The organism is Bacteroides sp. 1_1_14, from assembly GCF_000162515.1.
Taxonomy (GTDB): Bacteria; Bacteroidota; Bacteroidia; order Bacteroidales; family Bacteroidaceae; genus Bacteroides; species Bacteroides thetaiotaomicron.
This window is the reverse complement of the sequence record NZ_GG774705.1, coordinates 59,123-115,945: the sequence shown is the minus strand read 5'-3', so window position 1 is coordinate 115,945 and position 56,823 is coordinate 59,123. Positions and strand designations below refer to the sequence as shown.

Genomic DNA, 56,823 nt, shown 5'->3' with positions numbered 1-56,823 from the left:
TCAGCTTCGAAGGCGAAGAAAAGATAGCTACTCCGAATCCGGAAGTATACGTATATGACACCAGCGGTCCGTTCAGTGACCCGTCAATGAGCATTGATCTCAAGAAAGGACTTCCCCGCTTACGTGAAGAATGGATTGTGGGACGCGGTGACGTAGAGCAACTCCCCGAAATCACTTCGGAATACGGACAAATGAGACGTGATGACAAAAGTCTGGATCATCTCCGCTTTGAACACATTGCCCTTCCCTATCGTGCCAAAAAGGGAGAAGCCATCACTCAGATGGCATACGCCAAACGAGGAATCATCACTCCGGAAATGGAATATGTGGCGATCCGCGAAAATATGAACTGTGAGGAACTGGGAATCGAGACTCACATTACTCCCGAATTTGTCCGTAAAGAAATAGCAGAAGGACGTGCAGTGCTGCCTGCCAACATCAATCATCCGGAAGCCGAACCGATGATTATCGGCCGTAACTTCCTAGTGAAAATCAATACGAATATCGGAAACTCCGCCACCACTTCCAGCATTGACGAGGAAGTGGAAAAGGCTTTATGGAGCTGCAAATGGGGAGGTGATACGCTGATGGACCTTTCAACAGGAGAAAATATTCATGAGACACGTGAATGGATCATCCGCAACTGCCCTGTACCGGTAGGCACTGTACCTATCTATCAGGCACTTGAGAAAGTGAATGGCGTAGTGGAAGACCTTAACTGGGAAATCTATCGGGACACACTGATCGAACAATGCGAACAGGGAGTAGATTATTTTACGATTCATGCAGGTATCCGCCGTCATAATGTTCATCTTGCCGATAAACGTCTGTGCGGCATTGTCAGCCGTGGAGGAAGCATCATGAGCAAATGGTGTCTGGTGCACGATCAGGAAAGTTTCCTATATGAACACTTTGACGATATCTGTGATATTCTGGCTCAATACGACGTTGCCGTATCATTGGGAGACGGACTGCGTCCGGGCTCTATCCATGATGCCAACGACGAAGCACAGTTTGCAGAACTGGACACGATGGGAGAACTGGTACTTCGTGCATGGGAAAAGAACGTGCAGGCATTTATCGAAGGTCCGGGACACGTACCGATGCATAAAATCAAGGAGAACATGGAACGTCAGATCGAGAAATGCCATGATGCGCCATTTTATACACTCGGCCCTTTAGTGACGGATATCGCTCCTGGCTACGATCACATTACCTCTGCCATCGGAGCTGCTCAAATCGGCTGGTTAGGTACAGCTATGCTTTGTTATGTCACTCCGAAAGAGCATCTTGCCCTGCCGGATAAAGAAGACGTACGTGTAGGGGTTATCACTTATAAGATTGCCGCTCATGCTGCCGACCTTGCCAAAGGGCATCCGGGAGCACAGGTACGCGACAATGCCTTGAGCAAAGCCCGTTACGAGTTCCGCTGGAAAGATCAGTTCGACTTGTCTCTCGATCCGGAACGGGCACAGGGATATTTCCGCGCGGGACATCACATTGACGGAGAATACTGCACGATGTGCGGACCAAATTTCTGCGCCATGAGATTATCCCGTGATTTGAAGAAAAATGCCAAGAGTGATAAATAATGAGTTGTGAATATCCCCAAACCAAGTCACAACCTCATTTCTTTTTAATTTTCAACTTTCAATTAATTAAAATGTTCTCAGACGAATTAGAAAAAATATCCTGGGAAGAGACGACAAAAGCCATCTATTCCAAAACAGATGCCGATGTGCGCCGTGCATTAGGCAAAAAAGAGCATCTGGATGTCAACGATTTTATGGCATTGATCTCACCTGCCGCCACTCCCTATCTGGAAGTGATGGCCCGCCTCAGCCAGAAATATACGATGGAGCGGTTCGGCAAAACAATCTCTATGTTTGTGCCGCTCTATATCACCAATTCATGCACCAACTCCTGCGTCTATTGCGGTTTCCATATCAGTAATCCGATGAAAAGAACGATTCTGACGGAGGAGGAAATCATCAACGAATACAAAGCAATCAAACGGCTGGCTCCTTTTGAGAATCTTTTACTCGTGACAGGTGAAAATCCGGCAGCAGCAGGTGTACCTTACATCGCCCGTGCTCTCGATCTGGCAAAACCTTATTTCAGCAACCTTCAGATTGAAGTGATGCCCCTCAAAGCGGAAGAATACAAAGAACTCACCCATCACGGGCTGAACGGAGTCATCTGCTTTCAGGAAACTTATAATAAGGCGAACTATAAAAAGTATCACCCGCGAGGCATGAAGTCCAAATTCGAATGGCGTGTCGATGGATTCGACCGTATGGGACAGGCGGGTGTCCATAAGATCGGCATGGGTGTCCTGATCGGTCTGGAGGAATGGCGGACAGATGTGACAATGATGGCTTACCACCTCCGCTACCTGCAGAAACACTACTGGAAGACCAAATACAGCGTCAACTTCCCCCGTATGCGTCCATCCGAAAACGATGGCTTCCAACCCAATGTTATCATGAACGACCGGGAACTTGCACAGCTTACTTTCGCCATGCGAATCTTCGATCATGATGTAGATATCTCCTATTCTACCCGTGAAAGCGCCGAGATACGAAATCACATGGCAACACTGGGCGTGACAACCATGAGTGCCGAAAGCAAGACAGAACCGGGCGGATATTACAGCTACCCGCAAACACTGGAGCAGTTCCATGTGAGTGACGAACGGAAAGCGGTAGAAGTGGAACGTGACCTGAGGAAATTAGGACGTGAACCGGTCTGGAAGGATTGGGACCAGTCTTTTGACTTTAAAAGATAAAACGATGCGATACGACAGGCAAATGATCCTTCCCGAAATCGGAGAAGACGGTCAGCAGAAACTGAAGCAAGCAAAGGTTCTTATTGTAGGCGTGGGAGGGCTAGGCTCTCCCATAACCCTCTATCTGACCGGAGCAGGAGTAGGCTGCATTGGACTGGTAGACGACGATGTAGTCAGCATCAGTAATCTGCAACGGCAAGTGCTCTATTCGGAGAAAGAATTAGGTAAACCCAAGGCAATATGTGCCGCCGAACGACTTTCCGCACTTAACAGCGAGATAACTATCCGGACTTATCCAATCCGTTTAACGGAGGAAAACGCACAGGAAATTATCAGTCAGTATGATATAGTAGTAGACGGCTGCGACAACTTTTCTACCCGCTATCTTATCAATGACATCTGTGCCGAAATGGGGAAAGTGTATGTCTATGGAGCAATCTGCGGCTTTGAAGGTCAGGTATCCGTTTTTCATTACGGAGAAGAGAAAAAAAGTTATCGGGACTTATATCCGGACGAAGAAGAAATGAGGCGAATGCCTCCGCCTCCCAAAGGTGTAATGGGCATTACTCCTGCGGTAACAGGAAGCATCGAAGCAACGGAAGTGCTGAAGATTATCTGTGGATTTGGCGAAGTATTATCAGGTAAACTATGGACTATTGACTTGCGCACATTGCAATCTAACAAATTTTCACTATAAACGTTGGTTTCTGAAATAGTTAATTAGTAACTTTGCTAAACTTTACAACTTTACACAGGAAATGAAACTAATTGTAGTTACCACGCCCACGTTCTTCGTTGAAGAAGATAAGATCATTACCGCTCTTTTCGAGGAGGGACTGGATATTCTACATCTCAGAAAACCTGAGACACCGGCCATGTATTCCGAACGATTACTGACGCTGATTCCGGAAAAATATCATCGCCGCATTGTGACACACGAACATTTTTATCTGAAAGAAGAGTTCAATCTGATGGGTATCCACCTGAATGCACGCAATCCGAGCGAACCGCATGACTATGCCGGACACGTCAGTTGTTCCTGCCATTCCGTAGAAGAGGTGAAGAACAGAAAGCATTTCTATGATTACGTTTTCATGAGTCCCATTTACGATAGTATTTCGAAGGTTAATTACTATTCTACTTATACGGCAGAAGAACTTCGTGAGGCACAGAAAGCTAAGATCATTGACTCAAAAGTAATGGCACTTGGAGGTATTAATGAAGATAATCTACTAGAAATAAAAGATTTCGGATTTGGAGGGGCTGTTGTACTGGGGGATCTCTGGAATAAATTTGATGCCTGTCTGGATCAGAATTATCTGGCTGTGATCGAGCATTTCAAAAAGTTAAAGAAATTGGCGGACTAAGAAATATCGATTCGAATATTATATACAATCATAAATAAAGAAACCGCTGTAAGTAATCTTTTACAGCGGTTTACTTTTTAGTAATTTTCTTATCAGAATTTATATCCTAATACAATAGAAAAGTTTGTATTTTTAGGATTACCTATTTTTTCTACATCTACTAAACCAAATTGACCATCCAATCCTACAATAACCTTACCTAATTCCAAAGCTACTCCAACACCAAGACCGGCATCAAAACGTTTTAAAGCATCATCACCAAATGTATCATACTTACGTTCCGTATCATTCCCCAAATCAATTTTGGTTTTACCAGCAATACCACATGCCAAATAAGGACCAGCATTAACCACAATATTTGTATTATCCGCAACATTAAAACGAGCAGCAGCCATAACTGGTAATTCCAAATACATTGCATTTATGCTATTACCATCCTTTTTTTGCTCCTTTAGTCGACAAAAACAATGATGGTTGTAATGACCAAGTATTATCAAAAGCATATTCAAAACCACCTCCAAGTTTAAAGCCAATCTTTGCATTCAAATCAGCATCACCTGTATAATTACTAATGTTCATTCCTACCTTAGCATTCCAACCTGTAATCTGTGAAAAGCCAGCAACTGAAATCAGCGCAAATAAAATAAATAAAGCACTCTTTTTCATAATTCTAAAGTTTTAATTAATACTATAGTTAAATCATCTGTTTAATTAACAATGCAAATATATGATTGATATATATATCAAACAACTTTTTCGTTAACAAACGTGTAAAATATAGAGATTACACACAAAGAAAGGGAATTCCCTATTTCAGAGAATCCCCTTTCCTATTTTTTTATTATCTACTACCCGATTAGAAATTGTAGTGGAAACCAATAGACAAATCTTCGCTAGTCAACATCAGACCGAAAGAATCTCCGGAAGTGTTCACATTCTTACGATATCCCAAGAAACCATACTTGGCGATAAAAGAGAAATGATCGTTCAGTTTAACAGCGATACCCGGTCTCAAACCGATCTGACCTGCTTTAGTGGTATCACCATCTTTGATTTTCACGAAACCAATAGCAGCAGTTCCGTCCAGGAACAGACGTACAGCATCATTCTGATAGTAAGACCAACGGATGTACGGAGCAACAGTAACTGAATTTGCAGTCACTTGTTTCACATATTCGTGTGAATAGTTCAGTTCAGCACCCAATGCCCATGTTTCATTAAAATTGTAGCCGATTTCCGGAGCAACTTTAAAAGAAGTAGTGTTGCCTGTGCTGTTACGCCATACGTTCAATGATCCGCCTACGTAAATGTCCTGTGCTTTTACAGCGATAGTTGCTAACATTACAACTACCAATAATAAACCCTTTTTCATCTTCTTTCTTTTTAAGTTATAAAATAAAAACATGTTTTGTTTTCGGGGGCAAAATTAAGCTACTTCTTCATCTTAAACAAATATTTAGTTAGTTTTTTATAATAATCACCAAACAAATCATTATTAATGGCTGATTATCAGGGCTGAACAAATACAATTAAAAATAACATCATCCAACAAAAAAGGCTGTAATCATTCTCTCACGAGACGATTACAGCCCAATTATCAGAAAGTTAACTTTCTAACCAGTTTATCTTTCTATCCTTCAATTGCTGCCTGAGCCGCAGCTAATTATCATTGCTTTTCAATGACTTCTATAATATTGTACAACTATTTGTTAACAGCGTTTTTTCATTCAATTACTTCATATTTTTTTATCTCCTTTGTCCACTTATCAAAATACAAAAGGCCTCCCACATGTGAATAACGTCCATTGAGGGCGAAAAGAAAGGCTACAATCAACACAGAAACAAACAATAAAACTTTTATCACCTTTGATATATGAGGAAATGTAAATAGCTTATTTATATCCATTCATTTTCTTAGCTTTAATCAGTTCATCATAAATTATATGCCCAAATTCTCCTGCAAAATATTCTGCCCAATTTTGATAAGTTAAACAAACTCCAGTTTGGGGATCTTCATAATCCACCGTATTCCACATATCCTCCAACTCTGCATTTATATCAAAAGGATTATCGCCTAGAGCATTTACTACCTCATTTGAATAACAATTTATTAGAGTATCAATCCAATTTTGACAATCTGTACAAGCATCTTTATAGATTGCACTAAATGCAGCCTTCTTAAGGTCGTCCATCAATGGATCAGTTTCACAAAACGGGTATTCTCCATTCATTTCTTTTCCATTAAAACCTTAATCAGCCTTTCTTTCTCCGCAAGCAGTTCCTCTAAATGTTTCACCTTTTCCTCAAGCAAAACATTTTGGCCTACTGTCACATCGCTATTAATAGCTGCCACAGAACTATTACCATTGGCAATGGCGTTATGGCTTGCCTGTTGGTCATCAAAAAAGTAACTAACTGGCACTCCCAAAGCATTAGCTATCGTTTCAATAGTACTGATTTTAGCATCACTTCCATTGAGAACTGCATCAAGTGTAGTTCTCGCAATTTTAGTCCGACTATACAATTGAGCCTTGGTAATTTTTGCATCGGACATAGCTTGTTCAATCTTTCTAACATTCAGCATTTTACAAAAAATATGTAGCGTTTTAGATATTATTAACGTAGTATTTAAGCTACATTTATAGCGCAAACACTACATTTGCATTATAAAGTTAAACAATAAACCATAAACCTCAAAGAAAATGGCAGAAAATCAAGTAAAAGTACGTCCAGCTTTAACGGATTTGAAAGTAGGCGGAGAGATTACTTTCCCCATAGCGAAAACCAAGAGTGTGCGTGCCCAGGCATCTGACCTCGGGTTAATTCTTGACCGCAAGTATCAAACAGAGACTGATCGCGAAAAACGCACCATAACAGTAACCCGATTAAAATAATCCATAAATAACAAAGAAGTAATGAGAAGTATACTAGAATCACTAAGAGATAAAGTTGAGAATGGTTCAATAACAATCAGAGAAGCGGCAATTGCACTACATAAAGCCGGTTGGACAAACTTCATCGACATAAATGCAACCAATGCGTTGCTTTTCAATCGTGAAAGAAATCACTAGATAAATACAATGTGTACGTAAAAAATTAAATTATGAATTTCAACAGAGTCACTAAACAAATCGTCGTTTTTGTAGCAGGCTTCATTATGTTCTTCTGCTTGCTCGGTATAGCAGGTACCACTGATCGTACAGAACAAATAGTTTATGCTATGCCACAAGAGGCATACGAGGCTATATATCTGAAACTCGGTAATGGATGCACCGACCGCCAAATAGCCGATGAATATATGGCCAATAAACAATATTACGATGCATTGTCACAATAATCAAAGAAAGTAACACTCTATGTTCACACTTGATTTCACAGATAAATCTGTCACTTATGACACATTCATCCACGATGTTGCTACATCAGTGGTTCGAATGCTTGCTGACACACGCAACGATCCCGAAATGGTTAGTCAGCGACAAGCATACGCAATGTTCGGTCGCGGCAATGTGGATAGATGGCGCAAGCAGGGTAAGATAAATCCCTGTAAGCGCCCGGGCAAAGTTGAATATCGCACAGTAGAGTTACGCGTCCTTCAACAAAAACAACAAGACTATTTCAAATGACAACCAGATCCGATAGTGTAGGAAGCACATCAATAGAAAGTAGTAGTTCGAATCTGCTTCGGATCACAAAAGCAAACTGTATTATAAACCTTTTAAATTTTTAATTATGAGCAATGCTATTTCATTGGCTAAAGAGTTGCAACAAATGAAAGCAATTGACGTAATACGCAATGAACGTGTACGTAGCCAGTTTATCAGCGTGTATAATTCCATTTGGAAAGAAGGCGGAGAAAACGTCTATGAACGTGAAGCTATTTACTTCAACCAGCAGTTACGCGACAAAGATGAGTTGCGCTTATGCTCCGGAACATCTATCTTCTATGCGTTTATCGACCTTGCTGTCAAAGGTATCACATTGGCTCCTGGTGCGCAAGCACTGTGTTATCTTCTTACCCGTAACTGCAAAGTGGGAGTTGATTCAAACGGCAAAGAAGTTTGGGAAAAAGCATGCAGTCTCGCTATCTCCGGATATGGAGAGCTGGCACTGCGTGCAAAAGTTGGACAGATACGCCATGCCGACAATCCAGTTATTGTCTATGACGGAGATAGTTTTGAATATGGAGAGAAGAACGGAGTGAAGATTGTCAATTATATGTCTGCATTTCCTCGCAAAAGCGACCGTATTGTTGCTTGCTTTGTCAAAATCACACGTGCAGATGGGTCAATTGACTATTCTGTTATGACAGAAACCGACTGGAAACGGTTACAAGGTTATTCAGAGAAACAAAATTCCTATAAAGACCGCCGCACCGGAGAAACTGTAGTGAAAAGCAATGCACTCTACAATATCAATGGGCAGATTGATACCGGCTTCCTCATTGCCAAATGCATCAAACACGCTTTCAAGACTTATCCTAAAATCAATATCGGTAAAGGTTCCGTCATGGAATCCGACATCATTGATACCCCGCAAGGAGGTTTCGATCCTTACAGTGGAATCGATACCACACAACCCGAACCACAAGAAAAGCAAGAAGAGCAACATTTCGCGCCTCAACCTGATATGTCGGCAGGGGTAACTATTGACCCAGCAAGTCAAGGAGATAACGATGATACTTTCTAACCTTAATACATTGTACATATGTCTTCAGAATTAGTAATCATCAAGCAGGAAAATATACAGACCATAGTGTCTGCTGCTCCACAATCATATAGTGACAACAAGCTGTCATGTGAAAGATGTATCAGTGCCGGGCAATCCATACTCAATACCATTACAACTAATGGTGGAATGACTGACGAACTTGATAAAGAGGCAGCTCTTTTCATCGAAAAAGCACGTAAAACAGTCAAGAAGATGAACGAAAAACGTTCGCCTGTCACAAAACTTTTTGATGACATCCGTCGAGAGTTTACGGTAATAGAGAATGCTATTGACCCCACCAAAGTTGATACTATCCCCTATAAACTCCAACAATACCGTAACCAATATGCAGCAAAGAAACGTGCCGAAGAAGAAAAACGCCGTCAGGAAGAGTATAAACGTCAACAAGCGGAACAAGCCCGTGTAAAATTGAGACAAGACATTGAAGGGGATTTTAAGGCACAATTCCAAACATATCTCAATCAATCCATCAATTGGCTCACTACAAAGGATAACAGTGTTACGCTCGAGAACTATAACACAGTGTACAGTGAGATAAAGAACTTTTCGGTTTCTCTTCCTGCTGACTGGTTACATAATCTCCATACTCTCATCCGTATACCTGCCAATATTTCGGTAGACGAGCTTCGACAATTTGAAACTGACACAAAGGAACGCCTTGGTAAGCAATTTACCGAACAATACACTGCAGAAATCCAAGACAACAAGGATTTCATTCTTGACCGTCTGCCCTCAAAGAAAGCAAACCTCGAACGTATGGCACAAGCTGATGCGACCGAAGCTGCACGTGTCAAAGCTGAAATGGAAGAACGCCAACGAAAGGAAGCCGAAGAGCGAGAGGCAGAACGCAAACGCAAAGAAGAGGAAGAAAAGCAAAAGGCGGAAATGGCACGCCAGCAAGCTGAAATGAACGGATTATTTTCTGAACAGGCTTCTATGCAGAATTATCAGCCCAAAGTAAAAGTCACTCAAAAAATAGAGTTACTTAATCCTGAAGGTATCATGCCAATACTCTCAATGTGGTGGAGTAAAGAAGGGTGCACACTTTCGGTTGAAGAGTTGAGTAAGTTATTCAAGAAACAAATTACGTTCTGTGAAAAACTGGCTAACAAGGATAGTGTCTATATTGAAAAATGAGAGTGTACAATATATTGACGATGTGAAAGCAAAGTAACCATGAGTCACAATCCCGATACATATTATAGTCGTAGTGAGGTCAGTAACTCTGACCTCACCGAACTGAAAAATATTCTTCATCCTCGAATGCAATTTGGTGATAAAGAAGCTGCATTTCGTTTTGGCTCATTGGTAGATGCAATTATTACCGAACCAGCACGAGTAGACTACTACCGCCTGACAGTAGATGATGAACAATATACCGAAGATGAGTTCCGACATGCACAAGAAATGCAGAAAGCACTTCGCATGGAAGCACGCCGCGATGAGTTCCTTTTTAAAGTGCTTGGTTATGCCGAAACACAGCGTTTCATGGTAAACACACAACAACAATTTACTTATTGCGGTTTCCCCTTTTCACTTGATACAAGATGTAAGTGGGATTGGTGGCTCGGTCTTTTCGGCGGTGATCTTAAAACCACATTTGCCTCAACACAACAACAGTTTGAAGAAGCGATTGACTTCTTCGATTGGGACAGGAGTCGTGCTTGGTATATGGACATTGCAGGTTCCAACCGTGATTTCATTTATGCTATCAGCAAAAAGAACTGCAAAGTATTCAAGAAGTTCATCAATCGGGATGATAAAGTCTACAACCGTGGACGCGAGAAATATGAAGAATTGGCTTTCCAATACTGGTGTTTAACTCCACAAGACAATTAACAATGGACATATATTGCAAAGTAACTCAATATGGATTAGTTCCTCTGTATAATACAGACCTCGAACTAAAGAAACACTTGAAGATTGGTAATGTAGTCAAGTGTAAGGTTAGCAATCCCCGCAATTATGAGCACCACAAGAAGTTTTTCGCTTTGGTACGCCTTACTTTCGACAATTTGCCCCTACCATTAGTCGAAAAATGGCATATACATAATGAACAGGATATGCTTCGCAGATTCAAACGTGACCTTGGCTACTTCACTAACACTCTCAACGAATATGGTGAACATGAAATAGAGTATCTCAGTATATCGTTTGCCGCCATGGAACAACACGAATTTGAGAAATTCTATAACCAATGTATTGACCTTGTTCTCAACAAGTACATCAAAGGTATTGACAAAGATGATTTAATCACAGAAATAGAAGAATTCAAATGAAACCACAGGTAGGACAATATCATTACACTCCACACGGACGAGGATTCCGCATATACCGCTATACAGAGGTAACAGATAGCTTTCAGTCAGCCTCTCCGGTACTTAGTGAGCCAATCTTCTACGATCGTGAGAAAGCAAAGAAACGTGTTTATGAACTTAATGGTTGGAAATACAACAATGAACGGACTCAAACATCATCTGCGCGTTGAACCATACGACTATCAACGTGAAGGTATAGTTTATGGACTGGAACACCGCCGTCTTATTATCGGTGACGAACCGGGATTAGGAAAGACATTGCAAAGTATCGGCATTGTTGATACAGCCAATGCATATCCTTGTCTTGTTATCTGCCCATCCTCGCTCAAAATCAACTGGCAACGCGAGTTCGAGAAATTCACGGATAAATCTGCGGTCGTTCTTGACAATGCTGTACGTACAACATGGAATTACTTGTTATCTATGGGAGTACATCAGGTAGCAGTGGTAAATTACGAAAGTTTGCGCAAATATTTTGTTTGGGACATCAAAGCGAAAAGTAAGCAGTTCCGTCTCAAAGATGTTGTATTCTGTCCTCAAATACAGATGTTCAAATCAATCATCATCGACGAAAGCCATCGTGTGAAAGACCCGTCTGCACAGCAAACAATCTTTACCAAAGGTTTGTCTGTTGGCAAGGAATGGATAATACTCCTGTCAGGTACCCCCGTTGTCAACCGTCCGGAGGATTTGATAGCGCAACTTTCTATCATGAACAGATTAAACGACTTTGGCGGTCGAGGAAAATTCATAGCTGACTATTGCACTGACCCGAAGGACAAGGATGCGGAACCGGCTGTACCACTTTCCGAACTATCTCGGCAACTCTATGATACTTGCATGATACGCCGTGAAAAAGCAAAGGTACTTCCCCAGCTACCTGACAAAACACGAGTAGACCTGTATGTTGATATATCTAACAGTGCCGAATACAATCTTGCAGCTTCCGATCTCGCTACATACCTACAAGAATATACAGAATGTACAGATTGGGAAATACGCCGCAAGATGCGTATGGAAGCACTTGTGAAGTTCATGACACTTCGTTCCTTAGCTACCAAAGGGAAAATTGCACAAGCTGTTGACTTTATCAAGACATTCCTTGACAGTGGCAAAAAACTGATTGTGTTCTGCTCGCTTCATGAGATTGTAGATGAACTGCAAAAGGTATTTCCGAAAGCCGTCACAGTTACAGGACGTGATAGCGCAATAAACAAACAGGCTTCCGTGGATGCTTTCCAGAACAACCCCAATGTGCAACTCATCATCTGTTCCATTAAAGCAGCCGGCGTTGGTCTCACACTCACAGCTTCTTCAAATGTTGCTTTCATTGAACTTGCATGGACATATGCAGATTGCTGTCAATGTGAAGACCGTGCGCACCGTATAGGACAAAAGGACAATGTAACCTGTTATTATCTGCTTGGTCGTGGTACAATCGACCATACGATATACTCCCTTATTCACCGTAAGAAATCCATCGCTTCCGAGATTATGAACTCTGACGATGATATTCCGACCGATGAAATGTATTTCAATGAATTGGTCAAATCATTCTTAACAGCATCGGGATAATGGAAGTATGCAAAACAGACATGCAGAAAATTATCAAATATCTTGATGACGCTGCAATAATGTATGACAATCACCCCGGACAACGTAATGTATGTCGCGCATGGGTAATAAGACAACTAATAAAAAAACTGAATAAAAAATTAGTAGTAACCAGTAAATAAAGTAATATGAGAATCTATTTCGATATAATATTTGTGGTTTTAAATGTCATCCTTTTTGCTTTGAACTTTCATTTTGCCTTAGAATCCAAATCATCTAAGTCATATACGTATGCCATCTTAGGAATGACTTTTGCCATTGCAGCTATCGTCTTACTTCTATCTAACGATTCAAATCAAGAATAAAAATAATATGGCAACACATCAAATAACAATAGCAAAAGCATCCAAGAATGACTTTGAGAAAGTATACAATCTGCTTTCTCCGATGGAGGAACTCTTCAACAATAGGTGGAGTAATGAGGAAAGCTGGACAGAGTGGGATGATGACAACGAGGATAAACTGGAACTTCTTGCCATCCGTAAAGAAATAGCCGAGGAAGAATACTGTGATGAGGATGAAGTGGACAACCGTCTTGTCTTATACGAGTTTATTAAACGCAGAATGAGATTATGCGGATGCAGCAACTGGCAGCGCGTTGTTACCGCCGCCGAATGTCTGATTGACACCTTCTGCGATCCGCAAGAGTCTTGTCTTGCCTGGCGCCCGGATTTGAAGCGTGCGATGTATAATACGATGCTGGGTGAATAATAATTTAAAACAATAGGTAATGAACATTGGATTAATAGACGTTGACGGTCATAACTTTCCAAACTTCGCTCTTATGCGTGCCTCTGCATATCATAAGGCAAAAGGCGATCAAGTAGAATGGGCTACTCCTTTCAACAGATATGATAAAGTTCTAGCGAGCAAAGTGTTTACTTTCACTCCAGACTTTAATTATATGACATTACAAGCTGATATTATCGAAAAAGGAGGAACCGGTTATGATATTCATAAGAAGCTTCCATTTGAAATATCTTGTAGCACACTCATGGATTATTCCATTTATCCACAATATCATTTTTCTATTCAGTTCTTTTCAAGAGGCTGTATCCGGAAATGCCCATTTTGTCTGGTTCGGGAAAAAGAGGGCTACATCCGGTCCGTCCACCCTGTAGACCTGAATCCCAAGGGAGAATGGATAGAAGTATTAGACAACAACTTCTTTGCAAACCCGAGATGGAAAGAAGCTATTGACTATCTTATAAAAGCTGGACAAATGGTTAATTTCCATGGTGTTGATGTCAGGATCATGAATGAGGAGCAAGCATTTTACTTGAGTAAGTTGAAATTGAAAAGAAGAATCCACATTGCTTGGGATTTACCGGATATTGACCTTACTGAAAAGCTAAAAGAAGTGACTAAATATATCAAACCTCGTAATTTGTCTTGCTATGTTCTAGTCGGCTTTAACTCAACAATTGAACAAGATATGTATCGGTTAAACCGACTTAAGGAGTTGGGAATCTCACCTTTTGTACAACCATACCGAGACTTTAATAATGATCGCAAACCAACATTATACGAAAAGGATATTGCACAGTGGGCTAACAAACATCAAATATTTAAATCTTGTGATTTTGCCGACTTTTCACCACGAAAAGGATTCAAGTGCAAATATTATTTAAAACAATTAGAATAGAAGTAAAATAAAATAGTCCGTAAACACCTTGTAGTAATCAGTAAGTTTGGAATGGAACAGATGGCCAACATCGACAAACATTAAGATACCATCTATCCTCGTTAGTCTTGCTTGCGTTGGCAGTACGAGTTACAAGGTCGAAACAGTAGCAGAGGAAAACCAAATTAACGGGAAATGCGGGCTATTTATAAATAACTAAATAGAGCTATGGATGAATTTTATATGGTATTTGTAGAAGGATGCGCCACTCCTACCTACAAACATGAGAATCTGGAAAGCGCCGAAAATGAAGCGAAAAGACTTGCTACTCTTCTTAAGAAGAAAGCATACGTTTTATGTACAATAAAATCAATTGAAGATACTCAGTACAAAATTGAGGATTGTAGACCTAACGGAAGTGATTTACTATTTTAATAAAAATACAACAATGAAGAAAATTGAAATCGTTGAACACGTCATCAACAATACGACTATTAGTCGTTCACAAGCTATTCAAGCCGTAGATTGCGTTTTTGATGCTATTGAAAATTCTCTTTGTAGAGGTGAGAGTGTTTATATCCGTGGTTTTGCCACAATTAAGGCACACACCTCCAAAAGAAAGAAAGCACGGAATATTAGCAAGGGAACAACAGTTGTTATTCCAGCTCAACGCTCTGCCAAGCTCATCATTAGTAAACAACTTAAAGCTCGAATGAATTTATGATGCACACATGGTTTGAATGTAAAATCCGTTACGAAAGAGTAATGGAAAATGGAATGAACAAGAAAGTTACAGAACCTTATCTTGTCGATGCACTTAGCTTTACAGAGGCCGAAGCACGGATCATCGAAGAAATGACCCCATTTATCTCTGGAGAATTTACTATATCAGACATTAAACGTGCCAACTATAGTGAACTCTTCCCTAGCGACGAAGCGAGTGCCGACCGCTGGTTCAAATGCAAACTATTTTTTATCACACTGGATGATAAAAGCGGTGCGGAAAAAAAGACTTCCACACAAGTATTGGTACAGGCTGCCGACTTACGTGACGCAGTGAAGAAACTGGACGAAGGCATGAAGGGAACAATGGCAGATTATCAAATTGCATCTGTTTCCGAAACCGCTATTATGGATGTTTACCCGTATTCTAACGAAGAATCCATTACAGATACCATCAGCGAAAATGCCAACTCCCCTATTGTACGCAATTTCATCCAATCACTTCCTGAAGGTTGTAAGACAACAATAACAGTTGGAGGAAAGAAAGTCGTAGTCGACAAAACTGGCAAGGACACTATTGTTACACCTAAAAATGAAAACAGCCATGACATTGGAAGAGATGCTCTCAAAGGAAAGAAAACAAAAAAAGAAGCAAAAACATAACGATGAGGAACACCGCATACAATGCGCTTGTGTAAAGTACTTCAATTTGAAGTACCCGAAGTTGAAAGGTCGACTATTCGCCGTACCAAATGGTGGTAGACGTGATGCTGTAACAGCATCAAAACTTAAAGCCGAGGGTGTAATAGCCGGTGTATCTGACCTGATCCTATTGAAAAGCAATCGTGATTACGGTGCTCTACTCATTGAAATGAAAAAGAAAGGTGGCTATCAATCCCCATCGCAAAAACAATGGCAAAAGATGATCTGTGAAAACAGAGAATACAAATATGTTGTATGCCATTCGCTAGATGATTTCATTCGTGAGGTGGATGAGTTTCTAAAAAATGCAGAATTATGGGACGAAATGTAAAAAAAGGGCTCGACTATTTTCCTTTTGACGTTGACTTTTTTCAGGACATAAAAATAAGGAAACTGATCAAGTACCAGCGTGGCAAGGCCGTCACTGTATATGCTCTCCTGCTTTGTCTTATCTATAAAAATGGGTATTACATGTTGTGGGACGAAGAGTTGCCCTTCATATTATCGGAACAAACCGGTTTTGAAGAAGCGTATATACAGGAGGTCGTCAGATGTTGCCTGGCATTAGGGTTGTTTTCTAAAGAACTCTTTGATAAGGAAAAAGTTCTCACTTCAATCGGAATACAAGAACGCTATAAACGAATATGTGATGATTGCAGAAGAAAGTGTGAATTTTCAGAGTTTAACCTTATTTCTTCCGAAGATAAACGCATTTCTTCCGAAGAAAAGCCCAAAAACTCCGCAGAAAGTACACAAATAAAAGAAAAGGAAATAAAAGAAAAGAAAATACCTCCTCAAACTCCCCCTAACGGGCTCGTTTCGTCGGACAGAGGAGGAAGAATAACTTCGTCTCCTTCTTCTGAAAAATATTTTGATATTAAGACAGAATTGCGTGGTAAACCGGGTATAACAGAAAATGACGTATGGGAAGCTATGCGCCTTGCCGAAAACGGTAAAGAATCATCTATCGGCACGGGGCTCATCAAGCAATGGTTAGACAACCCCTCAAGGTGTGACTTCTATATAATCATCCAAAATCTACAAAGAATGGAGCGTGAAGGACAAATAAGGGTGATGTCTCATGAAAACTACTTTGTGTATGTTTTTCTGCTAATGAACCTGACAAAATCCGATGCTGATTCAGTTCGCCTATATATCCAAGACCCGACACTGTTCGAAGAATGTAAAAAGCTGATTGCCGAAATTAAAAAAGGCGGCATCAACCAGCCCGGCAGATTCCTGCTCAAAAAGTTGAGAGAATGTCAAATGAGTATTAATAAACAAAATCTAAAATGAAATTAGTTCATGGCAGTTTATTCAGCGGCTTTGATGCCCCTAGCGTTGCAGCTTCATGGATGGGCTGGAAAAATGCCTTTCACTGTGAGATAAACCCTTTTTGCAATGAGATACTAAAATATTGGTTCCCCAATTCTGAACATTATGAAGATATTACCAAAACAGACTTTAGTCAATGGAAAGGAAGAATCGATGTCCTCACAGGCGGATTTCCTTGCCAGCCTTTCTCCCTCGCAGGTCAGAGAAAGGGAGCGGATGATAACCGTTATCTCTGGCCACACATGCTCCGTGCTATACGAGAAATCCGACCCGCTTGGGTTATTGGTGAAAACGTTGCTGGAATCCTCACGATGGTTCAGCCCGGCAAGGAGACTGAAGTGGGAAGCCAAACCTCTCTTTTCGGAGAAGATAACCGAAAAAGAATATTGCTACGACAAGAGTATGTTGTCGAAACCATCTGTAAAGACCTTGAGCGAGAAGGATATTCCGTCCAACCGTTGCTTATTCCGGCTTGTGCTGTCGGAGCGCCCCACAGAAGAGACAGAGTGTGGTTTATTGCCCACTGTGCAGACTCAAGGACTGAAGATGTGCGACGAGAACGGGAAGACAAGGTTCTATCCGATGGAATTGCTCCCGACACCAATGGCAAGCGATGCAACAACCGGAGCGATAATTGGAAAGAACGACCATTTTATTACAACAGGAAACGGAACTCCGAGGAAGATCAATCAAAACGGGATAAACGGAAGTGTAGGACTTGCAAGAATGGTTCAGTTGCTTCCGACTCCCAATGCTCGGGAAGCGGACAAATACAGCAAAAAATACAATCCAAAAAGCCAAATGGGTACTGCATTGACAGCAATGGCAGTAAACGGAATGTTGCCGACTCCTACAAATTCAATGGTGACTTACCAGGATTTCATTCAGGCAGGATATCACAGTTCGAAGCGTCCGGATTACGGATTGATCCCAACACCTACTGCGAGTTCCCATCACAACGGATGCTGCAAGGAGAGAAAGGACGGTACAAGCAGAAAATCCGAACTGAATCATTACATAGCCGCTCAAACTGGGAAAACTTCCCTACTCAATCCCCTGTTTGTCGAGGAAATGATGGGCTTCCCTTTGATGTGGACAACCTTACCATTCCTTTCACAAAGTGGAGACAGGAATCAGTCAAAGGATACGGAAACGCCATAGTTCCGCAGGTGATTCTTGAAATTTTCAAAGCAATTGAGGAAATAGAACAATTAGAGTAAAACTAATCAGAAATGAGTAAAATAATTATAGATGGCAAGAAATATGAACGAATCAAAGTTAAGGGGAAAGAAAATTGCAACGATTGTGATTTAGCAAAAAATGTAAGAAGTTTAGCCTCTGTGCCTATTTGTTGGCAGGAAGGAAACGAAAAGATTATAAAATATTGTGAGAATCACCCTGATGTAATATACAAAGAAGTTAAACCATAACAAATATAAAAAATGAGCGAAATCAAGAATTTAAAAATAGGTGACCTATTCTCTATTCGCAAAAATGGAATAGTGTATGAGTTTCTCGGATATTGTCCGATAGAGAACCTCCCTATTGCTTTTAATCGCAATAAGTATGAAACAGTATATTTTGAAGATGAAAATAAAAAAGTCTATATGCAATGAAAATAATAGTAAGTTTTTCCGGTGGTAAGGATTCGCAAGCCTGTTTAATCCAGGCTACCAATAAATACGGAGCCGATAAAATAGAAGCTGTTTTCTGTGATACTGGTTGGGAGCATCCCGAAACCTATCAACATATTAGTGACGTGTGCAAACAGCTTGATGTTAAATTAGTAGTTTTGAGAAGCAAGAAATATACTGATTTTGTAGATATGTCTATCAAGCGCTCCCGGTTCCCGTCTTCCCAAAGAAGGTTTTGTACTTCAGAATTGAAAATTAAACCGATGATTGATTACATTCTCTCACTTACTGAACCTTGCGTGATTATACAAGGCATCCGGGCAAAGGAAAGTGAAGAGCGTGCTAAACTTCCCTATGAATGCAATTACTTTGGGGAGTATTACGAACGCATTAAAAAGAATCGCAAAGGAAAGATTGTTGAAGTATGGAAGCAGGATTATCGTAGAAAAGATGTACTTAAATGGTGTGAACACTATGATGCAAGCGTTTCCCGTCCGATTTTTCAGTGGTCGGCACAAGAAGTAATAAATCATATCTTATCTGCCGGACAAAAGCCAAATCCTTTGTATTCTCGTGGATTTTCCCGTGTTGGTTGCTATCCTTGTATTATGTGCCGAAAGCAGGAAGTCAAACTCATTTCACAAGAAGAGTTCGGGCGTAACCGCTTGATAGATGCAGAGCAAAGGATGAAAGAAGAAACTCCAAAAGGTTCGTCTTTCTTCTCACCCAGTTACATCCCCAATCGCTTCTGCAAGAATAGAACTTACCCAACAGTACAGGAAGTTTTCGAGTATGTGAACCGTAACAATGTCGGTATGGATGATATGTTTGAGCCAGAAGGTGGATATAGTTGCATGAGCCTTTATCATGGACTTTGCGAATAAGAAGTTTAATTCAAATCAGAATAAAGATGAATGAAATTTGGAAAGAAATAGTAGGATTTCCCGGGTATTATGTGAGTAGTTTAGGACGTGTGAAACATATACTGGAGAATGGTCATGAAATTATTTTGAAGCTAGCCAGAAATACTATGGTTCAGATACATAAACGCAGAGGAGAAAATTTGAATATTTCAATAGGGAAATTGATGTATTCTACTTTCAACGGGATAGACCGGTGCAAGTTGGATGGTATTTGTGTAAGAGGAACCACCTTGAATGAACTTCGGATTTTTAGCAGGAACGAATTTCTCGAAGAGATCAGAACGAATAGAAAAAAAATAGAGAGTGGTGATGTTGAAATGTTGCAACTGGATGCATACAGGGATATGCAAACTATTATTTCCGTATGGGAAACAGGAGACTCATCTGTCCTTTTCCACCGGATAGAAACCTATAAAGAAGAAATAATTAGTTATGTGTATCATAAATTTGGAATCGGACGTCATGAAGCGGAAGAGTTATGGAGCGCTGCCCGTTCCATTCTTTCGAACGGAATACTGTTAAAAGAACGGGCCGTCGGTACATTCAGAGGATTTCTAAAAGTGACAATAAGGAATATTATATTTAAACAAAGAGAAAGAAAGAAGAAAATTATGTCATTCTATGATAACAGACTGCATGGAGTGTATTAATTCAAATCAGAATAGAAATGAATAAAAAAGGAAGCGGGAAAAACCCGCTCCCTCCAAAAAATTATTTTTCAACCCTGCCAAGATAAACGTTTTGAACGTCTCCATAATAGTTTATATTGGTGATGTTGTATATTATTGCCGGGGTTGTTTTCTGATATTTTTTGGTAATATAATTTGATAATAAATTTGAAATAACCCCAGCTGCTATAGTTAATAGTAGTGGTGTCATATTTTTATCAATATTTAATTTGACAATAATCGTACTTGGAAGGATTTGAACCTACATATCCATTTGTCAGATGGAGCTTATCCATTCGGCCACAAGTACAACAACGATGCAAAAATAATAATTTTAAAATAAAATTTATAGTGTATGGCAAAGATTTATGTAGCAAGTAGTTGGAGAAACTCATATCAGCGAGATGTTGTATCGTTTCTCAGAAATGAAGGTCACGAAGTGTATGATTTTACGCATCCTAATGGTGATATGAGTTATGGCTTTTCGTGGTCGAGTATTGACCCTAACTGGAAGAATTGGAGTACTCAGCAATATCGGGAAGCTCTCAACCATCCGATTGCACAGAAAGGTTTTGATTTAGATTTCAATGCAATGAAGTGGGCTGATGTCTGTGTGATGGTTCTTCCTTGTGGTCGTTCTGCAAATACTGAAGCTGGATGGATGAAAGGAGCCGGCAAAAGGGTGATGGTGCATTCTCCAAAGGAGCAAGAACCGGAACTCATGTATAAGATATACGACTTCATAAGTGATAGTATGTTCCGAATCAATGACGAAATAAATAAGGTGTACTCTGAAAATCAAGATGCAAATACTTCGGGCAATTTAGAGGAAATGGAAGAACGTTTTTGCCTTGTACTGGAACACGCTACTTTGGGAAGTATGAGTCGCTCTAACTATGATTTAGAAACAATGAAATCTGTCATTGATGATGCACAGCAAAATCATTATTATGGGGTTGTTAAGTCTGATTTAGAACTGCTAATCAAAGATGGTGGTACAATTGAAGATTTGAAGGACTATATCAAACGATTAGAGTAAATCAAATAAGAAATGAAAAAAATACTACTAGTATGTGTTATTCTTGCTCTAACAGTAGGATGTAGCACAAAGAAAGTCCCATATGTGACTTTCAAGAGAGAATATAAAGAAAACCGCTTTACAAAACAATTTCAGGAAGCGGATTCGATGTTTAAAGAACAATACAAATATAAGAAATAATGGATGCAAAAACACTCTTTACCAAAGTTGTCCAGATGCGCAAAGCACAAAAAGAATATTTCAAATGTCGTACTCAAGCTAATTTACGAATTTGCAAAGCACTCGAAGCCGAGATTGACCGGGAGATTGAACGTGTTAATAGCATCATCCCTACTCCCAAACAACCGGAACAAAAGAATTTATTCACAGATTAAAACCAATAGATTATGAATTCAACAGTATTAAAAGAAATCATTGCGTTCCTCTTCGGACGCAAATATTATGCCAATATTGTAGCTACCAAAGGTACAACCAAACAAGAAATCTGTTCTTACATTTTTGCAACAAAAGAAGCCGCTAACCGGCATCGATTGGAAATCGAAACAACCTTATCGTTTACTTTTGTCGAAACAGTTACCTTTCGTTCTCGTCGAGTACATCTCAATACGTCAGTAAAAAGTTAAACTACAAAAGCTAATCATTCATCATACTTTCGTACTATGATTATCAGTAAGTTAAAATTATGGTGGCAATCACTGCTGTATTATGTGATTGCCGACCCTGCCGACAACTCTATAACGCTTTCCAAACGCTTGTTCTTGCATATCAAGAATAATGCCAGGAAGAGTGATGCAGCGCGTGTATTCGTTTTCCATATTTCTGGAGACGATACATTCGGATTCATAATCAATCCAGTTATTGAACAAGCAACCCAAATGTGCGATATTCAATACAACGACAAGTATAAATGTATAGGATTTGAAACGCTCTGTCCGTCAGTCGGCCGCATCCTTTATGAATATGGACTATCCGATAACTGTCGAGTAAAATTGTCCGTATCAATTCAGAAAACTCCACAAGGAAAAACTTATTATAAATTCGACAAGCCAAATGCAAAGTATATTAGGAAACACCCGAAAAGCTGATATCACCTTTTACGCATCAGGAAGGATAGATATTAGTGCTCGCGTCGCAAAACATCTCCAGCTCTCACGCGGAGATGTTTTGGACATAATGATTGACCAAGATGAATTTTACCTGTACGTTAGACTTCGTTCACCAAACGGGAGGCATGAAGCAATGGTATTCCCAACAAATAAGGCAGGAAATCATTTCAGAACTTCATCAAGCAGACTTTGTACAGCAATTCTCCAAGAATGTAGAGCAACAGCTAAAGCAAGATTATGTGTAGGAGAACCAACGGAAAACGAATACGGTAAACTATTGCCAATTATCACTAAATACCTTTTGTAATATGATAAAAGAGATTAAGTACAATGGATATTCTGCCAATCTATCAGATTACGAATGTGCAGATGGTGACTTGTCAGTTGCAATGAATCTTATTCCTGAAGATGGAGTATTAAAAGGCATTCAAAAGCCTCAATGTTTATTTACTCTCCCACAAGGAAAAAAGGTGATATACATACACAACATCTCGGTATATAAACATTACATAATCTACGATACAGAATCCGCCGCCTTACAATGGTTATCCTCTAATGACACTGATAAGCAGCCCGAAGATATAGTATCTATCTCTGGAGAACTCTATCAGGTAACATCACTTGGAAACACATTAATCATACTCACATCTGAGGGCATAATTTATGCCCTCTACAAGTCAGGAACATATGTACTCATGGGAAGTAATCCGGTATTTCCATCGCTCTCTTTCCGACTAAGAGCATTTATGGGAAACTCGGATATGTTATCTGCTAGTTTCCCAGGATTTAATATGGTTGCTTCTTTAGGTTCGTTTCTTCTCTCAACAGAAGCCAGCCAAGCTGTAAGAGACACCGTTCTGGCATATACCAATAAATGTACTGCCGATGCTAAAACAGCAGGTTCATTCCAATACCCGTTCATGATAAGATATGCTTACCGTATGTACGACGGAACACTCAACTACATTTCACCTCCAGTTAAAATCTGCCCGTCATACGGCATACCTTATCTCATACATTATACAGGTTATGAAATGAATAATGGTCTATACACCAAATTCAATATGGTCGTATCATATGTTACCTCGAGATTATATTACGAGATAACAAATTTCGACGAAGTGAAAGAATCCATCTCTGAATGGGGGGAATTAGTCAGAAGTATTGATATATTCATCACTCCCCCACTCTATACAGTCGATCAGGATAATATGTGTAAATCAATATCTCCATACGGATTTTTGGGGCCTTTGGGCGGTTCTGGTGCATTTTTAGAGTATTGCGCTAATTCCGGAAATGAAAATGTTAACGGGGAATTAATATATCGGCTTCACAACGCACGTGAATCAATCAATACTGACTCTTTATTTTTTGGAATGTCAGGTAAATCACTTGTAGATGATGACTCTTCATTACCTTTCTACCTTATCTCTTCCATTGACGTAAAAAAAATACAATCGGGTGAGAACATTGTTTCTATTGAAAATGGTGCTCTCAATTCACTTGAGGCTAAAGAAGTAATGGAGGGTGACAGCAATTTAATGGGAACAATTGTCGCAAAACATGCATTTCCATACAACGCACGTCTAAATCTGACCGGAGTAACTATTATCCCTCCGACATTCCCACTTGAATCTTGTTTTCAATATGCTAATGGAGAGTATGATAACGAAACTAAAAAAGCCGTTGAGAAAACATATTCTTATAAAGCATACATCTTCATTGAAGCCGAGAAACGAAAAGTTATGGTACAGTTTCTTTCCGGTATACCAATGAATATCGTTGATTCATACTTCTTTTATCCCAACATCAATGCAAAAGAGCTTATTATTGAACGTATAGATAACAATGGAGTAAAATCCTATTCATATAGCAAATTACATAAACATGAAACACTTAACGGAGTATACGGAAGTATCAACACGAGTTTCTCTAGTACCCCCGATATGAGCCTCATTACTGATACAGAAATCGGAATCCCATATCCAAATAAAATATATACTTCTGATGTAAACGATCCTTTTTCATTTCCCGCTCTCGGAGTCTGCACTGTTGGAACAGGTACAATCATTGGACTCAGTTCAGCCGCAAAGGCTTTATCACAAGGCCAATTTGGTCAATTTCCTCTTTACTGTTTCTCTACTGATGGAATTTGGGCCCTCGAGGTTTCTTCTACCGGTTCCTACTCTGCCCGCCAGCCTATCACACGTGATGTGTGTATTAATTCCGATAGTATAACCCAGATTGATAATGCTGTACTATTTGCGACTGACCGTGGTATTATGCTTATTAGCGGTTCTACAAGCCAATGTATTTCGGATATTTTGGACAGTGAATTGGCTTTCTCTATCAATTCTTTACCCCATTTGAATAAATTGGTTAATAATACAAGATTTAATTCAACAGAGTTTCAATTTCTAACTTTCCGCGAATTTCTAAAAACATGTAGGATGATTTACGACTATATACACCAACGTATCATCATTCACAACCCATCATGTACCTATGCCTACTTATATTCAATGGATAGTAAGCAATGGGGAATGATGCATAGTAACATCATGAGTGGTTTAAACTCCTATCCTGATGCACTCGCTATGACTTCAGATAATGATCTCGTTAATTTCTCACAGCCTGATAACACAATAGAACCTATTACTGCATTGGCTGTCACTCGTCCGTTCAAAATAGATGATCCAAACATGTTCAAAACAATAGACACCATCATACAACGCGGATATTTCAAGAGTAGCCATGTCTCACAAGTTCTGTATGGCTCAAATGATTTATTCAACTGGCATGCAGTATGGAGTAGTACCGATAAATATATGCGAGGTTTCCATGGCACACCATACAAAGCATTCCGACTTGTACTAATATGCAAACTAGACAAATCTGAAAGTTTGTTGGGGTTTACCGTCCAATTCACCCCCCGTATGCTTAATAAACCAAGATAACTTACATAGGTTAGTTTTTTCATATTAAGGTTAAGAAAGATTGTTAGCAAAAGAGCCGGAATGCGTGATGCACTCCGGCTCTTCCTTTTATCAGAAAGGTTTCAACTTTCGTTTTATTTTGCCTTTTCTCGACATTAGCGATGTCTGTATCTTAGCTCTGATACTCATTATCTTCTCCTCCCAATTAGCCTTACTACTTGGATTCGTTATACTCATCCAATCTGCAAGTACCTTACAGATAAGATACTCGTGTATCAGATGTTTTAGTAGCTTCACCGTAGATAAAGAAAAATCTTCCGGTAAAGTAAGTACAATATGATATTCTTCGGGAGCTACAAGAATATCATCAAGAGCTTCCTGTTCGTCCGAGATTTCCTCTTTGGTATATGGATATAGCATTTCTACACATTCTGCATGGGTAAGATTGAGTACACGTGTAACCCGGTTCACATTACCACTTTGTCCAATGTCAAACACCTGATGCCGGGCATGTTCATTCTCCGTTTCCATAATATCACCTTCCACAAAGGAGTAGTTCTCTACGTCATAGAGTAACTCTGAACGTTTGAATGTCAGCGTTACTGTTTTTGTCTGCTGGAGTTTCTTACAACAATATCCCATGAGAATACATTAAGAATAAGTCGGTCTTTCAGGTCGGCTACGTTTATAAAGCGCACGCTTTACATTCTCTAAACTTATCGCCGAATGCTGTACGTATGAAGCTGCATCTTCCGGGTTAGTAATGGCAAACCAATCTCCCAAAGCCATATCTACAAGGTAGGCATGAATACCATTGCCCAACGCATCAGCCGAAGAGTTGTTGTAGTTACTCGGCAACTCGAATGCAAGTTCTAGTACACCATTATCATCAATTTCTTTTGCGATCAGATTGTTGCTTGTACTTTTGTCTTCTGAAAGATACTCTCCAAGCAGACTCTTCAAAGATGAAAATGCATTTGCCAATGAACGACGGATTTGGTAACTGTTTTCCTCATCATCACTCGCTTGCATATTAGAGGCAGCTTCGTAATTCTTTTTACCCTCTGCTTCACGCGCCTGCCCGGTCAAGTATGCCTTATTCTGAATATCGTAAACAAGCTCCTTAACCTGTTGGGTCACTGTCAATGTTTTCTTGTTTTCTGCCATAATAAATAAAGATTAAAAATAATTCAATTGTACGTAGGACGTATAGGACGTTTTTTAAAAAATGCCTTACGCATGACATCCTCCATATAGGTAGCCGCTTCCGTTGCATATCCGGTTGCTTCTTCTTTATTGGTAAATGTGTACCACTTTGCCGTAATATTCATAACAAAAAACGAGAACAGACTACGTTCCATACTTTCTGTTAAAGCTTCATCAAACGAACTTGATACCCCCAACGAAAGCTGATATATCCCCTCTCTTTCGACTTCGTTAAGAAGTATTTTTTTCAAGCTATTACAAGCAGTGTTTTTGCTTTCATTCCAGAAACGCTCCAACATACTCTTATCCTCATCCGTTGTGAAAATACGGTTGTATGCGAGTTCGTCGTTCATTTTAGCCCCGGTATAAGATGTGGTCTGTGCCACTTCTTCATATACACTTTCTTTATTGACGGTTAAAGCAATATCTGTCATAATCAGAGATTAAATAAGTTATACGATAAACCTACACTAAGACATGGGGTAAACCGAGGTGCCCCTCTTAATGCTACCCCATACCCAACTTGCAAACTGATACCAAGCCGTTTTCTCTTGGGTTTAGGGTAATTACCGGTTATGGTTAGTACATCATGTTGAGAAAAGAGTATCAAACTATCAAGTTGAGGGTTAAAACCACTTACATACGCCCGATATTTATCCGTCTCGTACATCTTCTGCATAATAGGTATTTCAACTTCAACACTATCTGTTTCCCCATTTGACAACTTGGTCGTATCTGTTACTGTCGGTTCTATACTATCCCGTTTTGCAGTGGGAAGCACCTGCGTGATGTAGTTAATAACAGTACTATCCCTCGGCACAGGCTTGTAGTACGGTATGGTATCGACAAAGGTTATTTTTGTGGTATCATTTATCGGTAACTTTTTATTCGATGCACAAAAACGCACATTGAAAAGCAGCGATACGATAAACAATACCACAAATAATATTGCTGCAATATCCTTAAGTCGCTTTACCATATTTCTGAACGTATCTGATTATTGCATCTACATGCGTTTTAATGATGGCTTGCTTCCCCTTATCGGAATATAGGTATTCAACATCTTCCTTATTGTCTTGGAAGAAATTTTCCGTAAGAACAGCCGGACATTTGGTTTTCACCAAAATGTAGAAGTTCTCTTCCCAATCTGGATCTCCATCCGAATTATCCCTACGGATTTTTTGTCCGGCAAAATTCTGTTCGGCTTCCTCGTATAACATAGTGGCCAATTCATCCGATTTTGTTTTACCTTTTGAAGTATATGCCGACCAACCTCTTGCACTCATCCATTCGCCATTTCCCGCAGCATTGCAATGAATAGAAACAAGCAATACATTTGTTGCCCCATACCGTGCACAAATCTCATTCACACGTCTTGCTCGTTCTGCCAATGGCACATCTACTGTCTCATGCACAATACGCTCTACATCATATCCTTTCGCACGCAAGGCTCGTTCCACAGATTCTGCAATCTCGCGTGCATAAAGGTATTCTCGTAATTTCCCATCAGGAGAACGTTTGCCCGGTGTATTTTCCCCGTGTCCATTATCTATTAATATTTTCATAATTAACTATTTAAGCGTTGATAAAAGTCCGTTTTTATATTGTCGTATGCAAGTTTCACATTGGTATAGGCACGTGCATTATTTTCTCCATCCTCATTATAGATTTCACTTTCAACTACACTCACCACATCTTCCACCCAATTCTCATTACAATATTCCGACAGAGGTTTTCCATGATATATAAAAGGGTCAAAGCGGCTCTTTCGATCATCATGGATTACTTGAAGTGATTTCCGTATTTTGTTTACAGTTGCTTCACGATCAGCTATGTGATTCTCTATTCGAACCCGCTTTATCAACCTACAAACCTGTTCGATACTAAGGTCAAAAGCGAAACCCGTCAAATTCCGGATACGCAGTAAGGTTTCAGGTTGAAGTCTTTCCATTAAGTTTCGTTGCAAACTCACATTGTCTTGTACTGTATCAAGCAATTGATTCAAACACTCCTGTTGTTCCAGAAGGCGGTTTATCATACTCTTAAACCATTTGAATAGTGCTATCATCATAGCTGCTGAAAGCAAAAGAAAAAATGCAGCACTCACAGCCATCATGCCATAGTCACCAATGCCTTTAGCCACCTCCGTTACATGTTGCACTTCCGTCATACGATAGTTCTCACTAATTGTCCTACACACGTTCCGGCCACTGTTAAGCCGAAATCTATCCAGTCCCAATTGCCACCATATGCCTTGTCTTTATACTCCAAAGCACCTGCAGTAAGTACACCTGCATAGGTTGCAGAAAACCAATCAAACGCACAAATACCGATACCAAATCCCCCAACAAGATGTTTCCACCTGTTGCTTTGCGCAAGCCATTCAATCAATTTTTTCTTCATTCTTGTCTATTTTATATTAAACACTGTCCAATCTACACTGTCTTTTTCTTTCCAACCATTTTGAACAGTTTCTATCACATACAGGCTCATTGCCTGGGAGAATGAGATAAATTCATCTACACTCTCGAAGGTATAGTAGATGGGAGTACCATCTTCCTGTTCATTGATTTTTAGGGTAAGTGGATATGGAATATTTTTGTTACGTTCTATAGCAGCAAAATTCAATTGATTTTCAGCAGATAGGTATATCGGCTTTTCATTCCATATAAAGCCGTTCACGATCTTCTCCTGCGTGGCAGTATTTATAGTAGAGATAATAAGTTCCTTAACCTCGGAAAGTGTTGGACTGTGGTCAAATGTATGTCGGTACTCCCAACCTCTTTCACTTGCCTCATCATCCTTTCCAAAGCCATAAAATAATATCCATTTGGTTCGGCCTGTATGTATAAGCCCATCCTGCCGCTGCTTTGTGCCGTAAATCTTTTCCATCTTTATGAATTTTGATTTTCAACAAAAGTAGCGGATGAGATGCGGATTCGTATGTTATCTTTTACCTGTTAGGTGAAATTATATTTTCGTTTACCTCCGTCAAAAACTTCACCTTTAATTATTGTCTCAAACGGAAAACCATCCTCAATGTCACTGACTTGATCTAAAATTCCCTTCATTTCCGCTGAAGCCGTAAAGAACTTTCCCCATTCTTGTTTAGCAGGATTACGAAATGATACCAAATATCTGTTCTCACCTTCCTTAGTGTCTATACCAGTTTCAAAATCATGTATTTCAATAGGAATGTTTACTATATCACTCAATCGTGTTACTTTACCTGGAAAGCGTTTCTTTCCGTCAGCTGGGGTGTATGTTACACCCATTTCTGAAAATTTCTTCATATTCTTTTTTGTAAGTATATAAAATAGATGCTTGCAATCGGCATGGCAAGCCATACCCTTAAATGATCCAATTATTTGTTGTCTACGCTTTCGGGATTTCAACTTAGACAGTTTTCTAGCAGCATTTACTTTTATCCGTTTCCTTAACAGAGTATGGCTACCATAATTTACATACCCAAGAGCATCCATACCAGCAGATATAGGGGCAACTCTCTCACTTGATTTTATCGTAAGCCCCATCTTATCTGCTTCGATGTGCAAGCAGTCACGTAACCTCCACAACTCGCGTTTACTTTCTCCAAGAATAAAAATGTCATCGCAGAATCGAAAGTAATATCTTGCTCCATGCACATCAATCATCCGGTGGTCAATATCATTGTGATAAAGATTACCGAGGAATTGAGATGATCGCAATCCCTTACTGATACCACATTCTCCATCAGGATAGAGTGCCTTCACAAAATTTTCAAGAATGGGCAAAAGAAGAGGATCGCCTACATATCTTTTAATAATAGAAATTAAAGTTTCGTGATTAATACTGTCATAATATCCTTTGTAGTCGCTTTGATAGTAATATTTGAGATTAGGATTTTCTGCCATTGCAGCTTGTATCTGATGAAACAACCCATGCGGTCCACGTCCTTGTATGGAAGCAGCGGTAGTTTCTATCAATAAAGAAGAAAGTCGATTTTCCAACGGTTCCATAATAGCATTACTCCCAATGCGTTCTATTACCGAAGGAGCTTGTACTGTTCTTACTTTCGGGCCGTCTTCAGTAAGAAATGATTTAAGGTTCTTGATACGGAATGTACCATTACCAATCTGGTTCTTCAACGTTTCAAATATTTTTCCTTTATTTGCCACATAACGAATCATTCTTGGAGAACATTCGATACCGTCTATGATAGTTTTCGGCATAGACCTGTTCCCATTTCGAGCATCTGCATTTCGTAGATTCGCCATGACACGCTTAAATGAGCGTTCCAGATTTTCGTCTGAAATAATTTCCGGTATAAGGTTATATAACGGATAACTGACCAGAGGTATATTTCCGGTCAGTTTAAATAAATCATCAATTTCACAGACCGCCTTCCGGTCTCGTGGGGAGAAGTCAAGCCACTCCCCACATATGGTTAATGTTATGTTCCGGCTTTCCATAAAATATATATTATATTATTATGCTGTTGCCGAGGTTCTAATCCCTCGGAGAATATCGGTGGTAATCTCGTACCTTATATAGAGTCTCCGATTAGTTTAACCAACAGAATTTCAGCCGCGCCCCGTAGTTCGTGTTCGAGTTCGAAGATGCATTGTTCGCGTTCGCATAAGCGAGACCGCTGTTCGCATTCGAGTTGTTGCCAGACCGCAAAACACAACGGCGCGTGGGATTGTCCACCTTCTATGTTTTAAAGAGTTATACTTCCAAAACCTGCAATACTTAAAGAGGCCTCCATCCCCATTGCTCTGAATACACGCGCAACAGTCGAAAGGGTCAGATTCCTACCACTTTCTATTTTCGACACCTGTGCACGCTGAACACCAATCTTCTGGGCTAGTTCCTCCTGTGTCATATTTTGGGATTTCCGGGCTTTCTTAATAGCCTCACCGATAAGGAACGACTGCAATTCAGCCTCATATTTATCCCTATGTGGTGTACCGACTTTCCCAATGTGCTTATCCTTAACTTCATCAAGGGTATAAAATTTAATCGTTTCCATATCACTATTTTTTTGAGTTGAAATACAATTTTCTAATAGCTTCCGCTTTGTTAATCTCTTTACTTGGGGTCTTTTGTGTCTTTTTGACGAATCCGTGCGTAGCAATAACCAATGTTTCCGCATCAGTATCCCAAAAAGCCAACAAACGATATTGAATACCTTTATAAAGAGTGCGGAACTCCCAAATATCCGTACCATCCAATTTTTTAAAAAGGTCTTTATCCATATATCCATTGGCAACCTTATCTACATTATAAACAATCTTGTCTTTAATGTCTTGGCGCAAAGTATCAAGAAAGGCATCTGCCTCGCTTGACATTATCACTTTGAATCTTGCTTTCAATTCCATACCTTGTTATTGCATTGCAAAGATACAAAAAATGTTCCATATATAGAACATTTTAAGGCACAAATATTCATGCTGCTCTATAATATATTACCCAACCTACATTAGAAAAAGAGAGAGGGAGCAGTCTCCCGTTGGTCGACTCTCCCTCTGACGCTTTTTTCGCAAAAACGAGCATCGCTCTATTCAATTATTACGAATTTTCCGCGGAAGGCCAGCCGCGCCCCGTAGAACGCGTACGAGTACGAAGATGCATTGAACGCGTACGCATAAGCGAGACCGCTGTCGCATTCGAGCTGTAGGCCAGACCGCAAAACACAACGGCCTTTGCTACTATTGATCCAATAACCAGCCGCATAATGAGTAACATACTTACTTGTATCTGCATTATGAACCCTGCTTGGCAAAACATCGCATTTTGCTCCATGCACCAAGCGTACCACACAATTTGCATTGGAAGATTCAACTGATTTCACTGTACGTTCAGTCTTTTTCACAGGATCATAAATATGAGCTATATAATCCGAAGGATACGAACTATCAGTATCAATACATTTTGCTTTGTAGAATGTTTCATAACTTGGGATATTAAATGCAATATAATCCATCCACTCTGAATCACAGCCTACATAATGCTTCAAACCAAGTATAGAATTAAGGGAATTGCCAGCATTACTACTATCTGCCATGCCAATGGAATCCAGCTTATTTAAAATAGCGTCATGTCCTCCATTACCGACTACAGATTGTTCGTTGGTTGTTCCGTTTAATGCCCACCAAAGATTACTAATCTCTTTGTGTTGTTCATAATCCTGTAATTGGTAACCTGCACCTCTCAAACGGGAAATATTCTGGAAATCCTTTGCTGTGTAGTTTAAGGTAGCAATCGGCATCTCAATAGGATTACCACTACTGTCGTATTTCCATTCACCTGACGTAGTGGATGTACCATTACCTTTCTTTGAGCGTACCTCGCCAGAAAGACTTCGTGGCATCTTCAAACCGTCAATAGTAATAGGATAAACACCTACAAGACTGTCATTATCACCTACTGTATGTTCAATCCATTCCGGCTCAAGAGCCTCAATGCTAGCACTATCCACAGAAAGACACTCTACATCACCAATGTCGCGAAAAGAAGTAAAATAGAACCATTTTGCACCGCTAGGTACATCGCAGAATACACACTCACCTATAGAAAAGTCAAAATACGTATGACTTACGGACATAATGAATATACCAAGTACACAATTACTTTCATCAGTGAATACACCACCTAGTCGCGCATGATTCAATCCCGGCCATTTCACCTGCTTCATACCTTTTACGTCCATCTTATAGCTGTTAGTATTAGAAGCTGTAGATATAACATCCTCACTCATAACCTCACCAATAACAGCATCATTCGCATACACTCCAGTGTTCTCCTTGTACAGAAGTTCAGAAAGTTTAGCCTTCTTGCTATGTAATGCAGTTGAAATAGGCTCGTTTTCCGTAACAGAAGTAATAAAATACTTCACTTGGTTCTTATAATCATTTACGCCCTTATACCAATAGTGAGGAGCATGCCAAAATATATCAAAACCCTCCCCTGCCGTATCTGCAACATCAAAGCTACTACCATCTTTCAGATAATTAAAGTCTGTATCACTCAACTGTACACCTTCCATTTGATTCTTCTTCGTGTTGAACGAGCATTTAAAAGCATGGCAACCTTTCTTTATAGCAAGAGTATGCCCACTAGGAATATATGTGTTACCGTAGTCTTCACCTGTCTTGTTTTCAGGATTGCTGTACTTCTCACATGAATCGTTATCCACAACATCATTGATTTTCACAATAGAAAATTGCGAATTATGGAGCTCTAACTGTGGAAAATATGCAGTAAGGACATTTACTTCACTCTCTTCTACAAGTTCACTCAATATCCAACGTCCTGTAATACCACTACATTGTCCACTCTCATCGTATGCGTTCCCGTTTGCATCAAGCCCAATTGCTCCACTATCCTTTATAGAACGTAACAAATCAACACTAGCAGTTGCATTTACATTAGGAATACGTACAGTTCTGATCGCACTCGCATTAATTATCTGCTCTAAAAGTGTCATAGCATCCACATACGGACATTCATTTACGAATATCTTTGCTACCTTGCCTACACCTCCTAGCGTAAGTCCTCCGGGATAAGTCAGGTTTGGCAAATTGTTCAATACAAGTTCCGTCATCGTATCGGGCAGCGTCAATGTACTAATGGGAGCAGTTTCTGCAAGGTCTATGGTCGATAACCCTGTGCCATCCGCATATACTTTCTCCAAACGTGGACACTTCGATGCGTTAACGCTCAATAGTTCCGTATGCCGCACATCGAATACCCGCAAGAACGGCATATCGCCCAAATCAAGATTGGTCATATAGCCAGTGTTACCAGGCGACATCGTCCAATCTCCGTGCGTGTTGCTACCAAGGAAAAGTTCCTGCAACAACACCATCTTCGACAATGTATTACCGAATTGAGGGTCAATGCTGATTTCACTCAAGTCAATCATACTCATACGGTCGGCTTGATAGATGTAGAGCATGATGTTCTCGCCATGTTGGAAATTACTGAACACACCCTCTTCTCCTGCTTTCAGATAGATGCCCTGCGTGATGTTTCCACTGTCGTTACCAATTCCGAAGTAGCCTGTCTTTGCAGCCTTAAAACGAATAACCGCCCCCTCTTTCGCACCGATACGACCGCCTATATAACCGCTCTCTGCTTTGAAGTCGCCACAACGGTAGTAGCCGTCGCGGATTCTCCAACGTTGTTCGATGAACGCCGGTAAAGAAGTAAGTCCCAATCCCTGCAAAGCATAGAAATAAATATCGCTGTATCCGGTGTATTTGATGTACTTACGCTCTCCGTCGTAACTTGACACCACTTTTGGCCACTTCTTCAATATTTCCGTAACGAAGTAATGGAGCGCACCTTTCGGAGAGAATGGCCCCGAACCAATGCCGAGCGTGTCCGGAAGTGAACGCATGGTGTCAGCGATAGCCGAAAGCGTAATGGTGTTACCGTTTTGATCCACCTCCATAGTCTGCTGTCCGCGTATGTCGTTCCACAACACGCTGCCTCGTCCTGCGTACGCGCTACTCGTCAAGTCGCCAGGGTCAACCTCCGGATCAATGGTCTGGCCACCGTCATTGTCCTTGCCGTTACAGGTATCACAATCATACACCTTGTTGCAGTACATTCTTCTGGCTTCCATACCGTTTGCTCCGCTATATACTCCGTCTTTCACGCTGCAACCGTCCTCCAAGAACCACATAGGTTGCATATTCTTCGCCTGTTGGTCAACGGCGGCAAGGTAGTCCGTAAAGAGATAGTACGACACAAGGCTGTACGGATTTATGTACTTCCACATCTTCGTTTTCCAAATCTCCTTCCAAGTGTCTTTAAGTTCCTCCTTGGCATAGTCGCAACTGTCACAGAACACCAACACGTTAAACAAGTCGTAAGGCACTTTGCGTCCCATAGCCAAGTCTATTTGCAGTTGGTCATCGTCTATCATACACTCGAAGTAGCGTGTCCACATCGGATAGGTCGGTTGTCCGAGTTTCAGTTTTGTTACCCACGATGATTCTGCCGTGGTCGGTTCCATCATGTCATCAATGCTTCCCACTCCCTGCCACCAGTTCATGGCATCATAAGTCAGCAGCTCATAACCGCTTACAGGATTCAACACCTTACCTGTTATCTGCCACTCGCCATCTACCTGCTTCATTTCTCCGCTTTGTACAGTCCAAGCACCGCTCTCGTATGCCATAAAGCGGTAGTTCTCGCCACAATAAAGGGAGAGCATATAGAGTTTACTTTTGTCTGTGGTACTATCGCTCTTGAAGCGTGATTCAATTTCATCAAGGGTTTCGTCTCTTCTGCCGAAGTATTCGATGAAGTCGCCATAGTTCAAACACCCTTTGTTGTAGCCGGGTGTGTCTTTGAAACCGAGTGCCACCTGCTCGCCTTTATCCTCTTTCCAATTACCTTTGGCATGGAACCAAGCATCGGTAAGACTTTCCATAGTCGAACGGAATGCGGCAATCGGGTGGTTGGCAGTCGAATGGTTCATCGTCAATCCGCTCAATGATATGTCTCCTTTTACCCATGTTCCGTCAAAGGCACGTTGTGCCGGAGTCAGATAGTTGTTGCCAAGGGCACGATATGTAGCATTCATAAGGTTACAAACTCCGCAGTCATTGGCATTGCTACTATCGGAGTAGTCCACCTTTACCGTGATGATTTTCACAGGTATAGAATTCTCGCCTACACGTACATAGCCTAATTTCATCAGGTCATACGAAACCTTTGCATCTTCGTTGGTATATTCCGGATAGATAGGAGAAACTTTCCAACCGTCATTCTTCTGAAGATAGAAACGGTCATTCTTGATAGGGCGCTTTGCCGATGTCGTTCCCTGTCTGCGCCATTGCACATTGATAGCCTTGAAGCTGCGCCAAGGTCGTTTGGGATCATAGTAGAATAGTGTGCATTTGAACTTCTTGCTCGTGTCAATATCTCCGTCAAAGGTGTCAAAAGTCTGCTGATCATTCACAACTACATAGTAAGGGATACCTTTGGCGGCAAGAGATTCAAGAGTCGGACGGTTTTGCGTATCAAGCAAATTCTCCCTCTCATATTCATCAATCATCGCCGTTGTGTCGGTCAGTTTGCACAAGTAATTTCTAAATGCCTGTGCCCACTCGTAGTAACTGTTGTAAGCAAGGATGTAATAAAGGTATAGGTCTCCCTCTGTTCCGTCAAAAGTGACAGTCTTTGAGTTGAGAATAGCTCCGCTGTTACTGATATATCCTATACAGCCCACCTCTTCGCCATCTAAATACAGCTTCATGCATGAATAGTTGCTGCCACCACGGGTTACAAAGATAGTTGAAGGCTCTACAACGATAGCCATAGTGTGCTTTTCTCCGTTCTTAAAAGAGCGTTCTACCAATGCCGGCTGACCTGTTTTGCAGAAAATAGCAACCTTGTTTCCGCATACATAGAATCCGGCACCGCTGTCGGCATCGTAACACTCTATGAGTTTTGAGCTGGCTTCCTTGATGTTCTTGGTCGCAAAAGCGAATTGGAAAGCACAACCACTAGCACTTTCTACGGACGGATTTCCGAAAGGACGGTAATCCAATATCTCGGCTGTCACATTCTCGGCAATGCGCAAAGAGCGTTCGTTCAGATAGTCTATAAATCCGTTGCTTGACCAGTTCGCACCTTTGATTTCCATCTTTACCCCATTGTTGATAATGGTGTGGTCACTTTCACTGTTGCTTCGTGTGGAGAAGTCATACCCAAACAAAGCACCGTCCTTGATGGCAATGTCAATGGCACTTCCTTTAACCGTCACTTCTATTTCATTGGTGCTGACACTTCCACTTTCAGCGTGTACAGTAATACTTTGGCTTCCGTCCGCCTTATAGCCGCTTATCTGCTTGTTCACGGTAATCGTTTCAGCAATCATGGCATCAACAGAAGTAACCTTTTCTTCATCATAGAAGACATCAATATGCGTTTCTGTCTTGTCAGGTGTATAGGCAGCTACTTCTACGGTCAGATTGTCATACAGACGCAATGTACCATTGTTCTTGTCATTGAAACGGAGGGCGACAATAGGTGTGCTATTATTCTCGTCTATGCACATAAGAGCTGAATAGATGGTATTGCCTTTTACCCCCGACTTGCTTTCCGTACCGAAGATACGCACAGGATATGCACCATGCGAGAGCCGTTCACCACCACCAAACACATCGTTCGGATTTACGGATATACTCTTGGTATAACTGTCGCTTACCATTGCTTCACCGAGTTTCTTCCATTCTCCGTTGTAGTACATTTCCACGGTCGCAAGTATGGATGATGTGTTATTGGGAAATTTATAAAACTGTCCGATGTTCTTGGCGGATCCACCTACGGTAAGAACAGTGTCACTTGTGTAGTTCAATGCCATAGGCTGCTCCACGGTGATGTCCACGGCTACTACTGTAATGGCTTTCTTCTTAGTATTTCCGTCAGCATCTGTAGCTTGCACAAAGAAACTCTTGCTCGCCGCTCCGCTGAAATAGCCAGTAAAGTCAAGTTCAAACTTGTAGTCTGTGGCACTTGCAGAACCTACGATATTCATGTCCTCGCTAAATAGGGTTAGTCCCGTACTTGCATCAATTATGCTCACATTACGGATAACGCCAAGTGTTTCTACACCTCCCGGATAACTCACACTACGTAGGGCCACATTAATTTTTATGTCAGAACCGAACGCTACAATGGGAGCGACATCCTCAAAATAAATGGATAGGGTACTGTCCTCGCTGGAACCGCCTCCACCTCCGTTCTTAGGTATTTTCAGTATCACATCTTCTATTTGTCCACCATTCAGGTTCACAGCTTTGTAGTAGATATAATCCTCATCGCTTTCCTCGTCAAAACCAGCGATTGCTTTTTCCTGCATCGCGTAAGCACCGCCTGTTGAAAGTGCATCTTTTCCTCCCTCTGCTGGGGTGTCCGATGTTTCCACCTTGCCACCTCCGTTTCCAAAGGCTACCCACGGCTTCAAATCATCCGGGTTTACATCGCTTACTTCTCGTGTAAATTGATAGGCAAGCCATACAGGTGCACCGTTGGTGTCGCTCTCTGCAGTCTTGAATGTCACTACAATACCGCTCTTAATGTATGCCACTCCGCTCTCTTGCTCAAGGTCAATAATTGCTTTTATGGCGGTGGATAGCGTATATTCCACATCTTTGCACAGGGCGTTTACATTGATTGTGTTGCCAACGCTTTCTCCGTTGGAAGCTCCGAAGTCCGTCCAGTTGCTTTCCTTATTCCAATCATCAGTGATAACCCATTGTTTGGACTGCCAACCTGCTTCAGTCTGAAAGGTAAGCACAATACCTGGTATTTGCAAAGATTCAGCATATTCGGATGTCGCACATCTATCAAGAGCCACCGAGAATGTTATCTTACGATTAGTAAGTCCAAAGAGTTGGTTCACATTTACTACGCTTCGTGCTACTATCTGTTTGTAATGGGACAACAATACGTTCTTGTTTTCCGTAATATCTTCATTGGCTTGTAGCATTTTCTGCTTCAAATCCGCACCCTCATCGCCCGGAAATGCGGTCGAACTTGTATAGCCAAGGGCGAGGTCTGAACCAATGATAACAAGTGCCGAACCGCTCCAACGATAAGTCTTGTTTGTAATTGTGTCAGAATACACCTTATCCGAAACAGGAGTTATCCCGTCAATAGTTTCATTTCCAAACAATTCGGAATCCAGCCAGTTGTTGTAATATACACCGTCATAGAAAAGAACAAGCGAATCGGTGTCCTTATGGTAGTAAATCTTACATCCATCATCCGTTGAACTTTTCCCGATAGACGATGGTTGAACAACCACTTTTTCCACGAAACCGTCGAAATCTTTCACATCATCCATAGAAGCCGGTAAATAACGGCTAGGTACTTTTCCATACTCATTAAGAGGTGCAATACCACCATTTTCTCCTTTCGTTCCCTTAAAGTCATTCAATTGGTTTCCTACCTCATTCGCTTTGGCACTTGCTTTGTTGGCGGTGTCTTTGGTTGTATTTACCTGTTCCTGCAAAGAATTGACACTATTCCCAAGTGTAGTAAGGTTAGTATCTTGCGAGTTATTTTTATCCTCTATATCCGATACATCATCTTGTAATTTAGTAATATCTTCTTGTAGCTTTTCAACAGCTTCGTTAAATTTACCACTGTCTATAGAAGGATTACCACCTGTCTGTCCAGTTGGAACCCACTCGCCTCCATCACCCACGTATATAGGAGCAGGTAAGGAAAGCCCGACAAGTGCCCACCAACCGTCATGCGGAAACGGGTAGGCTGCTTTCAATTTTTCAATAGTAGTAAAGAGACCTTTACTAGCTGCTTTGATATTCTTTGCCTCAAGCCACCCCTCTATTTTTACGTTTCCTTTTAAATGGGTTTTACCTTGGACGGTAACATCTCCACCTACTGCCGCATTACGACTGACGGAAACATCACCATCTATCTGTGTTGATTTTATCGAACTCATATTAATACTGATTTAGCTAATTCGTTCAATGCAGAGCTTTTCTCCACATCACCGAACGTTGTTAATACTAATGCGGCAATAGTATATACCACCGCGTCATAACATCGCTGACAAATCTCTATCGCACCGTATTTGTCTATCTTGGGATAAGGAAGATAAACCGCACGACTGACCGTTGCATCCTGACTTTTACAAGAATAAAACTCTAATACCCTCCCCTCTGGTCGTATAGAAATAGCACATACAGGACGTTGTGTAGTGCCACGTATTCCTTTGAACCGGGAAGATTGCTTCTCGTATTCAGGATCGTCGACATTTATAGGATAGAATACTGCACGCTCCCAATCGCTCATCTGGAAAACAACAAAACGCATAAAATCCTCCGGCAATAACACCCAACCACTTTCACATTTCTGCCAATACACCTCATCTCCGAAGTTATGTCCTCCATCGAGTAGATAAGGAGGTGCAGAACTGTGCACACGTTTTACAGCCTCAATAATCTTTGATTTAATGATGTCGTTTAATGCAAGCGTGTCTACATCACCAATTTCTTTCAATACATCACTCGTTGTGTTTTGGTCAAGTGCTATACGAACATCTCCAGCTATCTCGTCAAGATGATATACCGTCATACGCTATTACTTTATTATTACAATCCTTCGAACTCTATTCCATGAGCTGCAGCTTGTTCCAGAATGGCTTTAGTAGAACGCATAGAAGTACGGCTGATACCGAATTTGTCAGCAAGATAATCCTTAGCAGCTGCAATATCACTCATTTTGACCTTGCAAACAGTTTCATCATTCCCTGCCCCTGCGTTATCTTCCGTCTCTCCGTTTTGCTCAACGTTCTCGTTGTTATCCAATTCAGTCTTGTCTACATTCTCAACAGCCGGAATTTCTTTCTGATTCTTTAAAGAAGTAACCTTTTGTTTGTCTGTCGCCTTTCTTTCAGCACTTTGCCCCTGTGAAGTTTGGAGTCTAAACAACTTTCCAAAGTTGTAATGTCTCTCTATTGACCTTTGTAAGATTTCATTATCTGTGGTAAATACACTACTACCATTTGACAAGGGAGTAAACGTTATATGAAAATTCTTTTTGCTTGGAAGCACAACATTAATACTAATATTGGTGTTCGCTATGTAAGTTTTAATAATCATATTGTCGAATGAATTAAAAAAGGGATAGGATTTCTATCCCATCCCCCGATTAATAATTTGATTTATTTATACTCTAATTAAGCAGTTTCTGAACCACTATCTTCTACTGTTGCAGGTGCCTTTGCAAGTCTCATACGCGCATGTGCCTTTGCATAACGCAGATATAAGCAACTTACTTCCTGAATCACTACTGCATCGGTACGACGAATACCCGCTTTCTTCAAGTCAAGCACATTGCGTGCCCAAGACACGTGGGTTTTCTTGGAAAGGTATTCCGGATCCATGGCAAAACCGCAATCACTCATACCATTCACATCAAATAATTCATGATGAATGGTAAGAACTTCTCCGAAGTCAGTATCCCAAGATTTAAATTTCAAGTTCCAAACCTCAACGGTATCTTTCAAACGAAATTTCTCACTCTTAATCTTGGAGAATGCCGAAAGCATATCACTTCCGCAGAATAAAATCTTACGCTTATTACCGATACCAGTACCGACAAAAAGGTCTTTGGTTATATCCACGAGATTTTCATCAGTAATCTCGGCACAGTTCTTTTCGCTGTTCCATTCACCAACCTCGATATCCTTTCCTGCCATCCACCAGATTCCCCCTGTAAACCAGGTATTCATACCGTCCTTGGCAACATGTTTGATAACCTGTTTAACGCCAAACAAGTAGGTATTCTCCATGGCAAGGCGCATATCATATACGCCATCTTCTTCAATATCGGAAAAGTTCCAATTCACTTCTTTGGCAGCAATCTTGTCAAAGGTAGACTGTTCTACCTGTATCATGAAGTTCTGACAGTACTGTGTTTCCGGCATAGGAATATTGTTGAAACGCCCAGTCTGCACATCCAGTTCACCACAGGCCTTTCCCATACGGACAAGAGTCGTTCCTTGCGGAATCTCTGGTAAAAGAATGGGTTGCTTGCTTGAATCATCCATTTTCCCATTTACTGCATAGACTGTCGGCAAATTAGTTGAACTATCCTTTCCGCACACACAAAGTTCAAGGTCAGGAACATTGCTGTCACTTTCTGAATATGCAGTCCCATCCGGTTTAGTAATAGCACTTACACCTACCACACGGATAGTGTCATCCAATGTGAACATATTCAGATCACTCACTGGCAAAGAAACACTTGCACCACCCGTCATTGCTTCCAATTTTTTATTAGTACTACACTTTATTTCGCGTGTACCCACACTATAGTACTTCACCTCAAAAGAATTAGTACTACTTGATTTCGCATAACGACTAATTTGATCAATAGGTGTCGCCATCGGACGAATTTTCACAATGCGCTTATCTACATCGCTTAAGTAAAAATTCGGGTCTCCATTTTCACGACCACCGGTTTCTGTGGCAATACCATCTGTTCCACCCGTACCGTCTGCACCGGCTGTCATTTTACCTGCATCTGGCAGGTTTGATGCGTCAGCCATCATGACACCGCTTGATGCACTCGTCACAAACGCTAATATCATTAGCGTAATGCGACAAAAGAAATTCATTACTTTCTTCATTGCTTGAAATTTTAATTGTTAATAAATGAATTGTGTATCTTTATTTGTTTATTGACCTACGTTTTTCGCCTCCACGTTCCCAAATATTTTGTGCACCATCATATCGACTTATTGCACCAAGATCTGGCATTTGTCGTGAGCCTGCATTACCACCTCCATTCTTTCCTGCAAGATTAGCAGTACCGTCACTCTTGCTCCCTTTGCGTAGTTTTTCCTCAATCTTACTATTACGTCCTTTCACTTCTCCCTCATGACTGGCTGTTTCTACATCGCTATCATGTTTGATAGCCTTGATAGCCATTTGAATACTATCACGAGTGAATTTACCAAGAAGTCCGTCCTTCATAATTCCAATCAGAAACTCCATTGCTTGATCTATTTCATCATCAGAAAGACCTTCCTCCTGCTGCATTTGTTCAAGAGTAGAAAGAGTCGCATTAATGTTCTGCTGATACTGTTCTTCAAACTCCTTCTCTTTGGTTATTCGTTCCGCATACTCTTTGTTGGCAGCAGCAAGAGCTTCTTGCTTCTCTGGGTCTTCAAGTGCAGCTTTAAAATCATCACCAAATTTGCGTATCATACCGATGATTGGGTCCTCCCCTTTACGCCAATCAGTGAGAAATGCTGCACTACGTGGATTACTCGCAAAAAGATCGGAAAGTGCTTTTTCCCGTTCTTTATAGCCAGACAATTCTTTGTCCAAACCGTCGTATTCATCGTTAATTTGAGCGAATAATGCCTCGTCGTCGGCAAACTCTTTATCGGGATACTTTGCTTTCAATCGATCTGTGTATCGCTCGCGATTGCTCTTAACTTCCATATTATTAGGTATAATGTGAGAAAAATAAATTTTAGTCTTTATCTACAAAGCAAAAATAGCGAGGGAAAGAAGGATTCCACGTTTATCTTTTTACGCTCCAATCTATAACTTTGGAACATAGATAAATAGAAAAATGAAGCATAAAGGCGCTATAATGGAATACTCAAAGGAACGTATGGACGATTTAATGAGAGCATACGATGAATACATTTCATCATGCGACTATATCCGTATGTCCGAGGTATACAAAATAATAGTCAATATGCCCTCTCGCCGCTTTTGGGTTAGTGACATACGTGCTGCATTGATTATTTCTGCAATGATGAGAGGTAAAACAGATTTGAGCACAATGTGCCCATTGAAAAAAGAGATGTATGAAGAAATTTATAATCGGGTATTTAAGCTTCAAGAAGAATGTCCTGAATTAACTATTTCCGAACTGTGCGCCAAAGTTATTGCACAACCTGCTCCTAAATTCTACCTTACGCCAGGCAGTGCAAAAGTAATGGTATGTAAAGCAAGAAAACAATGGATACAAGAAAAATGGAAAAGATTACGGCTCTTGTAATTTCTACTATTGTTGTAGGTTTGTCATTTTTCAAAGTATGGGATTGGCAAACTGTAGGCATTTACGCAGGAAGTGATATTGCCGGACGTGTATTGTACCCATTTTTTCACGCAAACATTCTGCACGCTTCCCTTAATTCATGGTGTTTGCTTTCAATGGTTTTTATTTATGACATTGGAATATGGCGGTTAGTACTAGCTTACATAATTGCTGTTACGATTCCAGTTGACACTATTGAGTGTTTTATTGGTGAAATGACATCACCAACAGTAGGATTATCGGGAATAGTATTTGTTTTATTTGGCTCAATCTCGTTTGAAGTATTACGCAAACAATATTACCAGTTGTGGATGATATTCTATCTTACTGCAGGTTTCTTATTTCCACACACCAATGCAATATTACACCTATGGTGTTATATGTTAGGTTTCCTTGTGGCTCTGCTTAACAAGCCGATAATAAAAAAGTCACATGATTAAAGGTAATATAAACATAAAAGCCATTACCAATATACTAATAGAGAATGAACGCCGTAATTCAATTATTTATGCAAAATTTAATCCTATTACCGGCGAAGGTTCTGTAGGGGGACGTGTCAAATGTACCATTAGTGATTTTCCTATACGCAATCAATGGCTACCAAAGCGTGTAATGAAAATACCGCTTGTACGTCAACTTGTGGAAGCAGGTTCTATTGCCAAATTCCTTACGGATTACATGGGAGTAGAAGACAATCCAGATGATCGGCTGAAAGTTATAGAGCAATTTGTACGCATACGTAGCCGCGAGGACTTTCCATTTTGGGCAGCTACATTCGTTTATATCAAGAATAAAGGTGGTGGAGAAGATGTATTGTTCCGTCTTACAAGACCGCAACGTCGCTTTGTGGAACGGCTCGAAAAATTACGTATTGCAGGAAAGCCAATACGTATTATTCTACTAAAGGCGCGACAATGGGGCGGCTCTACCACTTCACAGCTTTATATGGCATGGTTGCAACTCCTTCACAAAATAGGACTGAATTCACTCATAATAGCACATCAAGGTGCAGGTTCCGATGAAATCAAAGATATGTTCGACAGGATGATTAAAAAATATCCAGTCGAAATGCTTCACAAGATTGATGAGCTTTACAATGAGAATGAGCCGAAACTTGTAGGAGTGGGTAAATCGGGTAGCATATACCGTGTTCCTCAACGAAACTGTAAAATTAAAATTGGTACAGCGGAACGCCCGGATAGTTGCCGAGGTGGAGATTATAACCTTGTACATCTTTCAGAAGTAGGAATATGGAAAGCAACGGAAGGTAAGAAACCAGAAGATATTGTGCGGTCGGCCTGTTCGGGTATTCTCCTAAAACCATACACTATGATTGTCTATGAGAGTACAGCGAATGGTACAGGAAATTTCTTTCACAGGGAATATACCGCAGCAAAGAAAGGGGATTCCCAGTTCGAAGCCATGTTCGTATCATGGTTCGACATAGAACAATACACGCTGGCTTTCAATTCGGATAAAGAAAAACAAGGTTTTGCAGAATGGCTCTATAAAAACCGTAACAATGAAAATACTAGTTCCGAACGTGAAGAATGCGGTAAGTATCTTTGGTGGTTATGGGAGAAAGGGGCTACACTCGAAGCTATCAACTGGTATATAGCCGAACGTAGGAAGTATAATGATCATGGACAAATGGCTGCCGAATTTCCGTCCGACGATATTGAAGCCTTTGTTCATTCAGGAGCGCGTGTGTTTGACAAATACAAGGTGGACGCAATGCGTGGTACCTGCAAGAAGCCTAAATATGTCGGCGAAGTCTACGCCGATGCAGACGAAGGCAAGAACGCTTTGCAGAACTTGCGTTTTGTGGAAGACAAACAGGGGTTGTTACATATTTGGGAACTTCCTGAAATAGATGAAAAGGAAGTTGTCACAGACCGCTACCTCACTGTTGTCGATGTGGGAGGCCGTTCCAATAAAGCCGACTTCTCTGTCATTGTCGTGTTCGATCGTCTATTCATGATTGACGGCGACAGGCCTGTCGTGGTTGCCCAATGGTATGGGCATTGCGACATCGACCAGCTTGCGTGGAAAGCGGCACAAATAGCAGCGTTTTATGACAACTCGCTCTTGGTAATAGAGAGCAACACGTTGGAAACTCATGATAAGGAGCGGCAAGTGGATGGTGACCAATCCGGATTTATTCTTAACCAAATAAAGGATATATATCCCAACCTGTATGCACGCAAACAGTCAGAAGAAGATGTACGCGAGGGATTACCTACAAAATACGGTTTTCACACCAACATTTCCACTAAACCGATGATTATATCAACATTAGTCAAAGTTATTCGTGAGAACCTGTACACAGAACGTGATGAACGTTGTTTAGATGAATATCTGTGTTATGAGAAAAAGCCGAACGGTGCTTTTGGCGCAATTACCGGTAAGCATGATGACTTATTAATGACAAGGGCTATCGGACTGCATATCTGCTTCTTTGAAATGGATACTCCCAAAATTGTACCTCGTGTTGGCCGATTTACTGTTAAGAGAAGAAAGAGAGCTGTTTCGGCAGCAACAATATAAAATTAAACATTTAATTTAATAAACTAATAAACAATGAACATTATCAGAAAATTACGTGCATCAATCCGTTTAAATGAAGCGGTAGTGCAAGCAGACAAAGCACATGAGGAAACAGGTGAACGTTATTACGTTATGCCCAATGGAAAAAGTGGTAAACTCATAATTATGGATAGATTCAACTTCCGCAAACTGAAACAGAAAGGTTATTTATCTCGTTCAACATTCGTGAATGATTTGGAACGTGAGTGTTTCTATTGTACTCCTTATAAAAATGGAAGCGGCGCATTACCTGAATTAATTGTTAAACTCAAGCGCAAAGAATATTTCACTTACCTTGATTCACTCAAAAAAAGAAAAAAGTAATGGGAAGTAGATATGATGCAAAACAGGGGATAGACGGCATTGTCACACTTACTAATGACCCTCTAGCTATTGACAATATCCGAAAAATAAAAGCTGGCGACCGAGTTGTGTGTAATGATGATGGAAATTCAGGAACAGTATTAGCAGTAGACGATGATAATTACGGTTGTACAGTACTATTCGATGATACATTAGAAACGTGGATAGAATGCGACCAATTGTCCAAAGAGTAATTTTCAAAACGGCGAATAGAGCAGGGTTCTATTCGCCGTTTTGAATTTAGCCTTGCATTGCCCCATGCAACTGATTTACAGCTTCCATATTTGCATTTTGTTGCGCTTGTTGGAGCAATTGAGGTGAAAGCCCGTCAGGAACTCTCCCCTGTGCGAGCTGTTCCTTTTGGCTCTTGATACTCTGTAACAGTTCATCGGCAAACGGGAAATCCCCATGCTCAAGCAACTGCTCTACGCTGATCGCTTGGGACTGGTACAACTGCATTAGCATATCATTAGCAAGATGCCTGTATGCCGGTGTTGAAGTACTTTCAGTAATGCTTAAGTCAAATTCTACATCCCGGATTTTCTTCGGGTCATATTCAATTTGCGCACCACTCCTACCAGCAATATTGAACACACGTTTCGTATCATAAAACTGCTGCATGTTCTTCACATCTTTGTATGCCCCGTCCACAACAAAGCAACTAAAACACTCAAGCAAATCTAGTAATGATTTTGTAGCATTCTCTGTCTGTTGATTGTAATGTGATGCACTTTCCCCCGAATATCCCGGCTTTCCCTGCAATGCACCAGTTACCCCCGAAATATCCTCAAAGAATTTCAATTGCATATTCAGTAGTTCGGCAATGCCTATGTTCGTGGAGTTGTTAGCTACCTGTTCCGGTACCTTGCCACTTTTGCTTGGTCTGTACACAATGACACCATTGAACTCCGTCCAGCTCTCTGCAATATCGTCAATGCTCACACCATCAGGCAAAGAATCTTCCGGCATCATCAATACACCTTTTGCGCTTGCCCTCATAATCCAGTCATAAAGCGTTATCAATCGGTTGGTGTATCGTTGCTGGTCTATCACATCCGCCACGAATGAGTGTATTTCACCATCAATAAACGGATAAGCTTTGAAAACGTATGGATGACTGCCATGTTCGTAGGGCGTCTCCCCTTCCCTCAATATATCACCGAATGGAGATAGATAATAGAAATACCAATAATCATCTACAAACCAAGTAGCTTTTATCAACGGTACTTCTTCTTCAGGCATACCCACCTCCTTGGCCATACGCATACGTTCTTCGTTTTCAGCAAGTACTACTTGTGCATAATCTTCCTCATCTATCTTGAAAATGTCACCATTTTGGTAATCATGACAACGGTATCTCGGCTTCTGTTCCTTACGCCATATTTCTATTACCCTGCATCTTCCCGGCTCACTGGTAAAGAGAAAATCGTAATTTTCTAACCGACTATACCCAAATCGCTCTGCGTAAGTGGCTATATAATCCTTTCTTGCAGCCCACTTATAAATATCACGAAGCTCACGATATTCTTGCGGACTGGAAGCAAATTGCTCACACAGTTGCCCAAAAGATATATCATGTACTTCTCCAAGCACGGACACATCCCAACCTCTAAAATCCCTCATATTGTTATCAATGAAGAAATTGTTCGGCTGTACATAATCCGTCCAGCAATCTTCTTTACCATTACGCCAACCATATGATTTACGATGAACAATAAAGCCACTGATTAGAAATTCTTCCATACTTCGAGCGTACACATCGGGCATTCGGTTGAGTTGCATATTGCATTGTAATATAGTACTCATTGTTTCACCGAGCTTCTGTTCATCTCTATCACGTGCTGTACAAGTAGGTTCTTTACTTTGGCTGCGGTACACCCCCAATACACTGCGTACAAGCCGACGAATAAGATTATTTTTCAATGGCACATTACCTTGGCTCTTGATATATTCTTCTTCAGTCATGGATTTACCATCAACACAAATCATATCATCCCATTGAAAACCATAAGTATAGCGTTTATTGCGTTCCCGGTCTTTTCGAAAGTCCTCCATCTGATTCCAATAGTACTGCGCTTCCATTAGAATATCAAATGCTCTGCGACCACCATACCGCTTTGCAGAAGCAACGGTATCAATTTCAGATAGCTCATTCCGTTTCGGCGCAATTCGGCTCATTGGTAACAATTTTCCTTTGCCTTTATTATGCATATTTTCGTTGTTTAATGATTGCTTAGAGTACAAAAGTAGTACCCAAAGCAATCATTTTAGGTTTAACTATTTACGTTCGTCTTGCTCCATCTCTAAAATGAATGTCCGCTTTAACTCATTAATCCTCTTTTCAAGTTCTTCTGCTTTTGAGGTATCTCCGATTTCCTTAGCAGTATCATAAGCTTTCTTTAGTTTTGAGTAAATACGTTCCATTTCTTTCATTTTTACATATTCAGGATCAATGATAATCTCGCTTATCAGTTCTGCTTTCTTCTCCAACGGTAAACTCAAATCACCTTTAATGGCGCTGAATTCACTCGCCTTTGCACGGTATGCATCCAAATAACCAAAGAACTTCTCATCCAGCCCCCTACCTACATTACGTTCATCGCCACCGCTCATCAACATTCGGTTGGCAAGCGGAACATAACGCCAATCAAAATCTTTTTCACCTGTTCCCACATTGATCAAATTACGAATTTGGTTGGTTACAGTGAAGAAGCCGCCGGTGTATTGTTTCAATAGATACTCAATGGCAGCAGGATTCAAGTCAATAGTACCTTTCCTATACTTGCTTCCTCCACTGACTTCGTTCAGTGTTTCAGAAAGGTTTACAAGGTCTTTATTCGCACTCTTATAGGCTTTCGTCCAATTCGGCATATATTTATTGTAGGGTGTATCTTTCCATATCGGACTACCGTACCAACTCTCGTTATTCGATACTTCCACCATCGGCTTGACGCTGCTTGGCCACAACGCTTTTGTCCCCTCCATCATATCTACGGGAAGCAATTGGCTCATCTGTGCCAATACATCGCTAACCTCCAATTTCTCGTTATGGAACAGGGAAGAACCGGTAAGTTCTCCCATCGCATACACAGCTCGGTACTCGATAGGCAAAGGAATCTTTATCCATGCGTTACCGGGCCCCTTGACAATGAGGTTCTGTCTGCGAGTATGTTCGGGTATGTCATAGTAGCTGTCATCGTCATCATCACCTCCAGCCGAAGCAAGTGCGGTAACAAGCATGGCTAAACCATACCATGATGCAACGACAGTACCCATTTTGCCGGGATGCCTCATCGCATACTTCAAGAAGTTTCCGAACGTTCCTTGCAGGGCGGCATTCCAAAAGATATATCCGGCTCGTCCTGCACCCGATACACCGGCTGCTACATTTCCCAACATGGTTTGTCCTTCAGCCCCCAAGAACTTATCACCTGCGCCTTTCTTGTTGAAGTTCACACTGATTTCCTTGGCATCCCAAATACTGCGGTCTATTGTCCGTCCCGCATTCCTGCTTGTTACAAAGGCGGCAAATCGAGCACGCATCTCTATACCTCGTCCCACTTCGCCTATCCAGGTAGCCATACATTCACGTACCACATGGGCAGGAATTTTTTCATTCGCCGCTTTCAGCATCTTCTTGATTTCTTTCTTATGCTCGTCAATGTCTGCCATTCTTGAAAATCCTGTCTCGCCACCGTTCATCATGAACTGATAAAACATTTTCTCTATTTCATCATTCATATCAAGCGTTCCCCTGCGGTATTTATCCAATAACATAACCATTCTTACAATAGGTAACTTCGCAAAGTTCATGTTATATTGAATAGCATATTTCGGACTTTCCTTAACCCACACCATAGAATTAGAATATACCATATCACGCAAGAAGTTACTTGCAATAAAGTCCGGCTGTAATGTGGTGTACAATGAGGACAGTGTTCTATTCACATCTCCAATGAGATGTACAAGCTGACCGATACTTCCGCTGATATCATTATCCGGGTTCGTCTGTCCGTTCAATGCTTGTGCAGCTCTCGGATTACCGTTGATGGTAATCACATAGTCTCTGCCGTTTCGCTTCACCACCACTTGATGCTGTCGCAAATTACGGTTCTCTACCACACGGTACGGAATGTTTACCGCATCCTTGCCGTGCTTGTAATTATCGGGGGCAGATTCAGCAAGCTGCTTCATCTTATCCTCAAATTCGTTCATCTTTCGCTCTACCTCTTCGGGACTATCGTTGATGTCAATATTGTCGGGGAATATCGGCTTCCATTCATCAGCAACCGCATCATACTGCAACCACAAATCACTCACACTAACAAGGTCGCTCGGATGGTTGAGGGCAAAGTTCAAGAACTTCTGCTTCACGAGTTTGTTGCGGTTTCCTTGCATAATGGCACTCTCGGCCATGGATTGTAGGTTGGCAAATGGATCATCTGCTTTAGAGCGTCTTCCCTCTGCTTTCTTGATAGGTGCATTGAACAGACTCTGCTTATGTGTAAGGTAAGCGTATGCTTCAGAACTCGTTTTTTCATCAAATCCACGCAAAGGGATATAAAACTCATACATATCTCTTACACTGTCGTAGGTTTCCTTGCTCATCATTCCGCATTCGTAGGACTTGGAAAGGACTGCCTTGCTGACGGCATTAACCTTGCTCCACAATGCGGTGGTGTCGTGTGCGTTTTCGTACTCATCTACCATAACCTGTGCTTCGGCTTCTGCATCTACAATCTCTTCCATACCTGTAAGGGCAGTAAGACCTGCATAATCACGCTTACGACACTCGTCGATAAAGTCCTGCAAGGTCTTTGTACTCTTCGGATGCTGCTTCTGATATTCCGCGAAGTCCTTTTGTGCATCACGCTCCGCCATTACTCTATTGCGTTCAAGACCGTGTTTAGCCATCATATAATCGGTCAGTTCCTCGCGCTCTGCTGTATTATGCGCAAGTTTGGCTACTTCTTCAAGCATTGGCTTGAACAATAGGTGCGCAAAGGCATCGGCTTCGGCTTTGTTCACACTTGATAAGCGGTTCTCACCTAAGTAGGCATTTTCAAATCCATCAACATCTTCCATTCGGGTATTCTTGCCGAGGATTGCGGTCATTGCTTCTTTCAAACCAAGCATACTATCTTGCAAGGCTTCCTGTGACTGATACATTCCACTCTTCACACGTTGTTCATATTTTGCTCGTGCCAAAGTACGCTCGTGTATTTCGGGATCACCGTCTCGGTTCAGTACATCATCGGTTGAGGTGTCGGCAAATTCGCCAACCCTCAACTTGTGCTGCATAGCAATGTCGGCAGCTTCTCCGAACAGGTTGCTGTGCTTACCCTCTTTCAGATTTTCATAACTACGCCAAAGGATATAACGGAGTTCATTATCCGTCAGAGTAACCCCTCTAAAATCGGAAAAGCCCAATTTGTCGAGCATTTCAAAGAAGAATTGTTTTATCCTCTGCCACCAACCGTTTTTACGTGCTTCCTCGAAATTAATGTGTTCGGCAAGTCCGGCAAGGTATTCTTCGGTAGCCTTGCGGAAATCCCAACCATTCTTTGAAGCCATATCTACAATACGTCTGCGTATAATTTCATCGGCATTGTTGAATACATTATCAAGGAATGTATCAAAATGTTCTCCGAACAACTGCCGTAAGCCGTAGTGTGCCACAGCCTCGTGAAGTAGGGTCTGCTCAACGTCAAACATGCTCGTGTGATTAGGGATGACAATAGTTATCTTTCCTGTACTCTTTGAGTAGAATCCTTTCGCACGCTGTTTCTTGCCATCCAGTGTTGAGGCATCGGTAACAACCTCCACATTGTCAAGATGCAGTTTCTCTGTCAGGCTTACCACACGCTCTGCCATTCTTTGGCGTTCACGTTGTGCAAATTTCCTCCGTTGCTTTGCAGTTCTCCTTGACTGTCCAAGCAGTTTTGCCACCGAGTCATTATCATAGCTGACCTCATCATCGGTATATGCACCATCATCTTCACGTTTTAATTCATCATCTTCTTCCGAGGTAGAAACATTATTTGCCGTTTCTACTGTGGCATCCATTTCCGCATACTTGGCTTCCTTTTCTTCCAATTCTTTCTTCATCAGTTCGGCATATTCTTCCAACTGTGATTTCGCTTGTGCCAATTCCTCTTCATACTCGAAAGGTTTGCCCTCTCTTGACAAGAGTTCTTTCAATTCGGTCTCATTGTGTTTCTTGCTTCGTTCAGCGGCTTCCAATCTTTCGGCAAAGTTCTTTCCTGTAATCACATTGCCGGTAATGTCCTCAATGGCATTACGGAGCAGATTTTGACGTACAGGAACATCCTCGATACCGAGTTCTGTACATGAATAAGTCATTTTTCTTTCAACGTCATTGAACAAAGTTGTACCATCACGCATGGTCTGTCTTGTCAATTTAGTTGTTACAATGAATGGGAAATTGCCTATCTGTATAGTCAGTTCTCGCTTTTGTTCCCCTGCAATATCACCGTCTTTCATCTGCTTCATTTCAGCAAGAACAGTCTTGTTGTGTTCCTTGAAGAAATCATCCATTGTATCAACAGAGGTAAAGCGATGTTTGCCGATTACAATCTCTTTGAATTGTTCATCGGGGAATGATGCACGTACAGCCTCCAAGGATCGGCTGTTATCCTCAACACGCTTTTCAGCATCTTTGATAAAGGCTTTTAACCTTGGCTTGGCATTATGGATGTAGGCTTGGTCTGTTTCCCATTGCTTTTTACGGCTTGCATACTTGCGTACATTCTTTTCCGCATTGTTTTTCAGCATGGCATACTCACTGCCGGAGAGTTGTGCTATAGTATCTCCAAACACATCTTCTTCCTCCTCAAGCACACGGTTGGTCATACTGTTCGACATCATCTGCTTGCCATTCATAATACTATCGGCAATGGCCCCCTTTGTTTTCAGACGTTGGTAGGCGGTAACGTCCAGACTATCCTCTACACCGAAACGCAAGATACGTACAGGTTTATTCATATCCTTGTGCAGATTTCCCTGTCGCAAAATACGTCCGTTACGTTGGGTATAGTCCATTGGACGGTTAGGCGCATCCAAATGTATCAGCGTGTGCAAGCGTTCCTGAATGTTCACGCCTGTACCGAGTGTAAAGGTCGAACCGAGAATCACACGCACCTCGCCACGGTTTACCTTTTCAAAGATTTCAAGTTTTTTCTTGACAGTCATTCCCGACCTCATTATTACAATCTCATCTGCAGGAACCCCCTCTGTAATCAGCTTATCCCTGATGTCATCATAAAGGTTGAAGCCACTCTGTTTGTTTTGGTAATTGTCGGCAAAAATGGCAACCGTACCTTTGTAATCGGCTGTTTCTTTCAGCGAGCGCAATGTTTGTCGAACGGCTTCATGAGTCTTACTGTTTACATCATCTTCAGCATCAGACTGTACCAATCGGGCATCCACGGCAGCGGCTTTGGCAATACCGTACATCGTGAGCGGGATGTGGCTGTTCTCTTTCTTCTCCTTTCCGCTCATCTGTTCATAATGTTCAAGTTCGTTCTTTACGAACTTCATGATGCTACGTAATGCGCGTGTCTGTGGCAGATAAAGGTCTTGTGCCTTTCCTCCCTCCATTTCGGGTATTTTGTCCTTTACGCCGCCGGCTTCTTTGGTTAGGACGGTATCGGACACTCCCGACCATATACGCACCAGTTCAGGCAGATTGACATACCCAGCAAAGCGGTTGTTCTCTTTGAACTTTCCACTTGTGGTGAACTCCAGCATCTGCTGAATGTTACCGAAGTTGCGCACAAAGTCATCAAAGTAATAAATACCGTACTCTTTCATCGTATCAGCGGGCATGAGATAGCGCATGAACGTCCAAATCTCTGCGGCGGTGTTGCTGATGGGTGTACCGGTTGCGAAGATTACGTTCCGTCCGTTGTTTTTTTCCAAGATAGCCTGTGTCTTCAGGAACACGCCTTGCGACTTCTTGCTGTATGACGGATCCACACCTTTAACTCCACGCTGCATGGCAGTGGCAAATCCGAGGTGCTTATACTCGTGCGCTTCATCTACAAGTAAAGCATCAATGCCCATATCGTCAAAGTTCTCCACATCGTCAGTTCGGCGGTCAAGCATTTCCATAGCTTTAACCTCTGCGTTCTGCAAAGCTACAGCACGTTTCTTTTCATCATTGGCGGTACGTTTCTTTGAAGCATTGTCTGCAAGTCCGGCAAGCTGCTCCTCCAATAATTCGATTTCCCGTTCAGCCTGTCGGGTAATCATATTTTTTCCGTCCGGATCTTCTTCTTTCATCTTTTCAAGAATGAGCATCTTCTCCTCAATCTTGTCCTGCACGAAAGTCATTTCCCTTTCCTCGCTGTCGGGGATAAATTCAAAGGTAGACTGCGGAACGACAATCATATCCCAATCGTTGTAGCGTATCTTGGCATAAAAGTTCTTTCTGCCCTCTGCACTGCGGTCTGCTTCTTCAAGTGTCAATATCTTGGCGTTGGGGTACAGTTCCTTTGCACTTGCAACGAATTGTCCAACGGTAGCATTCTGCACCACAATCATGGGTTTGCGTGCAGTACCCAAACGGCGCATTTCCATTGCTGTAGAAATTAGAGTAAAGGTTTTCCCTGTTCCAACCTCATGGGCAAGCAACAAAGGCTGTTGTGTGCCTCTTACAATGGCTCTGCCTTGATGCGGACGCATCTTTAATTTATGCGAAGCACCACCAAAATATTTCGGTACAAACTCATCGGGTATGCTCATCGGCACAAAATTATTGAACGTGTCATTATAGATACGCTCAATCAATGCCGACATTTCAGAGTCGCTCTGCATCTTCTGCCTTGCCCAATCCTTGAAATCCTGACGGATTTCATCAATCTTGGCAGCACAAGCCTGTGTAGCCTCTTTGTCGGTAATAGTTTCAGTAGTGCCGTCATAACGCTTCTTGGTGGTGGAAACGGTGATGCTTCTGTTCTGAATGGCAGCTTCAATGAGAGTATGCCCCATAATGGTACGGTTAAGCATTTCGCTGGTTACCCCCATTGCACGGTTCTTCTCATAATCGGTGAAGTATGGTTCTTTCATAAACCAAGTACCGCCCACAGCTGTAAACCGTACGTCAACCTCCGTGCGTTCCTTTACAAAATCCTCATACAGTTTCGGGTCAATCCAAGAGCTTCCGAGGGTGAAGTCAATCAAGTGAGCAGGGATTTCCATGGGCATCTTCTCCTGCAACGCCTTGATGTTGCGGTTAAATTCCCCATTTTCGTTGTTTTCCTCTGCTTGACGCAGTTTTTCACGAATATTTCCGCTCAAGTAGTGATAGGATGCTTCCATCTGTCGGGTTACAGGGTTCTCGAAACCGTAACCGCTCTCGATGATTTCTTTTTTCACATCCTCGATACCTGTACCAAGTTGTTCGGCGATGTACGGTATATCTACACGACCGAATTTGAAGATACTTGCAATAATACCGTCCTTGACATTGGCAGGAGTGGGTTCTTTCTCTTTTTCAACAACACGTTTGCTGAATACATCGGTCTTGTCAAATTTCTGTATCCGGTTT

The 56,823-nt window shown here is 41.2% G+C and carries 56 protein-coding genes, 1 tRNA gene and 2 pseudogenes; 35 read left to right on the top strand and 24 right to left on the bottom strand.

Features of this window, described 5'->3' with window-relative positions; genetic code table 11:
• From thiC to HMPREF9007_RS14450, 4 genes are all read left to right on the top strand, one after another.
• On the top strand, window positions 1-1,592 hold a 1,592-nt coding region (gene thiC / locus HMPREF9007_RS14435), incomplete at its 5' end, for a phosphomethylpyrimidine synthase ThiC (protein WP_008761324.1).
• Between the two features lie 71 nt (window positions 1,593-1,663).
• Complete coding sequence (thiH, locus tag HMPREF9007_RS14440) at window positions 1,664-2,788, top strand: 2-iminoacetate synthase ThiH (protein ID WP_008761323.1); 1,125 nt, start codon at window positions 1,664-1,666, stop codon at window positions 2,786-2,788.
• Window positions 2,789-2,792: 4 nt separating this feature from the next.
• Window positions 2,793-3,485, top strand: coding sequence for a HesA/MoeB/ThiF family protein (locus HMPREF9007_RS14445; protein ID WP_008761322.1), 693 nt, complete (start codon window positions 2,793-2,795; stop codon window positions 3,483-3,485).
• A 61-nt stretch (window positions 3,486-3,546) separates the two neighbouring features.
• Complete coding sequence (locus HMPREF9007_RS14450; protein ID WP_008761321.1) at window positions 3,547-4,155, top strand: thiamine phosphate synthase; 609 nt, start codon at window positions 3,547-3,549, stop codon at window positions 4,153-4,155.
• Between the two features lie 92 nt (window positions 4,156-4,247).
• Here HMPREF9007_RS14450 and HMPREF9007_RS14455 read toward each other — a convergent pair.
• The 4 genes and pseudogenes from HMPREF9007_RS14455 to HMPREF9007_RS14475 form a co-directional block, all read right to left on the bottom strand.
• Window positions 4,248-4,821, bottom strand: a pseudogene (locus tag HMPREF9007_RS14455) (porin family protein).
• A 190-nt stretch (window positions 4,822-5,011) separates the two neighbouring features.
• A complete protein-coding gene (locus HMPREF9007_RS14460) occupies window positions 5,012-5,527 on the bottom strand; it encodes an outer membrane beta-barrel protein (RefSeq protein WP_008761320.1) in 516 nt (171 codons plus the stop codon).
• A gap of 520 nt (window positions 5,528-6,047) precedes the next feature.
• Window positions 6,048-6,386 carry a hypothetical protein gene (locus tag HMPREF9007_RS14470; protein WP_008761318.1) on the bottom strand — a complete coding sequence of 113 codons (339 nt, stop codon included), beginning with the start codon at window positions 6,384-6,386 and terminating at the stop codon, window positions 6,048-6,050.
• Complete coding sequence (locus HMPREF9007_RS14475; RefSeq protein ID WP_008761317.1) at window positions 6,383-6,739, bottom strand: helix-turn-helix transcriptional regulator; 357 nt, start codon at window positions 6,737-6,739, stop codon at window positions 6,383-6,385. The genes HMPREF9007_RS14470 and HMPREF9007_RS14475 overlap by 4 nt, the downstream gene beginning before the upstream one ends.
• A gap of 118 nt (window positions 6,740-6,857) precedes the next feature.
• Between HMPREF9007_RS14475 and HMPREF9007_RS14480 the strand changes: the two genes are divergently transcribed.
• The 21 genes from HMPREF9007_RS14480 (at window position 6,858) to HMPREF9007_RS14565 (ending at window position 20,409) form a co-directional block, all read left to right on the top strand.
• Entirely contained in the window at window positions 6,858-7,049 is a 192-nt protein-coding gene (locus HMPREF9007_RS14480) for a hypothetical protein (RefSeq protein ID WP_004318078.1), read from the top strand.
• Between the two features lie 209 nt (window positions 7,050-7,258).
• Entirely contained in the window at window positions 7,259-7,492 is a 234-nt protein-coding gene (locus tag HMPREF9007_RS0124955) for a hypothetical protein (protein ID WP_004318077.1), read from the top strand.
• A 19-nt stretch (window positions 7,493-7,511) separates the two neighbouring features.
• Window positions 7,512-7,781, top strand: a complete 270-nt coding sequence (locus tag HMPREF9007_RS14485) for a hypothetical protein (protein ID WP_008761315.1) — start codon at window positions 7,512-7,514, stop codon at window positions 7,779-7,781.
• 106 nt (window positions 7,782-7,887) lie between these two features.
• Window positions 7,888-8,844: a recombinase RecT gene (locus HMPREF9007_RS14490; RefSeq protein WP_008761314.1), complete on the top strand. Its 957-nt coding sequence runs from the start codon at window positions 7,888-7,890 to the stop codon at window positions 8,842-8,844.
• An 18-nt stretch (window positions 8,845-8,862) separates the two neighbouring features.
• The gene (locus tag HMPREF9007_RS14495) at window positions 8,863-10,023 is read left to right on the top strand and encodes a hypothetical protein (RefSeq protein WP_008761313.1); all 1,161 of its coding nucleotides are present in this window, start codon (window positions 8,863-8,865) and stop codon (window positions 10,021-10,023) included.
• A 39-nt stretch (window positions 10,024-10,062) separates the two neighbouring features.
• Window positions 10,063-10,725 (top strand): hypothetical protein, encoded by a 663-nt coding sequence (locus HMPREF9007_RS14500; protein ID WP_008761312.1) that lies wholly within the window; start codon window positions 10,063-10,065, stop codon window positions 10,723-10,725.
• A 2-nt stretch (window positions 10,726-10,727) separates the two neighbouring features.
• Window positions 10,728-11,165 carry a DUF1367 family protein gene (locus tag HMPREF9007_RS14505; RefSeq protein WP_032850348.1) on the top strand — a complete coding sequence of 146 codons (438 nt, stop codon included), beginning with the start codon at window positions 10,728-10,730 and terminating at the stop codon, window positions 11,163-11,165.
• A complete protein-coding gene (locus tag HMPREF9007_RS26110; protein ID WP_008761310.1) occupies window positions 11,162-11,374 on the top strand; it encodes a hypothetical protein in 213 nt (70 codons plus the stop codon). Before HMPREF9007_RS14505 ends, HMPREF9007_RS26110 begins: the two co-directional genes overlap by 4 nt.
• Window positions 11,316-12,779 (top strand): DEAD/DEAH box helicase, encoded by a 1,464-nt coding sequence (locus HMPREF9007_RS14510; protein ID WP_250786389.1) that lies wholly within the window; start codon window positions 11,316-11,318, stop codon window positions 12,777-12,779. The genes HMPREF9007_RS26110 and HMPREF9007_RS14510 overlap by 59 nt, the downstream gene beginning before the upstream one ends.
• 351 nt (window positions 12,780-13,130) lie before the next feature.
• Window positions 13,131-13,529, top strand: coding sequence for a hypothetical protein (locus tag HMPREF9007_RS14515; RefSeq protein ID WP_008761308.1), 399 nt, complete (start codon window positions 13,131-13,133; stop codon window positions 13,527-13,529).
• A gap of 19 nt (window positions 13,530-13,548) precedes the next feature.
• Entirely contained in the window at window positions 13,549-14,463 is a 915-nt protein-coding gene (locus tag HMPREF9007_RS14520) for a hypothetical protein (RefSeq protein WP_008761307.1), read from the top strand.
• A gap of 207 nt (window positions 14,464-14,670) precedes the next feature.
• Window positions 14,671-14,877, top strand: a complete 207-nt coding sequence (locus tag HMPREF9007_RS14525; protein ID WP_008761306.1) for a hypothetical protein — start codon at window positions 14,671-14,673, stop codon at window positions 14,875-14,877.
• A gap of 13 nt (window positions 14,878-14,890) precedes the next feature.
• A complete protein-coding gene (locus HMPREF9007_RS14530; RefSeq protein ID WP_004318052.1) occupies window positions 14,891-15,166 on the top strand; it encodes an HU family DNA-binding protein in 276 nt (91 codons plus the stop codon).
• A complete protein-coding gene (locus tag HMPREF9007_RS14535) occupies window positions 15,163-15,828 on the top strand; it encodes a DUF4494 domain-containing protein (protein WP_032850347.1) in 666 nt (221 codons plus the stop codon). Before HMPREF9007_RS14530 ends, HMPREF9007_RS14535 begins: the two co-directional genes overlap by 4 nt.
• On the top strand, window positions 15,770-16,198 hold the full coding sequence (locus HMPREF9007_RS14540) for a VRR-NUC domain-containing protein (RefSeq protein WP_032850346.1): 429 nt from the start codon (window positions 15,770-15,772) through the stop codon (window positions 16,196-16,198). The genes HMPREF9007_RS14535 and HMPREF9007_RS14540 overlap by 59 nt, the downstream gene beginning before the upstream one ends.
• Entirely contained in the window at window positions 16,183-17,163 is a 981-nt protein-coding gene (locus HMPREF9007_RS14545; protein ID WP_008761303.1) for a DUF4373 domain-containing protein, read from the top strand. Before HMPREF9007_RS14540 ends, HMPREF9007_RS14545 begins: the two co-directional genes overlap by 16 nt.
• On the top strand, window positions 17,160-18,422 hold the full coding sequence (locus tag HMPREF9007_RS14550; protein WP_008761302.1) for a DNA cytosine methyltransferase: 1,263 nt from the start codon (window positions 17,160-17,162) through the stop codon (window positions 18,420-18,422). The genes HMPREF9007_RS14545 and HMPREF9007_RS14550 overlap by 4 nt, the downstream gene beginning before the upstream one ends.
• Before the next feature lie 12 nt (window positions 18,423-18,434).
• Window positions 18,435-18,632 (top strand): hypothetical protein, encoded by a 198-nt coding sequence (locus tag HMPREF9007_RS14555; RefSeq protein WP_008761301.1) that lies wholly within the window; start codon window positions 18,435-18,437, stop codon window positions 18,630-18,632.
• 12 nt (window positions 18,633-18,644) lie between these two features.
• The gene (locus HMPREF9007_RS27125) at window positions 18,645-18,818 is read left to right on the top strand and encodes a hypothetical protein (RefSeq protein ID WP_008761300.1); all 174 of its coding nucleotides are present in this window, start codon (window positions 18,645-18,647) and stop codon (window positions 18,816-18,818) included.
• Complete coding sequence (locus HMPREF9007_RS14560; protein WP_008761299.1) at window positions 18,815-19,720, top strand: phosphoadenosine phosphosulfate reductase family protein; 906 nt, start codon at window positions 18,815-18,817, stop codon at window positions 19,718-19,720. The genes HMPREF9007_RS27125 and HMPREF9007_RS14560 overlap by 4 nt, the downstream gene beginning before the upstream one ends.
• Window positions 19,721-19,746: 26 nt before the next feature.
• Window positions 19,747-20,409, top strand: coding sequence for an NUMOD4 domain-containing protein (locus HMPREF9007_RS14565; protein WP_032850345.1), 663 nt, complete (start codon window positions 19,747-19,749; stop codon window positions 20,407-20,409).
• A 61-nt stretch (window positions 20,410-20,470) separates the two neighbouring features.
• On the opposite strand, the gene HMPREF9007_RS27120 is transcribed toward HMPREF9007_RS14565, so the two are convergent.
• Entirely contained in the window at window positions 20,471-20,638 is a 168-nt protein-coding gene (locus HMPREF9007_RS27120; protein WP_165000520.1) for a hypothetical protein, read from the bottom strand.
• A 30-nt stretch (window positions 20,639-20,668) separates the two neighbouring features.
• A tRNA-Val gene (locus HMPREF9007_RS27115) sits at window positions 20,669-20,737 on the bottom strand.
• A 45-nt stretch (window positions 20,738-20,782) separates the two neighbouring features.
• Here HMPREF9007_RS27115 and HMPREF9007_RS0124950 point away from each other — a divergent pair.
• The 5 genes and pseudogenes from HMPREF9007_RS0124950 to HMPREF9007_RS14585 form a co-directional block, all read left to right on the top strand.
• Window positions 20,783-21,214, top strand: a pseudogene (locus HMPREF9007_RS0124950) (hypothetical protein); the annotation flags it as partial.
• 431 nt (window positions 21,215-21,645) lie between these two features.
• The gene (locus HMPREF9007_RS14570; RefSeq protein WP_008761295.1) at window positions 21,646-21,840 is read left to right on the top strand and encodes a hypothetical protein; all 195 of its coding nucleotides are present in this window, start codon (window positions 21,646-21,648) and stop codon (window positions 21,838-21,840) included.
• A 12-nt stretch (window positions 21,841-21,852) separates the two neighbouring features.
• Window positions 21,853-22,089, top strand: a complete 237-nt coding sequence (locus tag HMPREF9007_RS14575) for a hypothetical protein (RefSeq protein WP_008761294.1) — start codon at window positions 21,853-21,855, stop codon at window positions 22,087-22,089.
• Window positions 22,090-22,125: 36 nt separating this feature from the next.
• A complete protein-coding gene (locus HMPREF9007_RS14580; RefSeq protein WP_008761293.1) occupies window positions 22,126-22,551 on the top strand; it encodes a hypothetical protein in 426 nt (141 codons plus the stop codon).
• A gap of 329 nt (window positions 22,552-22,880) precedes the next feature.
• Entirely contained in the window at window positions 22,881-25,529 is a 2,649-nt protein-coding gene (locus HMPREF9007_RS14585) for a hypothetical protein (protein WP_008761291.1), read from the top strand.
• Window positions 25,530-25,619: 90 nt separating this feature from the next.
• On the opposite strand, the gene HMPREF9007_RS14590 is transcribed toward HMPREF9007_RS14585, so the two are convergent.
• The 16 genes from HMPREF9007_RS14590 to HMPREF9007_RS14665 all read right to left on the bottom strand — a co-directional run bounded on the left by HMPREF9007_RS14590 (window position 25,620) and on the right by HMPREF9007_RS14665 (window position 43,696).
• Complete coding sequence (locus HMPREF9007_RS14590; RefSeq protein WP_004318015.1) at window positions 25,620-26,150, bottom strand: hypothetical protein; 531 nt, start codon at window positions 26,148-26,150, stop codon at window positions 25,620-25,622.
• A 9-nt stretch (window positions 26,151-26,159) separates the two neighbouring features.
• A complete protein-coding gene (locus tag HMPREF9007_RS14595; RefSeq protein ID WP_008761290.1) occupies window positions 26,160-26,675 on the bottom strand; it encodes a hypothetical protein in 516 nt (171 codons plus the stop codon).
• A 23-nt stretch (window positions 26,676-26,698) separates the two neighbouring features.
• Window positions 26,699-27,148 carry a hypothetical protein gene (locus tag HMPREF9007_RS14600; protein WP_008761289.1) on the bottom strand — a complete coding sequence of 150 codons (450 nt, stop codon included), beginning with the start codon at window positions 27,146-27,148 and terminating at the stop codon, window positions 26,699-26,701.
• 2 nt (window positions 27,149-27,150) lie between these two features.
• Window positions 27,151-27,693 carry a DUF6808 domain-containing protein gene (locus HMPREF9007_RS14605; RefSeq protein ID WP_008761288.1) on the bottom strand — a complete coding sequence of 181 codons (543 nt, stop codon included), beginning with the start codon at window positions 27,691-27,693 and terminating at the stop codon, window positions 27,151-27,153.
• A complete protein-coding gene (locus HMPREF9007_RS14610) occupies window positions 27,677-28,279 on the bottom strand; it encodes an N-acetylmuramoyl-L-alanine amidase (RefSeq protein ID WP_008761287.1) in 603 nt (200 codons plus the stop codon). Before HMPREF9007_RS14610 ends, HMPREF9007_RS14605 begins: the two co-directional genes overlap by 17 nt.
• Window positions 28,280-28,281: 2 nt before the next feature.
• Window positions 28,282-28,884, bottom strand: coding sequence for a hypothetical protein (locus tag HMPREF9007_RS14615; RefSeq protein ID WP_008761286.1), 603 nt, complete (start codon window positions 28,882-28,884; stop codon window positions 28,282-28,284).
• Entirely contained in the window at window positions 28,881-29,117 is a 237-nt protein-coding gene (locus HMPREF9007_RS14620) for a hypothetical protein (protein ID WP_008761285.1), read from the bottom strand. The genes HMPREF9007_RS14615 and HMPREF9007_RS14620 overlap by 4 nt, the downstream gene beginning before the upstream one ends.
• 6 nt (window positions 29,118-29,123) lie before the next feature.
• Window positions 29,124-29,606 (bottom strand): hypothetical protein, encoded by a 483-nt coding sequence (locus HMPREF9007_RS14625; RefSeq protein WP_008761284.1) that lies wholly within the window; start codon window positions 29,604-29,606, stop codon window positions 29,124-29,126.
• 68 nt (window positions 29,607-29,674) lie between these two features.
• Window positions 29,675-31,165: an RNA-directed DNA polymerase gene (locus HMPREF9007_RS14630; protein WP_008761283.1), complete on the bottom strand. Its 1,491-nt coding sequence runs from the start codon at window positions 31,163-31,165 to the stop codon at window positions 29,675-29,677.
• 248 nt (window positions 31,166-31,413) lie between these two features.
• Entirely contained in the window at window positions 31,414-31,725 is a 312-nt protein-coding gene (locus tag HMPREF9007_RS14635) for a helix-turn-helix transcriptional regulator (protein WP_004317997.1), read from the bottom strand.
• 4 nt (window positions 31,726-31,729) lie between these two features.
• A complete protein-coding gene (locus tag HMPREF9007_RS14640) occupies window positions 31,730-32,074 on the bottom strand; it encodes a type II toxin-antitoxin system RelE/ParE family toxin (RefSeq protein ID WP_008761282.1) in 345 nt (114 codons plus the stop codon).
• A gap of 179 nt (window positions 32,075-32,253) precedes the next feature.
• Window positions 32,254-40,182: a hypothetical protein gene (locus HMPREF9007_RS14645; RefSeq protein WP_032850343.1), complete on the bottom strand. Its 7,929-nt coding sequence runs from the start codon at window positions 40,180-40,182 to the stop codon at window positions 32,254-32,256.
• Complete coding sequence (locus HMPREF9007_RS14650; RefSeq protein ID WP_004317992.1) at window positions 40,179-40,817, bottom strand: hypothetical protein; 639 nt, start codon at window positions 40,815-40,817, stop codon at window positions 40,179-40,181. The genes HMPREF9007_RS14645 and HMPREF9007_RS14650 overlap by 4 nt, the downstream gene beginning before the upstream one ends.
• A 17-nt stretch (window positions 40,818-40,834) precedes the next feature.
• Window positions 40,835-41,344, bottom strand: a complete 510-nt coding sequence (locus HMPREF9007_RS14655) for a hypothetical protein (protein ID WP_004317990.1) — start codon at window positions 41,342-41,344, stop codon at window positions 40,835-40,837.
• 77 nt (window positions 41,345-41,421) lie between these two features.
• Entirely contained in the window at window positions 41,422-42,876 is a 1,455-nt protein-coding gene (locus HMPREF9007_RS14660) for a hypothetical protein (RefSeq protein WP_004317988.1), read from the bottom strand.
• Window positions 42,877-42,916: 40 nt separating this feature from the next.
• Window positions 42,917-43,696, bottom strand: coding sequence for a hypothetical protein (locus HMPREF9007_RS14665; RefSeq protein ID WP_008761280.1), 780 nt, complete (start codon window positions 43,694-43,696; stop codon window positions 42,917-42,919).
• A 154-nt stretch (window positions 43,697-43,850) separates the two neighbouring features.
• On the opposite strand from HMPREF9007_RS14665, the gene HMPREF9007_RS14670 reads away from it, so the two are divergent.
• Genes HMPREF9007_RS14670 through HMPREF9007_RS14690 form a run of 5 tightly spaced genes read left to right on the top strand, consistent with a single transcriptional unit; the run spans window position 43,851 to window position 47,446 of the window.
• The gene (locus HMPREF9007_RS14670) at window positions 43,851-44,264 is read left to right on the top strand and encodes a hypothetical protein (protein ID WP_225658373.1); all 414 of its coding nucleotides are present in this window, start codon (window positions 43,851-43,853) and stop codon (window positions 44,262-44,264) included.
• On the top strand, window positions 44,225-44,743 hold the full coding sequence (locus HMPREF9007_RS14675) for a rhomboid family intramembrane serine protease (protein WP_004317982.1): 519 nt from the start codon (window positions 44,225-44,227) through the stop codon (window positions 44,741-44,743). The genes HMPREF9007_RS14670 and HMPREF9007_RS14675 overlap by 40 nt, the downstream gene beginning before the upstream one ends.
• The gene (locus HMPREF9007_RS14680) at window positions 44,736-46,850 is read left to right on the top strand and encodes a terminase (protein WP_032850342.1); all 2,115 of its coding nucleotides are present in this window, start codon (window positions 44,736-44,738) and stop codon (window positions 46,848-46,850) included. Before HMPREF9007_RS14675 ends, HMPREF9007_RS14680 begins: the two co-directional genes overlap by 8 nt.
• A gap of 33 nt (window positions 46,851-46,883) precedes the next feature.
• A complete protein-coding gene (locus tag HMPREF9007_RS14685) occupies window positions 46,884-47,213 on the top strand; it encodes a hypothetical protein (RefSeq protein WP_008761278.1) in 330 nt (109 codons plus the stop codon).
• Window positions 47,213-47,446, top strand: coding sequence for a hypothetical protein (locus tag HMPREF9007_RS14690; RefSeq protein WP_004317974.1), 234 nt, complete (start codon window positions 47,213-47,215; stop codon window positions 47,444-47,446). Before HMPREF9007_RS14685 ends, HMPREF9007_RS14690 begins: the two co-directional genes overlap by 1 nt.
• A gap of 46 nt (window positions 47,447-47,492) precedes the next feature.
• On the opposite strand, the gene HMPREF9007_RS14695 is transcribed toward HMPREF9007_RS14690, so the two are convergent.
• Both HMPREF9007_RS14695 and HMPREF9007_RS14700 read right to left on the bottom strand, forming a co-directional pair.
• Window positions 47,493-49,463 carry a hypothetical protein gene (locus HMPREF9007_RS14695; RefSeq protein WP_008761277.1) on the bottom strand — a complete coding sequence of 657 codons (1,971 nt, stop codon included), beginning with the start codon at window positions 49,461-49,463 and terminating at the stop codon, window positions 47,493-47,495.
• 66 nt (window positions 49,464-49,529) lie between these two features.
• Window positions 49,530-56,823, bottom strand: a 7,294-nt coding sequence (locus HMPREF9007_RS14700; protein ID WP_032850382.1) for an LPD38 domain-containing protein, incomplete at its 5' end; no start/stop codon positions are given.

Excerpts from the sequence above, each read along its gene's own strand:
- thiH (WP_008761323.1), top strand. The coding sequence starts at position 1,664 with ATGTTCTCAGACGAATTAGAAAAAATATCCTGGGAAGAGACGACAAAA.
- HMPREF9007_RS14445 (WP_008761322.1), top strand. The coding sequence starts at position 2,793 with ATGCGATACGACAGGCAAATGATCCTTCCCGAAATCGGAGAAGACGGT.
- HMPREF9007_RS14450 (WP_008761321.1), top strand. The coding sequence starts at position 3,547 with ATGAAACTAATTGTAGTTACCACGCCCACGTTCTTCGTTGAAGAAGAT.
- HMPREF9007_RS14460 (WP_008761320.1), bottom strand. The coding sequence starts at position 5,527 with ATGAAAAAGGGTTTATTATTGGTAGTTGTAATGTTAGCAACTATCGCT.
- HMPREF9007_RS14470 (WP_008761318.1), bottom strand. The coding sequence starts at position 6,386 with ATGAATGGAGAATACCCGTTTTGTGAAACTGATCCATTGATGGACGAC.
- HMPREF9007_RS14475 (WP_008761317.1), bottom strand. The coding sequence starts at position 6,739 with ATGCTGAATGTTAGAAAGATTGAACAAGCTATGTCCGATGCAAAAATT.
- HMPREF9007_RS14480 (WP_004318078.1), top strand. The coding sequence starts at position 6,858 with ATGGCAGAAAATCAAGTAAAAGTACGTCCAGCTTTAACGGATTTGAAA.
- HMPREF9007_RS0124955 (WP_004318077.1), top strand. The coding sequence starts at position 7,259 with ATGAATTTCAACAGAGTCACTAAACAAATCGTCGTTTTTGTAGCAGGC.
- HMPREF9007_RS14485 (WP_008761315.1), top strand. The coding sequence starts at position 7,512 with ATGTTCACACTTGATTTCACAGATAAATCTGTCACTTATGACACATTC.
- HMPREF9007_RS14490 (WP_008761314.1), top strand. The coding sequence starts at position 7,888 with ATGAGCAATGCTATTTCATTGGCTAAAGAGTTGCAACAAATGAAAGCA.
- HMPREF9007_RS14495 (WP_008761313.1), top strand. The coding sequence starts at position 8,863 with ATGTCTTCAGAATTAGTAATCATCAAGCAGGAAAATATACAGACCATA.
- HMPREF9007_RS14500 (WP_008761312.1), top strand. The coding sequence starts at position 10,063 with ATGAGTCACAATCCCGATACATATTATAGTCGTAGTGAGGTCAGTAAC.
- HMPREF9007_RS14505 (WP_032850348.1), top strand. The coding sequence starts at position 10,728 with ATGGACATATATTGCAAAGTAACTCAATATGGATTAGTTCCTCTGTAT.
- HMPREF9007_RS26110 (WP_008761310.1), top strand. The coding sequence starts at position 11,162 with ATGAAACCACAGGTAGGACAATATCATTACACTCCACACGGACGAGGA.
- HMPREF9007_RS14510 (WP_250786389.1), top strand. The coding sequence starts at position 11,316 with ATGAACTTAATGGTTGGAAATACAACAATGAACGGACTCAAACATCAT.
- HMPREF9007_RS14515 (WP_008761308.1), top strand. The coding sequence starts at position 13,131 with ATGGCAACACATCAAATAACAATAGCAAAAGCATCCAAGAATGACTTT.
- HMPREF9007_RS14520 (WP_008761307.1), top strand. The coding sequence starts at position 13,549 with ATGAACATTGGATTAATAGACGTTGACGGTCATAACTTTCCAAACTTC.
- HMPREF9007_RS14525 (WP_008761306.1), top strand. The coding sequence starts at position 14,671 with ATGGATGAATTTTATATGGTATTTGTAGAAGGATGCGCCACTCCTACC.
- HMPREF9007_RS14530 (WP_004318052.1), top strand. The coding sequence starts at position 14,891 with ATGAAGAAAATTGAAATCGTTGAACACGTCATCAACAATACGACTATT.
- HMPREF9007_RS14535 (WP_032850347.1), top strand. The coding sequence starts at position 15,163 with ATGATGCACACATGGTTTGAATGTAAAATCCGTTACGAAAGAGTAATG.
- HMPREF9007_RS14540 (WP_032850346.1), top strand. The coding sequence starts at position 15,770 with ATGACATTGGAAGAGATGCTCTCAAAGGAAAGAAAACAAAAAAAGAAG.
- HMPREF9007_RS14545 (WP_008761303.1), top strand. The coding sequence starts at position 16,183 with ATGGGACGAAATGTAAAAAAAGGGCTCGACTATTTTCCTTTTGACGTT.
- HMPREF9007_RS14550 (WP_008761302.1), top strand. The coding sequence starts at position 17,160 with ATGAAATTAGTTCATGGCAGTTTATTCAGCGGCTTTGATGCCCCTAGC.
- HMPREF9007_RS14555 (WP_008761301.1), top strand. The coding sequence starts at position 18,435 with ATGAGTAAAATAATTATAGATGGCAAGAAATATGAACGAATCAAAGTT.
- HMPREF9007_RS27125 (WP_008761300.1), top strand. The coding sequence starts at position 18,645 with ATGAGCGAAATCAAGAATTTAAAAATAGGTGACCTATTCTCTATTCGC.
- HMPREF9007_RS14560 (WP_008761299.1), top strand. The coding sequence starts at position 18,815 with ATGAAAATAATAGTAAGTTTTTCCGGTGGTAAGGATTCGCAAGCCTGT.
- HMPREF9007_RS14565 (WP_032850345.1), top strand. The coding sequence starts at position 19,747 with ATGAATGAAATTTGGAAAGAAATAGTAGGATTTCCCGGGTATTATGTG.
- HMPREF9007_RS27120 (WP_165000520.1), bottom strand. The coding sequence starts at position 20,638 with ATGACACCACTACTATTAACTATAGCAGCTGGGGTTATTTCAAATTTA.
- HMPREF9007_RS14570 (WP_008761295.1), top strand. The coding sequence starts at position 21,646 with ATGGATGCAAAAACACTCTTTACCAAAGTTGTCCAGATGCGCAAAGCA.
- HMPREF9007_RS14575 (WP_008761294.1), top strand. The coding sequence starts at position 21,853 with ATGAATTCAACAGTATTAAAAGAAATCATTGCGTTCCTCTTCGGACGC.
- HMPREF9007_RS14580 (WP_008761293.1), top strand. The coding sequence starts at position 22,126 with ATGATTATCAGTAAGTTAAAATTATGGTGGCAATCACTGCTGTATTAT.
- HMPREF9007_RS14585 (WP_008761291.1), top strand. The coding sequence starts at position 22,881 with ATGATAAAAGAGATTAAGTACAATGGATATTCTGCCAATCTATCAGAT.
- HMPREF9007_RS14590 (WP_004318015.1), bottom strand. The coding sequence starts at position 26,150 with ATGGGATATTGTTGTAAGAAACTCCAGCAGACAAAAACAGTAACGCTG.
- HMPREF9007_RS14595 (WP_008761290.1), bottom strand. The coding sequence starts at position 26,675 with ATGGCAGAAAACAAGAAAACATTGACAGTGACCCAACAGGTTAAGGAG.
- HMPREF9007_RS14600 (WP_008761289.1), bottom strand. The coding sequence starts at position 27,148 with ATGACAGATATTGCTTTAACCGTCAATAAAGAAAGTGTATATGAAGAA.
- HMPREF9007_RS14605 (WP_008761288.1), bottom strand. The coding sequence starts at position 27,693 with ATGGTAAAGCGACTTAAGGATATTGCAGCAATATTATTTGTGGTATTG.
- HMPREF9007_RS14610 (WP_008761287.1), bottom strand. The coding sequence starts at position 28,279 with ATGAAAATATTAATAGATAATGGACACGGGGAAAATACACCGGGCAAA.
- HMPREF9007_RS14615 (WP_008761286.1), bottom strand. The coding sequence starts at position 28,884 with ATGACGGAAGTGCAACATGTAACGGAGGTGGCTAAAGGCATTGGTGAC.
- HMPREF9007_RS14620 (WP_008761285.1), bottom strand. The coding sequence starts at position 29,117 with ATGAAGAAAAAATTGATTGAATGGCTTGCGCAAAGCAACAGGTGGAAA.
- HMPREF9007_RS14625 (WP_008761284.1), bottom strand. The coding sequence starts at position 29,606 with ATGGAAAAGATTTACGGCACAAAGCAGCGGCAGGATGGGCTTATACAT.
- HMPREF9007_RS14630 (WP_008761283.1), bottom strand. The coding sequence starts at position 31,165 with ATGGAAAGCCGGAACATAACATTAACCATATGTGGGGAGTGGCTTGAC.
- HMPREF9007_RS14635 (WP_004317997.1), bottom strand. The coding sequence starts at position 31,725 with ATGGAAACGATTAAATTTTATACCCTTGATGAAGTTAAGGATAAGCAC.
- HMPREF9007_RS14640 (WP_008761282.1), bottom strand. The coding sequence starts at position 32,074 with ATGGAATTGAAAGCAAGATTCAAAGTGATAATGTCAAGCGAGGCAGAT.
- HMPREF9007_RS14645 (WP_032850343.1), bottom strand. The coding sequence starts at position 40,182 with ATGAGTTCGATAAAATCAACACAGATAGATGGTGATGTTTCCGTCAGT.
- HMPREF9007_RS14650 (WP_004317992.1), bottom strand. The coding sequence starts at position 40,817 with ATGACGGTATATCATCTTGACGAGATAGCTGGAGATGTTCGTATAGCA.
- HMPREF9007_RS14655 (WP_004317990.1), bottom strand. The coding sequence starts at position 41,344 with ATGATTATTAAAACTTACATAGCGAACACCAATATTAGTATTAATGTT.
- HMPREF9007_RS14660 (WP_004317988.1), bottom strand. The coding sequence starts at position 42,876 with ATGAAGAAAGTAATGAATTTCTTTTGTCGCATTACGCTAATGATATTA.
- HMPREF9007_RS14665 (WP_008761280.1), bottom strand. The coding sequence starts at position 43,696 with ATGGAAGTTAAGAGCAATCGCGAGCGATACACAGATCGATTGAAAGCA.
- HMPREF9007_RS14670 (WP_225658373.1), top strand. The coding sequence starts at position 43,851 with ATGGAATACTCAAAGGAACGTATGGACGATTTAATGAGAGCATACGAT.
- HMPREF9007_RS14675 (WP_004317982.1), top strand. The coding sequence starts at position 44,225 with ATGGATACAAGAAAAATGGAAAAGATTACGGCTCTTGTAATTTCTACT.
- HMPREF9007_RS14680 (WP_032850342.1), top strand. The coding sequence starts at position 44,736 with ATGATTAAAGGTAATATAAACATAAAAGCCATTACCAATATACTAATA.
- HMPREF9007_RS14685 (WP_008761278.1), top strand. The coding sequence starts at position 46,884 with ATGAACATTATCAGAAAATTACGTGCATCAATCCGTTTAAATGAAGCG.
- HMPREF9007_RS14690 (WP_004317974.1), top strand. The coding sequence starts at position 47,213 with ATGGGAAGTAGATATGATGCAAAACAGGGGATAGACGGCATTGTCACA.
- HMPREF9007_RS14695 (WP_008761277.1), bottom strand. The coding sequence starts at position 49,463 with ATGCATAATAAAGGCAAAGGAAAATTGTTACCAATGAGCCGAATTGCG.